This window comes from Prevotella sp. HCN-7019 (assembly GCF_037890215.1).
Taxonomy (GTDB): domain Bacteria; phylum Bacteroidota; class Bacteroidia; order Bacteroidales; family Bacteroidaceae; genus Prevotella.
The window spans coordinates 115344-173014 of record NZ_JBBKBO010000004.1 but is presented as its reverse complement, the minus strand read 5'-3'; the positions used below and the strand labels follow the sequence as shown (position 1 = coordinate 173014).

42 protein-coding genes and 1 tRNA gene (2 of these 43 cut by a window edge) are annotated in these 57671 nt (G+C 44.1%); 23 read left to right on the top strand and 20 right to left on the bottom strand.

What is annotated here, in order from left to right:
* On the bottom strand, positions 1-1091 hold the 5' portion of the coding sequence (locus WKT13_RS07780) for a DUF4932 domain-containing protein (protein ID WP_340323467.1). Its footprint begins 64 nt before the window's first position; 1091 of the gene's 1155 nt are visible here — the first part of the coding sequence; its start codon is at positions 1089-1091; its stop codon lies off the left edge, out of view.
* A gap of 232 nt (positions 1092-1323) precedes the next feature.
* On the opposite strand from WKT13_RS07780, the gene WKT13_RS07775 reads away from it, so the two are divergent.
* Positions 1324-2127 carry an MBL fold metallo-hydrolase gene (locus WKT13_RS07775; RefSeq protein WP_340323466.1) on the top strand — a complete coding sequence of 268 codons (804 nt, stop codon included), beginning with the start codon at positions 1324-1326 and terminating at the stop codon, positions 2125-2127.
* 348 nt (positions 2128-2475) lie between these two features.
* Here the strand turns inward: WKT13_RS07775 and uvrA are convergent, their stop codons facing one another.
* Complete coding sequence (uvrA, locus tag WKT13_RS07770; protein ID WP_340323465.1) at positions 2476-5286, bottom strand: excinuclease ABC subunit UvrA; 2811 nt, start codon at positions 5284-5286, stop codon at positions 2476-2478.
* A 2-nt stretch (positions 5287-5288) separates the two neighbouring features.
* Positions 5289-7262 carry a transcription termination factor Rho gene (gene rho, locus WKT13_RS07765; protein WP_340323464.1) on the bottom strand — a complete coding sequence of 658 codons (1974 nt, stop codon included), beginning with the start codon at positions 7260-7262 and terminating at the stop codon, positions 5289-5291.
* 402 nt (positions 7263-7664) lie between these two features.
* Between rho and WKT13_RS07760 the strand changes: the two genes are divergently transcribed.
* Both WKT13_RS07760 and WKT13_RS07755 read left to right on the top strand, forming a co-directional pair.
* Positions 7665-8351, top strand: coding sequence for a nitroreductase family protein (locus WKT13_RS07760; protein ID WP_340323463.1), 687 nt, complete (start codon positions 7665-7667; stop codon positions 8349-8351).
* A gap of 24 nt (positions 8352-8375) precedes the next feature.
* Positions 8376-9005 (top strand): nitroreductase family protein, encoded by a 630-nt coding sequence (locus WKT13_RS07755; protein WP_340323462.1) that lies wholly within the window; start codon positions 8376-8378, stop codon positions 9003-9005.
* 266 nt (positions 9006-9271) lie between these two features.
* Here WKT13_RS07755 and rpsA read toward each other — a convergent pair whose 3' ends face one another.
* The 7 genes from rpsA to WKT13_RS07720 form a co-directional block, all read right to left on the bottom strand.
* Positions 9272-11041, bottom strand: coding sequence for a 30S ribosomal protein S1 (gene rpsA / locus WKT13_RS07750; RefSeq protein ID WP_340323461.1), 1770 nt, complete (start codon positions 11039-11041; stop codon positions 9272-9274).
* Positions 11042-11644: 603 nt separating this feature from the next.
* Positions 11645-11923: a hypothetical protein gene (locus WKT13_RS07745; RefSeq protein WP_340323460.1), complete on the bottom strand. Its 279-nt coding sequence runs from the start codon at positions 11921-11923 to the stop codon at positions 11645-11647.
* Between the two features lie 677 nt (positions 11924-12600).
* Positions 12601-14526, bottom strand: coding sequence for a YgiQ family radical SAM protein (locus tag WKT13_RS07740; RefSeq protein WP_340323459.1), 1926 nt, complete (start codon positions 14524-14526; stop codon positions 12601-12603).
* Positions 14527-14575: 49 nt separating this feature from the next.
* Positions 14576-14881, bottom strand: a complete 306-nt coding sequence (locus WKT13_RS07735) for a hypothetical protein (RefSeq protein WP_340323458.1) — start codon at positions 14879-14881, stop codon at positions 14576-14578.
* A 13-nt stretch (positions 14882-14894) separates the two neighbouring features.
* Positions 14895-17801, bottom strand: coding sequence for a golvesin C-terminal-like domain-containing protein (locus WKT13_RS07730; RefSeq protein WP_340323457.1), 2907 nt, complete (start codon positions 17799-17801; stop codon positions 14895-14897).
* Positions 17801-18355 (bottom strand): 1-acyl-sn-glycerol-3-phosphate acyltransferase, encoded by a 555-nt coding sequence (locus WKT13_RS07725; RefSeq protein ID WP_340323456.1) that lies wholly within the window; start codon positions 18353-18355, stop codon positions 17801-17803. Before WKT13_RS07725 ends, WKT13_RS07730 begins: the two co-directional genes overlap by 1 nt.
* A gap of 5 nt (positions 18356-18360) precedes the next feature.
* On the bottom strand, positions 18361-18633 hold the full coding sequence (locus WKT13_RS07720; protein ID WP_298618346.1) for a hypothetical protein: 273 nt from the start codon (positions 18631-18633) through the stop codon (positions 18361-18363).
* 172 nt (positions 18634-18805) lie between these two features.
* Between WKT13_RS07720 and WKT13_RS07715 the strand changes: the two genes are divergently transcribed.
* Positions 18806-20446, top strand: coding sequence for a diphosphate--fructose-6-phosphate 1-phosphotransferase (locus WKT13_RS07715; RefSeq protein ID WP_298618347.1), 1641 nt, complete (start codon positions 18806-18808; stop codon positions 20444-20446).
* Positions 20447-20521: 75 nt separating this feature from the next.
* Complete coding sequence (locus tag WKT13_RS07710) at positions 20522-21382, top strand: glycoside hydrolase family 25 protein (protein ID WP_340323455.1); 861 nt, start codon at positions 20522-20524, stop codon at positions 21380-21382.
* Positions 21383-21397: 15 nt separating this feature from the next.
* Here the strand turns inward: WKT13_RS07710 and prmA are convergent, their stop codons facing one another.
* Positions 21398-22291, bottom strand: coding sequence for a 50S ribosomal protein L11 methyltransferase (gene prmA / locus WKT13_RS07705; RefSeq protein ID WP_340323454.1), 894 nt, complete (start codon positions 22289-22291; stop codon positions 21398-21400).
* Between the two features lie 168 nt (positions 22292-22459).
* Here prmA and WKT13_RS07700 point away from each other — a divergent pair, with 168 nt between their 5' ends.
* From WKT13_RS07700 to WKT13_RS07690, 3 genes are all read left to right on the top strand, one after another.
* Positions 22460-23395, top strand: coding sequence for a hypothetical protein (locus WKT13_RS07700; RefSeq protein ID WP_298618350.1), 936 nt, complete (start codon positions 22460-22462; stop codon positions 23393-23395).
* 26 nt (positions 23396-23421) lie between these two features.
* Positions 23422-25014 carry a hemin receptor gene (locus WKT13_RS07695; RefSeq protein WP_298618351.1) on the top strand — a complete coding sequence of 531 codons (1593 nt, stop codon included), beginning with the start codon at positions 23422-23424 and terminating at the stop codon, positions 25012-25014.
* Positions 25015-26265: 1251 nt separating this feature from the next.
* Positions 26266-27801: a family 43 glycosylhydrolase gene (locus WKT13_RS07690; RefSeq protein WP_340323453.1), complete on the top strand. Its 1536-nt coding sequence runs from the start codon at positions 26266-26268 to the stop codon at positions 27799-27801.
* Positions 27802-27864: 63 nt separating this feature from the next.
* On the opposite strand, the gene WKT13_RS07685 is transcribed toward WKT13_RS07690, so the two are convergent.
* Entirely contained in the window at positions 27865-28350 is a 486-nt protein-coding gene (locus WKT13_RS07685; protein ID WP_340323452.1) for a pyridoxamine 5'-phosphate oxidase family protein, read from the bottom strand.
* A 426-nt stretch (positions 28351-28776) separates the two neighbouring features.
* Here WKT13_RS07685 and tsaA point away from each other — a divergent pair, with 426 nt between their 5' ends.
* The gene (gene tsaA / locus WKT13_RS07680; RefSeq protein WP_340323451.1) at positions 28777-29454 is read left to right on the top strand and encodes a tRNA (N6-threonylcarbamoyladenosine(37)-N6)-methyltransferase TrmO; all 678 of its coding nucleotides are present in this window, start codon (positions 28777-28779) and stop codon (positions 29452-29454) included.
* Positions 29455-29632: 178 nt separating this feature from the next.
* Here tsaA and WKT13_RS07675 read toward each other — a convergent pair whose 3' ends face one another.
* A complete protein-coding gene (locus tag WKT13_RS07675; RefSeq protein WP_445323591.1) occupies positions 29633-30718 on the bottom strand; it encodes a linear amide C-N hydrolase in 1086 nt (361 codons plus the stop codon).
* A 386-nt stretch (positions 30719-31104) separates the two neighbouring features.
* Between WKT13_RS07675 and WKT13_RS07670 the strand changes: the two genes are divergently transcribed.
* The 3 genes from WKT13_RS07670 (at position 31105) to WKT13_RS07660 (ending at position 35151) form a co-directional block, all read left to right on the top strand.
* Positions 31105-31818 carry a hypothetical protein gene (locus WKT13_RS07670; RefSeq protein ID WP_340323450.1) on the top strand — a complete coding sequence of 238 codons (714 nt, stop codon included), beginning with the start codon at positions 31105-31107 and terminating at the stop codon, positions 31816-31818.
* 68 nt (positions 31819-31886) lie between these two features.
* Positions 31887-32687 carry a DUF6377 domain-containing protein gene (locus WKT13_RS07665; RefSeq protein WP_340323449.1) on the top strand — a complete coding sequence of 267 codons (801 nt, stop codon included), beginning with the start codon at positions 31887-31889 and terminating at the stop codon, positions 32685-32687.
* A gap of 304 nt (positions 32688-32991) precedes the next feature.
* The gene (locus tag WKT13_RS07660; protein WP_340323448.1) at positions 32992-35151 is read left to right on the top strand and encodes a glycoside hydrolase family 97 protein; all 2160 of its coding nucleotides are present in this window, start codon (positions 32992-32994) and stop codon (positions 35149-35151) included.
* A 1023-nt stretch (positions 35152-36174) separates the two neighbouring features.
* Here WKT13_RS07660 and WKT13_RS07655 read toward each other — a convergent pair.
* The 5 genes from WKT13_RS07655 to sppA all read right to left on the bottom strand — a co-directional run bounded on the left by WKT13_RS07655 (position 36175) and on the right by sppA (position 41104).
* Positions 36175-36247 (bottom strand) — tRNA-Phe (locus tag WKT13_RS07655).
* A gap of 142 nt (positions 36248-36389) precedes the next feature.
* Entirely contained in the window at positions 36390-37457 is a 1068-nt protein-coding gene (gene thiL, locus WKT13_RS07650) for a thiamine-phosphate kinase (RefSeq protein ID WP_340323447.1), read from the bottom strand.
* 5 nt (positions 37458-37462) lie between these two features.
* On the bottom strand, positions 37463-38272 hold the full coding sequence (locus tag WKT13_RS07645) for a purine-nucleoside phosphorylase (RefSeq protein ID WP_445323590.1): 810 nt from the start codon (positions 38270-38272) through the stop codon (positions 37463-37465).
* Complete coding sequence (gene lpxK, locus WKT13_RS07640; RefSeq protein WP_340323446.1) at positions 38157-39335, bottom strand: tetraacyldisaccharide 4'-kinase; 1179 nt, start codon at positions 39333-39335, stop codon at positions 38157-38159. The genes WKT13_RS07645 and lpxK overlap by 116 nt, the downstream gene beginning before the upstream one ends.
* The gene (gene sppA / locus WKT13_RS07635; RefSeq protein ID WP_340323445.1) at positions 39332-41104 is read right to left on the bottom strand and encodes a signal peptide peptidase SppA; all 1773 of its coding nucleotides are present in this window, start codon (positions 41102-41104) and stop codon (positions 39332-39334) included. The genes lpxK and sppA overlap by 4 nt, the downstream gene beginning before the upstream one ends.
* A 282-nt stretch (positions 41105-41386) precedes the next feature.
* Here sppA and WKT13_RS07630 point away from each other — a divergent pair, with 282 nt between their 5' ends.
* From WKT13_RS07630 to guaA, 9 genes are all read left to right on the top strand, one after another.
* Positions 41387-41692, top strand: coding sequence for a hypothetical protein (locus tag WKT13_RS07630; RefSeq protein WP_340323444.1), 306 nt, complete (start codon positions 41387-41389; stop codon positions 41690-41692).
* Complete coding sequence (locus tag WKT13_RS07625; protein ID WP_340323443.1) at positions 41689-42090, top strand: FKBP-type peptidyl-prolyl cis-trans isomerase; 402 nt, start codon at positions 41689-41691, stop codon at positions 42088-42090. Before WKT13_RS07630 ends, WKT13_RS07625 begins: the two co-directional genes overlap by 4 nt.
* Positions 42091-42133: 43 nt before the next feature.
* The gene (locus WKT13_RS07620; protein ID WP_340323442.1) at positions 42134-42433 is read left to right on the top strand and encodes a DUF1294 domain-containing protein; all 300 of its coding nucleotides are present in this window, start codon (positions 42134-42136) and stop codon (positions 42431-42433) included.
* A gap of 701 nt (positions 42434-43134) precedes the next feature.
* Complete coding sequence (locus WKT13_RS07615; protein ID WP_298618370.1) at positions 43135-43404, top strand: co-chaperone GroES; 270 nt, start codon at positions 43135-43137, stop codon at positions 43402-43404.
* Positions 43405-43454: 50 nt separating this feature from the next.
* Positions 43455-45083, top strand: a complete 1629-nt coding sequence (groL, locus tag WKT13_RS07610) for a chaperonin GroEL (RefSeq protein ID WP_298618371.1) — start codon at positions 43455-43457, stop codon at positions 45081-45083.
* Between the two features lie 269 nt (positions 45084-45352).
* Complete coding sequence (locus WKT13_RS07605) at positions 45353-49582, top strand: family 78 glycoside hydrolase catalytic domain (protein ID WP_340323441.1); 4230 nt, start codon at positions 45353-45355, stop codon at positions 49580-49582.
* 290 nt (positions 49583-49872) lie between these two features.
* Positions 49873-51426, top strand: coding sequence for a RapZ C-terminal domain-containing protein (locus tag WKT13_RS07600; protein WP_340323440.1), 1554 nt, complete (start codon positions 49873-49875; stop codon positions 51424-51426).
* A gap of 65 nt (positions 51427-51491) precedes the next feature.
* Positions 51492-52232 carry a sugar phosphate nucleotidyltransferase gene (locus tag WKT13_RS07595; protein ID WP_340323439.1) on the top strand — a complete coding sequence of 247 codons (741 nt, stop codon included), beginning with the start codon at positions 51492-51494 and terminating at the stop codon, positions 52230-52232.
* A gap of 23 nt (positions 52233-52255) precedes the next feature.
* Positions 52256-53800: a glutamine-hydrolyzing GMP synthase gene (gene guaA / locus WKT13_RS07590; RefSeq protein WP_340323438.1), complete on the top strand. Its 1545-nt coding sequence runs from the start codon at positions 52256-52258 to the stop codon at positions 53798-53800.
* Between the two features lie 566 nt (positions 53801-54366).
* On the opposite strand, the gene WKT13_RS07585 is transcribed toward guaA, so the two are convergent.
* A complete protein-coding gene (locus tag WKT13_RS07585) occupies positions 54367-54840 on the bottom strand; it encodes a hypothetical protein (protein ID WP_340323437.1) in 474 nt (157 codons plus the stop codon).
* 97 nt (positions 54841-54937) lie between these two features.
* On the opposite strand from WKT13_RS07585, the gene ftsZ reads away from it, so the two are divergent.
* Both ftsZ and WKT13_RS07575 read left to right on the top strand, forming a co-directional pair.
* Positions 54938-56227 carry a cell division protein FtsZ gene (ftsZ, locus tag WKT13_RS07580; RefSeq protein WP_298618377.1) on the top strand — a complete coding sequence of 430 codons (1290 nt, stop codon included), beginning with the start codon at positions 54938-54940 and terminating at the stop codon, positions 56225-56227.
* A gap of 14 nt (positions 56228-56241) precedes the next feature.
* On the top strand, positions 56242-56805 hold the full coding sequence (locus tag WKT13_RS07575; protein WP_340323436.1) for a hypothetical protein: 564 nt from the start codon (positions 56242-56244) through the stop codon (positions 56803-56805).
* A gap of 235 nt (positions 56806-57040) precedes the next feature.
* On the opposite strand, the gene WKT13_RS07570 is transcribed toward WKT13_RS07575, so the two are convergent.
* Positions 57041-57671, bottom strand: partial view of a SulP family inorganic anion transporter gene (locus WKT13_RS07570; RefSeq protein ID WP_340323435.1) — the 3' portion only. It continues 1052 nt past the right edge of the window; the window shows 631 of its 1683 coding nt (coding positions 1053-1683); the start codon falls outside the window, past its right edge — the gene reads right to left on this strand; its stop codon occupies positions 57041-57043.

Sequence of the window (57671 nt, the reverse complement as noted above, 5' to 3'; positions counted from 1 at the left end):
GGATAGAATTTCTCAAAATTTCCATATTTTGATTGTTTCTTTTCATATTTTCTCAGTAAGCTAACTAATTCTGGCATCCATCTGAAATTCCGTTGCACCTGTTCTAATAGTACGTTTCTTATTTCTTCAGGTTCGTATTCATTATCCAGCATATAACAGATAACTGCAGCACGGACAAGTGATTCGTTTATCATAGTCTTCCAATTACCATATGCTTGCTTTGACATACTCCAATGTGAAGATATAAACAAATTTGTCGCCGCAGGTTCAAGTTGCTTTACATAAATCGGGTATTTATTTTCGTCCAGATAATGATTGATGAAGGAATGATTAAATTCATGGATCAAAGTAGGAAGATATTCCTTGCTGTACATAGGTGTCTCTTTTTTATCTACGTAATAACCTACAATAGCAAAAACTTCCTTCATTTTACCTGTTATTTGTCTATTAACGCCATAGTTACCTCCACCGTTACAGAATCCAATTATTACTGAAAAAGTTTCCTGAGGTTCGTTGCCATAGAAATCTGAATACCAGTCTATATCAAAATGATTTATGACATTATCCTGATAAGATTTAAGTCCTTTTCCATAAAGATCTTTATGAGATCTGAAAAATTCATTGAATTTTGTATCCTTATAAAAGTTGTTGAGATAAGACAAAAATTCATCCTTATCCACATTCTTCCATCTTTTCTCTAAAGTAGGAATATCTTCCTCAATTAATGATAATGTTCCGTTCCGGTTGTCCAGATGTACTGCCATAGACATAACAGCATCATAAGATATGCCATATTTATTTCTTAATTCTTTCATATAATGGACAGCTTGATGTTCTGTATTGTCCTTAAAATAGTTGTCCATATCCTTTATGTATTGGCCTGCCATATCCATATTATATTCCGGGAAACCGGCCATGCGAGACAATATACTCATAAGTTCCACATTTTCATTTACCTGTGGAATTATTGACTGTGCTTTTGCAAAAAGACAGGCAATGAGTAAGGCTAGAAGTGTTGTACATTTTCTCATAAGACTTAGTGGAAGTGTTTCTTTAATTCCCCCAATATGCTCTGTTATATGATTTCCCATATCTCAATCTTTATAATTGTACCAATTATCCATTGTGTAAGTCTTGTAGAATCATATGAATGAAATTAATATTTTATTTACTAATTTCATGTTATGAATATATTTATGGTTTTGTATTTATTTTTTTATTGTTTACTGCTTGTTATATAATCGATTCAGTTTTGCAAATTTAGCCAAATACTTTGGCATATTCATATCTTTTTGATACTTTTGTATAAAAATAAAGGCACTGATGTTGAAATTCATATCTTTTGGTAGCGGTAGCAGCGGCAATTGCTATTGTCTTTTTACGGAAACTGACGGGTTGATGATAGATGCCGGATTGGGCATACGCACAATAAAAAAATATTTCCATGAATACGGATTTTCGTTCCAGATGGTGCATAACATCATCATTACGCACGACCATGCCGACCATATCAAGTCGGTGGGGTCGCTCAGCTGTACGTACGGACTGCCCGTATATGCCACTCCGACCGTGCATCAGGGCATAGTGCGCAACTACTGTGTCAGGAACAAGATACCCGAAACCAACAAGAGATTCATCGAGAAGAACGTGCCGTTCCGGGTCGGTGATTTCAATATCACAGCTTTTGAGGTGCCACATGACAGCAGTGACAACGTAGGCTATCAGATAAAATGCGGCGATGTGGTTTTCTGTATCATGACCGATGCCGGACACGTGACAGGGGAGATGGCGGGTATGATAGGGAAGTCGAACTATCTTGTTTTGGAGTCGAACTATGACGAGGACATGCTACGCGACGGACCGTATCCGGAGTATCTGAAGTCGAGAATAAGAGGTGGCCGTGGCCATCTTGGCAACAACGATTGTGCTGCGGCTCTTGCACAGTATGCCACGGAGCGTCTGCGTCATGTATGGCTGTGCCATCTGAGTGAGGAGAACAACCATCCGGAGATAGTGCGTAAGACTGTCGAACAGATACTTGACTCTCACGAAGCTGAACACGAAAGACGTTTTAAGATTGATATATTGAAGCGCAAAAGTCCTAACGGTATTTTTGAGTTGGGATAAGATTTTGAGTCTGAATAGCGATTCGCCCGGCAGGCATTGTGGTTGCATGTACTTTGTATGTGTGCAAGGCAATGGGTGCCGGGCGAAATGTTTCATTACTTTTGTATTTTTATAATTATGGCTTAGACCGTCTTCTTCTTTTTCATGTAATGCTGTTTATATAAAACTGAAGTGGGACGTGAGAAAATGAAAACACTGTTCACCGTGTTTTCATTGTATGTGGCTGGCTGTTGTTATGTTTCTATACATGTAGTCCGGAATACCTGCGGCGATAGTTTATGTCGCTGTGCGCAGTATTCCGGAATAAGTGTGATGATGTCGTCTGTCGGTTATGTATTCTGCAAATCGTTACAGTTTCTCCTTCAGATATTTTCCTGTGATGCTTTGTTTACACTCGGCCACTTCCTCGGGCGTTCCGCAGCAAACAAGGTTTCCGCCTTTATTTCCGCCTTCCGGTCCGAGGTCTATTATATAGTCGGCACACTTTATCAGGTCCATGTTGTGTTCTATCACAATCACGCTATGGCCTTTGTCTATTAATGAACTGAATGCTTCGAGCAGTTTCTTTATGTCGTGGAAGTGCAGACCGGTTGTCGGCTCGTCGAAGATGAACAGTGTTGGGTCCTGTCTTTCCTGTCCGATGAAGTATGCCAGTTTCACGCGCTGGTTCTCACCACCGGAGAGTGTGGACGAGCTTTGTCCGAGTTTTATGTATCCGAGTCCCACTTTTTCCAGCGGACGAAGACGGTTGACAATCACTTCCTCTCCGTGTTCTTCGAAAAAGCTGATGGCTTCCGATACAGTCATGTCAAGCACATCGTTGATGTTCTTCCCGTGATATCTCACGTCGAGCACGTCCTGTTTGAAGCGTTTGCCGTGGCATGCCTCGCATTCGAGTACAAGGTCTGCCATGAACTGCATCTCCACATTGATGACTCCCGTGCCCTTACATTCCTCGCAACGGCCGCCTTCGGCGTTGAATGAGAAGTATTGGGCTGTGAATCCCATTTGTTTTGCGAGAGGCTGTTCGGCATAAAGTTGTCTGATAGCGTCGTATGCCTTGAGATATGTGGCTGGATTTGAGCGTGTGCTTTTTCCTATCGGGTTCTGGTCGATCATCTCCACATGCTTTATTTCTTTCCAGTCGCCTCCAAGCGAAGCGTACTCACCGGGAGCGTCGGCGGCCTCGTTCAAGTGGCGTTTCAGTGCGGGATAGAGTATTCCTTTGAGTAATGACGACTTGCCGGAACCGCTCACGCCGGTTATCACCGTGAGTATGTTCATCGGGAATTTCACGTCAATGCCACGCAGGTTGTTCATTCTTGCGCCTTTAATCTCTATGGACATGTTCCATTTGCGACGTGTCTTCGGAATGTCGATGCTTTCCTTTCCCGTAAGATATTTCACGGTATGGCTGCGTGTATCATTATTGGCCTGGCTGTCGATAGACTTCGTGTCGCCTTCGAAGACAATCTCGCCGCCCAGTCGTCCGGCGTCCGGACCTACGTCTATGAGATAGTCGGCAGCACGTATAATCTCTTCGTCGTGTTCCACAACGACCACTGTGTTGTTGAGAGCCTGTAGTTCCTTCAGCACGTGTATAAGTCTCTGTGTGTCGCGACTGTGCAGTCCGATGCTCGGTTCGTCGAGAATGTAGACTGAGCCTACCAATGAACTGCCGAGCGATGTGGTAAGGTTGATGCGTTGGCTTTCGCCACCACTGAGAGTGTTCGACGGACGGTTGAGTGTCAGATATCCCAGTCCGACGTCGAGAAGAAATTGCAGTCTGTTCTTGATTTCTGTTATCAGACGTTTCGATATTTCTTTTTCATTGTTGTCGAGCTTTATGTTGTCAAACCATTCTTTAAGGTTTGCTACAGGCATGTCCACAAGGTCTGATATACTCATGCCGCATATCTTTACCCATGAGGCTTCTTTTTTCAGACGTGTTCCGTGGCAATCCGGACAAACGGTTTTGCCGCGATAACGGCTCAAAAGTACGCGATACTGTATCTTGTATTGGTTCTCTTTCACCATCTGGAAGAAAGAGTCGATGCATATCTTTTCGTTGCCCGGCATTGATTTTTCTGAGGGTAGTCCGTGCCAGAGCATGTCCTTTTGTGCCCGTGTAAGATTGTAGTATGGCTCGAATATCGGAAAGTTGTCTTTTGTAGCCCTGCGGCAGAACTCGTCTTTCCATACGCTCAACTTGTCGCCGTGCCAGCATTGTACGCATCCGTCATACACACTAAGCGCCGAATTTGGGATAACCAGTTTCTCGTCTATGCCCATTATCTTTCCGAAACCTTCGCAGGTGGGGCATGCGCCGGCCGGCGAGTTGAAAGAGAACATGTTGTCGTTGGGCCTTTCAAACTCAATTCCGTCTGCCTCGAATTTTACAGAGAAATCGTAGCAGATATTTGACGGCAGGAACAGAAGGCGGCAGCTGCCGTCACTTTCGTAGAAAGCGCTTTCCACAGAGTCTGTAAGGCGTGAAATGGATTCCTTCTCACTGCTTACGCTCATACGGTCGATAAGCAGGAATATCTCGTCGGCATGAGTTTTTTCTAACGCTTCGTCGTTATTCAGAAATTCGTCAATCCTGAGAAACTCTCCTTTATACCATATTCTGGAATAGCCTTGCTGGATTTCCATCTCCAACTGTTTCCTGAGCGTGCGGTCCTTTATCACTTTTAGCGGAGCGAGCACCGCGAATTTTGTGCCTGCCGAATATTGCAACGCACAGTTCACTATGTCTTCGGGGGTATGCACCTTCACCTCGTTTCCGCTGTATGGCGAATAAGTGCGGCCTATACGTGCGAACAGCAGTCGCATGTACTCGTATATCTCCGTTGAAGTGCCTACGGTACTTCTCGGATTGCGGGAGTTGACTTTCTGTTCTATGGCTATTGCGGGCGGCAGGCCCTTTATGAAGTCACATTCCGGCTTGCTCATTCGCCCTAGATACTGTCTTGCGTACGACGAAAGAGATTCCACATAGCGACGCTGGCCTTCGGCATATAGGGTGTCGAAGGCCAGAGACGATTTGCCGGAGCCTGAAACTCCGGCAATAACTATAAATTTGTTGCGTGGTATTTTCAGGCTCACGTTTTTCAGGTTGTTCACCCGTGCGCCTTTGATTTCAATGTATTGATCCATAATTATGAATTCATTGAAAGAAGGAATTCTTCGTTGTTCTGAGTACGAATCATTCTGTCGTGTATCGAATTCATTGCCTCGATCGGGTTCATGTCTGAAATATATTTTCTCAGAATCCACATACGGTCGAGTGTTGTCTTGTCCTGAAGCAGATCATCACGGCGTGTGCTTGATGCCACAAGATTGACAGCTGGGAATATTCGCTTGTTGGAGAGGGTGCGGTCGAGCTGGAGTTCCATGTTACCGGTTCCCTTGAATTCCTCGAATATCACCTCGTCCATTTTTGAACCGGTGTCTATAAGTGCAGTGGCGATGATTGTCAGTGAACCGCCGCCTTCAATATTACGGGCTGCACCGAAGAATCTCTTAGGTTTCTGAAGCGCGTTTGCATCCACACCACCGGTGAGTACTTTGCCTGATGCAGGTGCTACGGTGTTGTAAGCACGTGCGAGTCGGGTTATGGAATCGAGGAAAATCACGACGTCGTGACCACATTCCACCATTCTTTTTGCTTTTTCAAGCACGATGCCGGCAATCTTCACATGGCGTTCAGCCGGCTCGTCGAATGTTGAGGCTATGACTTCTGCGTTTACGGTACGTGCCATATCGGTGACCTCTTCAGGGCGTTCGTCGATGAGCAACATCATGAGGTATGCCTCAGGATGGTTTGCGGCGATTGCATTTGCAATATCCTTCATAAGGATTGTCTTACCTGTCTTCGGTTGTGCAACTATAAGAGCGCGCTGTCCTTTACCGATAGGTGAGAACAGGTCTACGATTCTTGTGCTGAGGTTTGTTGTTGCTCTGTCACCGCAAAGAGTGAACTTTTCGTCTGGGAAAAGTGGGGTGAGGTGTTCGAATGCTATGCGGTCGCGTATTTCTGACGGGTCACGGCCGTTGATTTTGTCTATACTTGTGAGCGGGAAATATTTCTCTCCGTCGTGTGGCGGACGTACATGACACTGTATGACGTCACCAGTTTTCAGACCATAGCGTTTTATCTGCTGAACTGAAACGTAAACATCGTCGGGTGAAGAAAGATAATTGTAATCGCTCGAACGCAAGAATCCGTATCCGTCTGGCATTACCTCCAGCACACCGTTTGCGCTTATTATGTCGGAGAAGTCATATTTTGTGCTTTCTGCTATCGGTGCCTGCGGATAGGTTGGCTGCGACTGCGGCATTATGTTTGTCGGATTGTCGAAAATATCGTATGTAGGTACGACACCCTGATCTTCAATTGGAAGGTCTACAATCGGAATAAATTCAGTTCCATCACCCGGATCTCCTTCCCAGATACCATTTGCCATAGCTTCACGCTTTTCGTTTGCATCCTCATTGTGTGCATTTATTTTTGCCTGGAGCTGTGCTATTAAATCACTGTCTGCTTCGTCGCCGTTTTCACTGCCGGCAGAGGCAAATGCTTCTTCTGGTATGATGTTGTCCATCTGCATTTCGTTTTCCGGCTCTGTTACAACTTCAGGTTGTTCTTCCATAACAGGCACTGTCGGTTCAGCTTCCTGAACCTCAGATGTTACAGTTTCTTCAGTTGTATTTGTTTCCTGTTCAGGCATAACGTCTGTTTCCTTTTTTGTTTTTCTTACACGACGTTTTGCTGTTGCAGGTGCTTCAGGCTCATTGGTATCCTCTGTCACTGCGGGTATCTCCGGTTGTGGCAGGTTATCCTTGAATAATGACTGTTGTTCTGTAGCTATTTTATTCTTCTTAAGATCAAAGTTTTCTCCGTCTTTTCCGTTAACCGAATAAACTCTGTCGGTGTCTTTCTTTAATATTCTTGTTCTGCGCCTTTTTGTTCCCAGTGGATTTTTGTTGCCTTCCACTTCAGCTTGTTTGTCTAATATGGCGTAGATTATTTCTTCTTGTGTTTTACTATTGTTGACATCTATGTCTGCTGCTTTTGCGATATCTTCCAGTTCAGACATGCTTTTAGATGATAATTCGTCTTTGCTATACATGGATTATAAGAAAATTGATGTAAAGATAATGTTTCACGAACGGAAACATGTGTCGTACTAAAATTGTACCGCAAAGTTAGTAAAAATATTCGTAGAATGAGTAAACAGAATGTTATATTTATTGCTGTTAACATTCGTTAACCAAGACTTCTACATTGCATAAAACAGATGCCTTTCAGACCATATTTATGTTGTAGGACAGTGTATTATGGAATATATAATAGTAATATTATATGTAGAAATTTTATTATATGCAATTTGTGTTTTTCATACTTATGAAGGGATGTATCTCAATTTTTTTTCGTAATCTTGCAATAGTAATGTTATGATATATTCTAAACCGCTTTATTATTTACAAATTAAACAAAGAAGTATAAAACAGATATAAATATGCATTCAGATATGATGACTTTATTGGAAGCAATTGATGCGCGTCATAGCGTGCGTCATTATGTCAGCAGACCATTGGAGCAGGAATTTATTGACCGTCTGCAGGCAAAGATTGACGAGTGTAACCGTGTTGGAAATCTGCACATACAGCTTGTTGTCAATGAGAAGAAAGGATTTAGTGGAATAATGGCTTATGGTGCATTTTCCGATGTCGAAAACTACATTGTTATGGCTGGACGCAGGGCTGATGATCTGGACGAGCGTATCGGTTATTTCGGTGAGCAGATTGTTCTGTTGGCTCAGCAGCTCGGACTTGGTACGTGTTGGGCCGGATTGTCATACAGAAAGGTAAAAGGTGTCTATGATCTGGCGCCAGACGAAAAGGTGGCATGTATGATCTCGCTGGGTTATCCGGATGATGCTGGCAGGAAACATAAATGTAAAAGTGTTGCAGAAGTGAGCAATGCGAGTGCCGCCACGCCTGAGTGGTTTGAAAAAGGCGTGCGTGCAGCATTGAAGGCTCCGACTGCAGTGAACCAGCAGAAGTTCTATTTTGAATATGCAGGAGTGAAAAATGGCAGGCATTTTGTCCGAGCCAAACGTATTTTCTCAGTAGTGGGCTATACGCAGATGGATCTTGGAATAGCGAAACTGCATTTTGAGATCGGTGCGGGAAAGGATAATTTTGAATGGTTGTAAGAAACATTATAGATCAAATAAAGTATGAGGAAAGTTTTATATTCACTGATGGCCATGATGTTTTTGGCTTCATGTACTACACAGACAGAAAAGACGGGTAGGGGAAACAATGATTATGACGTTGTGGAAAAGGTTATAATGTCAAGGCGTAGTGTGCGTCAGTATACTGACAGACCAATAAACCGAGACACGCTTAATGAGATTCTGAAATGCGGAATCAATGCACCAAACGGTCAGAACCGTCAGGCTTATGAAATACGTGTTATTGATAATCCGAAACTGTTGGCGGAAATAACCGAGGCCGTAGTGAAAGATAATCCTGAAAACGCACCTAAAAATGGTGCGGAAAATATATTTGTCGGAGCAACATGTGTGATTTTCATTGCGAATGATACGACATATGATGTGTCACAGGTTGACTGCGGATTGCTTGGCGAAAACATTGTTCTTGCGGCATGGGCAAAGGGTATCGGTTCTTGCTGCATGGCCCAGCCTGTACGTCTTATGAAAGGAAGCAGATCATGTGCTCCTTATATTGAGAAACTTGGATTGAGTAAGGATTACAATCTGCTGTACTGTATTGCAATGGGGTATCCTGATGAAAAACCTGAGGCAAAACCGAGAAAGACTGATAAAATACGTTTTGTTGAATAGCTTATTCGATATTTAAGTATATTATTGGAGAATAATAATTGTTTCTGGGAAGTATGGAATAAAGGACGAAGCTGAAATCACGGCTTCGTCCTTTATTCTATTATGAGGTTTTGAGTAAATGTAGTTAGCTTGTTTTATTTTTTATATGCAAAAAAAAAGATGTGGAAATCAGAATTTCCACATCTTTTTTCTTTGCCATATCAGATTGCTGCAGAATCATATCATCTCAACATGTCTGACATGTATTGGATTATAAAGTGAATTGATTATTCGCCTTTTTCCATTTTAGCTTTCAGTTCAGCCAGAGCGTCGAGGTCGCCGAGAGTTGTGCTTGCTGCAACATTGTTGATTGTTGGAGCAGCTTCCTTCTTAGCTGTGTGCTTGCGTGTAGGTTTTGTTTCTTCCTTAGCCTGTTCGAAAGTACGGCTGTGAGAAAGGATAATACGTTTTGTATCCTTAACGAACTCGATAACCTTGAATGAGAGCTCTTCGCCAAGCTGTGCCTGTGTTCCGTCTTCCTTAACAAGGTGCTTCGGTGTAGCAAAGCCTTCGCCACCCTCATCGAGTGTGATGACAGCGCCCTTGTCCATCATTTCGGTGATCTTTCCGTTGTGTACAGAACCCGGTGTATAAACAGCTTCGTATGCATCCCAAGGATTGTCTTCAAGCTGCTTGTGCCCAAGGCTCAGACGACGGTTTTCCTTGTCTATTTCGAGAACTACAACATCGATTTCTGCGCCTACCTGTGTAAACTCAGACGGATGCTTAACCTTCTTAGTCCAAGAGAGGTCGCTGATGTGGATCAGACCGTCAACGCCTTCCTCGAGTTCAACGAAGATACCGAAGTTTGTGAAGTTGCGTACTTTAGCAGTGTGCTTGCTGCCAACAGGATATTTAACCTCGATTGTCTCCCATGGATCTTCCTTAAGCTGTTTGATACCGAGAGACATCTTGCGCTCGTCTCTGTCGAGAGTCAGGATAACTGCCTCAACCTCGTCGCCTACGTGCAGGAATTCCTGTGCGCTGCGCAGGTGCTGGCTCCAGCTCATTTCAGAAACGTGGATCAGACCTTCAACACCCGGAGCTATTTCTACGAATGCACCGTAATCAGCGATTACGACAACCTTACCCTTAACACGGTCGCCAACCTTCAGGTCTGCGTCGAGAGCATCCCATGGATGTGGAGTGAGCTGCTTCAGACCAAGAGCGATGCGCTTCTTCTCGTCGTCGAAGTCGAGAATAACAACATTGATCTTCTGGTCGAGAGCTACAACCTCGTGCGGATCGCTTACGCGGCCCCAAGAAAGGTCTGTGATATGGATGAGTCCGTCAACACCGCCGAGGTCAACGAATACACCGTAAGAAGTGATGTTCTTGACAGTACCTTCGAGGATCTGACCTTTTTCGAGCTTGCTGATGATTTCTTTCTTCTGTGCTTCCAGTTCGGCTTCGATGAGAGCCTTGTGAGAAACAACTACGTTGCGGAATTCCTGGTTGATCTTGACAACCTTGAACTCCATTGTCTTGCCTACGAATACGTCGTAGTCGCGTATAGGATGAACGTCGATCTGGCTTCCCGGCAGGAATGCTTCGATGCCGAATACGTCAACGATCATACCGCCCTTAGTGCGGCACTTAATGTAACCCTGGATAACCTCTTCGTTGTCGAGGGCTGCGTTGACGCGCTCCCAGCTCTTGCTCAGGCGTGCCTTCTTGTGTGAGAGAATCAGCTGGCCTCTCTTGTCCTCCTGGTTTTCAACGTAAACCTCAACGACGTCGCCAACCTTGAGGTCTGGGTTGTAGCGGAATTCTGATGCGGGGATGATACCGTCGCTCTTGTAACCGATGTTAACAACAACTTCTTTCTTGTCAACAGAGATTACTTTTCCTTCTACGACCTGCTGCTCTGACACTTTGTTCAGTGTCTCGTCATAGGCTTTCTCAAGTTCCTGCTTGCTGACGTTTGCACTGGTGCCATTCTCAAACTCGTCCCAATTGAAGTCTGCCAATGGCTGTACGTTCTTTAAATTTGACATAAAATTAATAATAAGTGTTTTAAATTAATAAAGTTAGACTTTATGTGAATAATTAAAAAATCGCGCAAATTTACTAATTTATAATGAGATACGTGTGACGTGGGCTGGAAAACATACTGTGTTTTTTTGTTTTTTAACACAATGCATTTGTCATGATTCTTTGCTTTCTGTGTAAGAAATAACGTTAAATATTATGTTTTGTTATAAAAAATGGTTATTTGTTTTGCAGAATAATTCAAAAAGGATGAGTTTTTAGTAAATTTATATCATAAACGTCGGATAATCAGTATGATTGTCAATGCAATGCAGAAAGAATGAAGCGAATATATACGAAAACATGTGAAAATGTTTTTTACAACTTCGTTTTGATAAAAACAAATTGAGGTGAGTGTTTGGGTGGCATAGGCGATTACTGATTGTCTTGAATATAATTTTGGAAAATGAAGAAAGATAAGATTATCGAACTATGGGATTGGTTGTCTACGGCTGTATACCTTTATTTTATAATTATGTTGGTTGCAGACCTTATGGACTCCGTGCCATGTTGTTGGTTGCTTTTCCTTGCTTTGTTTGTGGAAGGAGCAGGCGGACTGGTGATAAAGTTCAAGTATGGTCTGAAGTGGATGAGCTGGTTTGTGTTTGAGTCACTGTTCTCGCTTGTGTTTTCTGCAGTATGTCTGTATCTGTTGTGCCGATTTTGTGCATTTGCTTAATATACAGGTCTGTCTTTATTTCACGTTGTTGCATTGTCGGCAGGTGGCATGCCGGCTGAAATATATTTTCTTCTGCTTTTCTGGCAGAAGGCTTGGTGGAGTTTTCTGCAGGAATGACGATTGTTGCGCAGACAGCATGATTGGGTTGTCGGCTCTTTTGCGCATCCATGCTTGTTTGTTTGTGTAGATTGGTGTTTGTGGAATGTTTGTGTATGGTTTGCTGTATGTGTCATCCGTTTTCTTATGGCAGTAGAGACAGTGGCGGCGGTTTATTGATATGACTTCTATGATTAAACATTTTTTAACTGCGATTTAACGCCGCGAAATGTTCCGACAAAACTTTTGTTTCAAATATCGTAGTTTTGAAGATGTGTTGATAATATTTTGTGTGTCAGTGCGTTATGTGAATATTGCGGACTTGTCTGTCTTGCCCGTCTGTGTGAAATCGACTTTTTTATGCTTCAAAGAAGCCATTATTATAGCATGAAATGCACTGTATTGCATGCTGAAACGGGCTTTATGACAATGCAGAAAAGGCTCTTCCGCATGCCGGAATACTTATTGCTAGGATTTAGTATGAAGTTTTTTCGCCCGGAAAGGGGATTTTTGCGATACTTCTTTTTCTAGAATGATGTTGTTAGACGGATTTTTCTGCTCACTCTTTTAACATTTGAGAAAGGCTGTATTGAGTGATTTGTGTTAATAAATGTAAAGCCAAATAGTTGCATGAGGGTTTTTATGTGCTGCGTCCGATGTATGAAGATAAAAGGGTGAATATAAAAAATAAGGATATGCCGGACTGTGAATTTTAGGTCGGATGGCATATCCTTATTCTCTATAATGTATTTATCGGCGCCGGCGGTTTCTGCCTCCAGATGTGCGTTCCTGCCGTCTGCTCTGTTCGGGACGTTCCTTTGTCTGCCGTTGGGCAGGTTGGTAGGGAGGACGTCCGCCGTAGAGTTGTCTGATGAGGTCGGGGCGCCCTATGCGTCGCAGTTCGTTCTCTATGTTGCGACGCTCCTCCGGTTTGTACCAGAAGAAGAACATGCGTTGTGCCTGTTTCTCGCGCGGCGTTTTGGCGCTGAACACTGGTTCGAGCGTGTAAGGATCGTAGCCGGTGTACCATGCTTCGGTGCTGACGGTCATCGGGGTGGGGGTGAAGTCCTGTACTTGTTCCAGATGGAAGTCGAGTCGTTTGGTTATCACAGCGAGTTCGGCCATATCTTCTTCGTGGCATCCCGGATGACTGCTGATAAAATAAGGTATAATTTGCTGGTTGAGTCCTTTCTCCCGGTTTATGCGGTCGAACGTCTGTTTGAACTTCTCGAACAGAGCGAACGAAGGTTTGCGCATGTGTTGCAGCACGTGGTCGCACGTGTGTTCGGGCGCCACCTTCAGTCTTCCGCTCACGTGGTTGCATATCAGTTCGCGCGTATACTGACGTGCGGCCTGGTTGGTCTTCTCGTCCTTGCTCTCGTGCAGCAGCAGGTCGTAGCGCACTCCGCTGCCTATGAAGCTCTTCTTTATCTGTGGCAGTGCGTCAACGGCATGATAAATGTCGAGCAGCGGCGTGTGGTCGGTGTTGAGGTTGGGGCATATCTGCGGATGGATGCACGACGGACGCTTGCACTTTTCGCATGCCTTGTGGTTGCGGCCGTGCATGCCGTACATGTTGGCCGACGGTCCGCCGAGGTCTGACAGATAGCCTTTGAAACCGGGCATCTCGCACACCTGTTTCACCTCTTTCAATATGCTTGCCTTGCTGCGGCATACAATGAACTTGCCCTGATGGGCACTTATGGTGCAGAAGGCGCATCCTCCGAAGCATCCGCGGTGGATGTTTACGGAGAATTTTATCATTTCGTATGCCGGTATGCGCTTGTTCTTGTATTTCGGGTGAGGCATGCGTGTGTAGGGAAGATCGAACGATGCGTCGAGCTCCTCGGTTGTCATGGGCGGGAACGGCGGATTGACCACGGCATAGAGATTGCCGACTGCCTGTAACAGACGGTGGGCGTGCATCATGTTCGACTCTTCTTCTATGTGGCGGAAGTTCTCGGCCTGTGCCTTCTTGTTGTTTAGACACTCTTCATGACTGTGCAGTACGATGTCGTCAGCGGTGATTCCTCCAGGTATGTCTTTCTCGCGGCAGAGATACACTGTCTGCGGTATGTCTTGTATGTCTTTTATGTTCAGACCGCTGTCGAGACGTTCGCACAGTTGCACCACAGGCTTTTCGCCCATGCCGTAGATTATCATGTCTGCACCTGAGTCGCACAGAATGCAGCGCATGAGCTTGTCCTTCCAGTAGTCGTAGTGGGTGAGACGACGTAGCGACGCCTCAATGCCACCGAGCACTACGGGCACGTCGGGGAATAGCTTTTTGAGTATCTGTGTGTAGACTATCGTTGGATATTCGGGCCGGCAGTCGTGGCGTCCGTCTGGGCTGTAGGCATCCTCCGAGCGTAGGCGGCGGCTGGCGGTGTATTTGTTTACCATCGAATCCATGCATCCCGGTGCTATACCGAAGAAGAGACGCGGACGGCCTAGCTTGCGGAAGTCGCGGAAGTCGCCGTGCCAGTCGGGTTGAGGTACGATAGCCACGCGGTAGCCGGCGGCTTCGAGCGTACGTCCGATGACAGCGGCGCCGAACGAGGGGTGGTCAACATAGGCGTCGCCGGAAAACAGTATCACGTCGAGCTCGTCCCACTTGCGCAGTTCCACCTCCTTTTTTGTGGTAGGCAGCCAGTCTGTGAGTTGATATTCTTTCATTTCGTTTTTTCCGGATTGTCGGTGAAGATAGGGCGTGGGCTGTGGTGGCTCACTCTGCCTCAGGATGCGACTGCTCCCATTCTATGTAGAGCGCGAGCAGTTTGCGCAGGCCGAAAGCCTTCATGTTGCTGTTGTATATGACGTCGAGACACAGATTGAGTAAAGCATTGTCACCCGACTGTGATTCGAGAATAGATCTGACGTTGAGCTTCAGTTTGTCGAGCACCTGCTCGTCTACGATACCGTTGCTGTCTATAAGATCTTTGAAAAGTGCATATTTTCTTATCACCTCAAGGTGCTCGTCGCTCACTTCGATGCTCCTTGTACCTGAAACGTTGGCTTGAATCTTATACATAGTTATTATGTTTTTATTTCATTAGAAAACTCAGTATTCCTTTCATTATGAGCCTGCGCTGTTGCTGGCTTTTTATGCACTCGAACGGGAACCCCATGCTTATGCACTTGTAGTCGGTGCCGTCGTATGCCACGGCCGCACTCACACCGTCGGCATACTGCATGACGCAGAATGCCGGAGAACGTGGTGAAAGAATGTCGGCCGATGTGGCGGCATAGTGTTCTTTGTTCAGATTGCGGTATATGTCGAAATTCATTCCGAGACCGCTGACGGCTTCGGTGCGTGTCGTGTCGCTGGCGGCGTAGTCCAGGCGGAGTACGTTGGAGAGGAAGTTGCGCTCGTTGTCGTCTTTCATGTCCTGTCCTATGTATGCACCGCTTACCAGAAGACGTCCTCCACCAGATGTGTAGGCAGACAGCTTGGTACACATTGTTGGAGTGAAGGTCTTGTAATACACGAGTGAGTGTCCGTCGTTTTTCTCAAGTCCGAGCAGCAGGTCAACGCAGTCGTATGCTTTGAGATCAATGGCTCCGGTCTCTACGGCTTCAGACGAACAGCTCGCTACGTTATATCCCGCGGCGGCCGATATGGCGTCGGCATGAGTGCGCACATAGTTAAACTCATTGCCCATGAAGAACTGGCCGGCCATCTCGTTGCCGCAGTAGCCCAGACCTTCAGGACCTTCTATGCCTATGTAGTATTTGTCAAAATTAACTTGTCGTCCGTTCCATCCTGTACTGAGACCGGCTGTCACGCCGGGATCGGCGTCGAGATCGAAGCCTTGCTGTGTTTCGTTGTTTATCACAGCCGGTGATGACAGGCGGTGGAAGCCGTTGACAACTAGCACCGTCTTTTGTGCTCCTGGCGCGCAGTATGCCGACAGAACCTCAGTCGGGAAACTCTCGCCACCACGGTTTACGGCTGTCACTTTGAAGTTGTAGAGCATTCCGGGCTCTACGTCTATAATATGGCTTGTGGATTTTGTTTCAGTTCCATTGTCGAATCCACTGCCGTTCATTGATGTATAGATGTTATATGATGTTGGAACGGCGGTTGGTTCCAACTGGTCTTCAACAGGTGTCCATGACAGACGTATTTTGTTGTTTCCTATTATCTCAACCCGGAAATTGTTGGGAGCAAGTGGCTGGACTATGCATGGTCGGCCATGTTGATGGCTCACGAAACGCAGTATGCTCTTGTATATGGAGCGTGCGATGGTGAATTTGAAGTTGGGGTCGTGGCCCATGCGCATGTCGGCGAAGTTCTGGTGGGAGAGTGTCTCAATGATTGATGACGGCACTTCTGGTACACGTGTCTCCGAATAATTGCGGTCGAAGAGGAAACGCCGGTTCCAGTTCTTGTATTTGGCGCGCAGGTCGCGTGTTATGCCGGTGAGAAGCGAGTCGGCAAAGTCGCGCGACATCATGCGTGACACTCCACTGTTGAGGCGTCCGCCGTTGAAGTTTGTGGTACAGATGGACAGCGATCCGATGATGGAGTCGCTGAGACTTGTGTATCCGGCATCGCTGTGTACGGCCAGGCTCAGTTCTATAGGCACTTTCTTGCCTGTGAGTGATGGCAGGAAGACCGAGCCGCCGGCCAGCCAGTTTGTCATGAGTGAGCGGGCGTTGATATCCTCGGAATAGTCGTCGTTACCGTTCTTTCCGGAATATACACTGTATGGTGCACCGTACCATTGGGCACTGTAGCGTGCGCCTTCCAGACATCTTGGCATGCCGCTTGTGGTGCCTCCGCGCATGATATTGCCCATTCCTCCACCGAAGCGTACGGCGTCTGTCGTGACAAAACCTTTTTCTGATGAGTTGTTGGTCACCACAACACGGTTATAAGGATTGCAGCCTTTGTCAAATTCGAATGTTCCAAGGTAAACCCATGTTGAGCCGCCCATGGTCTGGTTTACTCTGAATTTTGTCTCCTGGCCTTTGTGGTATACGATGTATTCTGCGTCGGGAACACTGCTTGGTATGGTCTGATAGCTCACATACACAGCGTAGCGTCCTGCTTCTGGAAAGTTCGGCTGATAGGCGGCTGCAGACACTTTATTGGTTTTTGAGGTGGCCTTGGCCATTCTTGCTGTACCTTTTTCAAATGGGTTTTCGCTGTTGTTGTATGTTCCGTTGTGATAGGCGAAACCTTTCAGTGGTGCGTCTGCCCATCGGCCTCTATCCTCGTATTCAGTGTAGTATGGTGCTTTTGAGCTGTTATTGTCAATTATTATCTCATTGGTCTGATAGTCTCTTTCGCGTGGAGTGAATACCGTGGCTCCTGCATTTTCAAGCATAGGGATGAGATACGGCACGACTATTGTCTGAGTGAAAAGATCTTCTGTGGTTCCGAAAAGATTCGGACGTTGCCATTTCCATCTGTTCTTTTTCTGGTCAAAATATATGCCGTGACTCGCCCAAAGAGAAATATGTCGGTTACTCAAGCCGTGGGTTATTAGGTTGGGTTTTGATACGTTGCATGTCCACGGCTCACCTTCGTATTCAATGTTTCCCCACATGCCGGGCATCTCATTCTCCGTATACTTCATATCAGGAACGAGCTCTTCTATTGACATTCCGTTGGTGACAACCTTTATTTTATATTTGTTGTATGGCTTTGGAAGTGCTTTCGCTATTTTCCGATATATTTTTTTTACTTTCGATTCAGTGAATTCCTGAACGGCAAAAATATTGCTTGATGTGATGTTTACGGTCTTTATCCTGTTGTCAATACTGTATTTCACAAGCCTGGCCTGGCCTGTGGTGATGTCCTTGTCGCTTTCATAATTAAGAAAAAACGCACTCAGACGTGATTTTATCTTTTCGTTATCGTCTTTAGATTGGCCGTAAACGTCTGACGTTATGCCTGATGTCAGTGATATGGATAATAAAAAAAATAGGAGTCTTCTTGTCATTATAAATTACCGATAGTAAACAAATCGGGGTGCTTGCCCTTAAAATCCTTATAATAAAGTTTTACGGTTCTCATGTCCTGATCCACGTCTCCAGACGGTATCAGTTGTTTGGTGCACTTGATGATTCTTTTTTCGTAGTCCACGCCGTAGAGAAGTATAGGAATCCTGGCTTTTAGTGCGATGTAATAAAATCCTTTTTTCCAGTCTGGATTTAGTGAGCGTGTGCCTTCCGGAGTTATGCATAGGCTGAAAGTTTCCGATTCCTTTGCCGTCTCAGCGAGAAAATCGGTCATGCTTGTATGCTTGCCTCTGTTTACAGGTATTCCGCCAAGTTTACGGAATATACACCCCAATGGCCAGAAAAACCATTCTTTCTTCATAAGAAAATTTATTCTTATGCCTTCAGCGAGAGAGTATATCTGGCCAAGGATGAAATCCCAGTTACTGGTATGTGGGGCCAGACATATTATATATTTGTCGGGATGTTCTACGCTTATCTCTTTTTTCCAGCCCCATTTTTTATATAAAAGCCATTGGCATAACGTGCGCAACATATTGTTTAATTGAGATTTGCTATCTGGTCGGTGATCTCCAGTATCTGCTTGTTGAAGCAGGCGATAAGATCGTCATAATATTTCTTGGCCGGCATGCCTGGTTCCGGATGTGACACTCTTTTTATCATGTCATTGTTTATTGCGAGGATAGACTTTAACAAGGCATTGACATTGTCGTTGTCAGGCTTGCTGCTATATTGTGATACTGCGATACATTCTGCGAACAGTTCGCCGCATACGTAATTTATAGTATGCTTCAGATTTCTTTTGTTTGCCATAGTGATAGTTGTTTAATACAGTCCAAAGATAGGAAAAAATCAGTAAATATAATATTTAAATAAAAAAAATGTTTCAAAATAATGTTTTCTTTTTCTTTTCTTTCATCATGTCATGGAAAAAGACTACTTTTGCACAAACAAAAACATATAGCAATACAATTATATTATAATTATGGAAAAGAGTGCATTACAGAAAGAAAGAGCTGCTTACAATCCGAAACTTCCGAAAGCCCTCCAGGGTGCGGTTAAGGTTGTAGAAGGTGCTCCTACGCAGAGTGTTGACAATCAGGAGGAAATAAAGAAACTTTTCCCCAATACTTATGGCATGCCTCTCGTAGAGTTCGTTACAGCTGAGAACGCTCTGCAGAAAGAGATGAATGTGGGAGTGATTCTGAGTGGTGGACAGGCTCCTGGCGGACATAACGTAATATCCGGACTTTTTGATGAAATAAAGAAACTCAACCCGAATAACCGTCTTTACGGTTTCCTTATGGGACCGAGCGGTTTGGTTGATCACAAATATATAGAGATAACAGAAGAACTTATCGCTGATTATCGCAATACTGGAGGTTTTGACCTTATCGGTAGCGGCCGTACAAAGTTGGAGAAGGTAGAACAGTTTGAAAAGGGTCTTGAGGTTATCCGTGAACTCAATATTAAAGCTGTTGTAATCATTGGTGGTGACGATTCCAACACAAATGCATGTGTTCTGGCTGAATATTATGCAGCAAAGAACTATGGTGTGCAGGTTATCGGTTGCCCGAAGACAATTGATGGTGACCTGAAGAATGAACAGATTGAGACTTCTTTCGGTTTCGATACAGCGACGAAGACATATAGCGAAGTTATTGGAAACATCGAGCGTGACTGTAACTCTGCACGTAAGTACTGGCATTTCATTAAGCTGATGGGTCGTTCGGCTTCTCATATCGCTTTGGAATGTGCTTTGCAGACACAGCCGAATATCTGTCTCATATCAGAGGAAATCGAGGCAAAGGACCTTACACTTAATGATATCGTAGAACAGATTGCTTCAACAGTGGCTTATCGTGCAAGCCAGGGCAATAACTTCGGTGTTGTTCTTATTCCGGAAGGACTTATCGAGTTTATCCCCGCTATCGGCCGTCTGATTCAGGAACTCAACGACTTGCTCGCTGCACACGGACAGGATTACAAGGATCTTGACAAGGCTGCTCAGCGCGAATATATCCTTTCTCATCTGAGCGAAGCTAACAAGGCTACATTCGAAACACTGCCTGAGGGTGTTGCACGTCAGCTTTCTCTCGATCGTGACCCGCACGGAAACGTCCAGGTTTCACTTATCGAAACTGAGAAACTTATATCAGAAATGGTTGGTGCAAAACTCGATCAGTGGGCTAAGGAAGGCAAATATACAGGCAAGTTCTCTGCTCTGCATCACTTCTTCGGATATGAGGGACGTTGCGCAGCTCCGTCTAACTTCGACGCAGACTATTGCTATGCACTTGGTGCAAGTGCTGCTCAGCTTATCGCTAACGGCAAGACCGGTTATATGGCAATCGTTAAGAACACTACTGCAAGTACTGAAGAATGGAAAGCCGGAGGTGTGCCAATCACCATGATGATGAACATGGAGAAGCGTAATGGTGAGATGAAACCGGTTATCCGCAAGGCTCTTGTTGATCTGGATGGTAAACCTTTCAAGGCATTTGCTGCTCAGCGTGACAAGTGGGCTAAGGAGACATGCTACGTATATCCGGGCCCGATTCAGTATTGGGGACCTGCAAGCGTTTGCGATCTGCCTACAAAAACACTTGCTTTGGAGCAGGAATAATAATGTAGAATAATTCTTTTACGAAATAATGAGAGCAGGATTATTATGCCTGCTCTCATTTTCCTGTATTATAATATGGGTGTCAGAAAAGTACCGAGTGTAAAACGTAAACCTTCATCTTCGACGAGAAGGCGCCGTAAGACGGTGTCTTCAGGTGTGCCGTATTTTCTACGGAAATATCCTCGTTGGGCATGGTGGGTAGGAGGCATTGGAATAGTTGCTGTTTACATTTGGCTCTTTTATTATTTTTTTGTAAGCCCTACAGGTTTCAGGTGGCGTGCTTTGTATGGTGAGGCAAACTATCCTGACGGATATGAGATTCATGGAGTTGATATTTCCCATTATCAGGGTGACATCGACTGGGACGATTTGCGTAATGCCATGATTGAGGGGTGTCCTATACGTTTTATAATGATAAAGGCAACGGAAGGTTCTTCGCGCGTTGACGAGAAGTTCAACGACAATTTCTATATGGCGCGTGAATATGGATATATAAGAGGTGCGTATCATTTCTGGAGCAACAAATCAACGGCTCGCGAACAGGCTTATTTCTTTTTGAAGAAAGTACGTCTTGAGGATGGAGACTTACCGCCGGTTCTTGATGTTGAGCACAAACCGAAAGATCAATCGGTAGAGGATTTCCAGAGGGATGTACTAACCTGGCTTCATATTGTTGAAGACAAATATCACGTAAAACCGATTATTTATACTTATTATAAGTTTAAGGAGCAATATCTAAATGCTCCCGTTTTTGATGATTATCCTTATTGGATTGCCCATTATTATGTTGACAAGGTGGAGTATAAGGGCGAATGGAAGTTCTGGCAGCACACAGATGTGGGCCGCCTGCCGGGAATAAAAGGTTACGTTGATTTCAATATATACAACGGATCATACTATGATCTTAAGAAACTGACTATCGGCAATCAGGATTAAGAGCGTTGGATGGTTTTATGCTTTGTATTTCAGGACGATACATGCCCATTCATCCTCTGTCATCCGGTCTGTTTCCTGCATATTCAATGATGCAGCTTTCTCTATAAGAAGTGGAATGTCGGTTTCGTAAAAACCGCTTAATATCAGTATTGCATTCTGTTTCATCTTGCTGCAGAACCCCGGCATGTCATTGAGAAGGATATTTCTGTTGATATTCGCAGCCACTATATCGAATTTATCGTTTATTGTTTCCAATACACTGGCGTCACCGTGAAGAATCTTTATTTTATCCTGTTCGCCATTCAACATCGCGTTATGTCTTGAGTTGTTGACGCTCCATTCGTCGATGTCATAGCCTGTTATACTGTCAGCTCCGAGTTTTGCAGCGGCAATAGAGAGTATTCCTGTGCCGCAACCGCAGTCAAGAATACTTCCTTCTTTTATAAGTTCCTTATTCTTAATAAATTCGGATATAACCATTCGGGTTGTCTGGTGTGTTCCTGTTCCGAATGCCTGCTTTGCTTCTATGCCTATGGTTATCACGCCGGGACCGTCGAGACGCGCAATCTGTGTGGCATCGGTGTGTCGTGCATCGTAAATTACAAGCTTGTCGTTTATGCTTATAGGTTCAAATCCGGCGTCTTCCCAAGTCGAATTCCAGTCGGCATCCTCGACTTCGTTTGCTGTGTATGATATATTTATTCCTTCCAAAGGAACAGACGCTATCTCATTATCCAAAGTTTCCGGATTGTAAATATCTTTTCTGATATATCCTGTTACATTGTCGTTCTCAGTCTCAAACGATTCGAATCCTGCTGCCGATGCTGCATCTACAAGCAGATCACTGGCTGTCTGTATAAGGTTTTTATCGATTCCGGTTATTTCGAAGTTTACAGCAACGTATTCCATTTTATTTATTAATTATTGTTTAGTATCAATATGTGTAAATGCAAAAATAATAAATAATAGGGATTTCCCTATTTATTTTAGGGTTTTTCTTTATTCTACAATGAATAAAATAATTATTTTTGTAATGTGAAAAAGAATAGGTTTAACTGACAAATATAAGGAGGCAAAATGAAACGAATAATATTTATTTTAGCTCTCGTTGGAGCTATGCCGCTGTCACTTGTGGCCCAGGAAGATGATATGTATTATGTTCCTGGAAAGTCACAGAAAAGTGATATAGTGAAGGCGCCGGAAGAGTCAGAGCAACCGACGTACTATTGTGGCAGCGATCGTGATGTCGACGAGTATAATCGTCGTGGACGCGTGAAAAGTTATTATCAGAAGATAGGAAGCGACTCTTTAGGAAATGACATTATCGAATTCCATGAGGGAGACGGTACTTATGGAACATCGGAGATGTCTGATACGGTGTACGTATATCCGGGCTCTGAGCAATATTATGATGATTCAGATTTCGATTATGCATACAGCCGTTGCCTTGGACGCTTCGACGGATTCTACGGATGGTATGATCCTTACTTCAGCTTTTATTGGAGAGGTCCGTACTGGTGGGGGTATAATTATTATTGGTACGATCCATGGTTTTACGGATATTATTCACCGTGGTATTGGCATGGGTGGTACTCACCATATTATTATGGATGGAACGGATGGTACGGTTGGCGGCCGTCATATTATTACAGCTACTCCAGACCGACAGGTACAACAAATCATTCTACAGGAGCATGGCATTCGTCAGGCCGACGCAATAGTGGTTTCTCAGGATATCGCGGTTCTTTAAGCAGTACATCGGGTTCATTCGGAAACCGCAACAACAGCACAAGTCGTCCGAACAGCAATACAAACAACAGATACACATTCGGTGGACAGCGTCGTACGACCAATACCAACACTGTGTCACGCCCTGCATCACGTCCGCAAACATCATCACCATCTATTAACAGAGGTTCGTTCGGTGGCAGCCGTGGCGGAGGCTCGTTCGGTGGCGGTTCATTTGGTGGCGGCGGCCGTTCTGGCGGTGGAAGCTTCGGAGGTAGAAGATAAAACAAATAAACAAAGAAAGGAATATTATGAATAAGATATTATTTATAGGACTGATCGCATTGTCTCCTATAGCAGTATCTGCACAGGAGACATACGAAAACGCGATACTTGCAAATGAAGATCTTAACGGAACTGCACGATACGTGGGAATGGGTGGTGCCATGGAAGCCTTGGGAGCCGATATCTCCACAATGGGTTCCAACCCGGCAGGTATAGGTCTTTTCCGCAAAAGTACGGTAAGCACGTCTTTCGGACTTGTTTCCCAGGATGATGCAAAGTCATTCCGTAACGCAGACAAGACCAATATGAGCTTTGACCAGATAGGTCTTGTTTATTCTACACGGTTTGGCCGTAATTCCATCGTGAACGTCGGATTCAATTATCATAAGAGCAAGAACTTCAATTTTATACTCTCTGCCGCAGGACGTCTGGAGAATGCCTCACAAAGCAAGCTCTCCTATCTCAAAGGGCAGGAAGGCATCTTTGAAATAGGTGAGAACGGTGAAGGAGCACTTGTCGGTTACGACGGAAATGATTATTCACTTGCATACAATCAGCTCGACTATCTTTATTATAACGCCCTGCTTCAGGATGCAGATGGTGTGTTCCGTTATAACAACGCCAACGGATATATGTTCAACCGAGGCAACAGTGGTTATATAGGCGAGTATGATTTCAATATCAGCGGTAATGTAAATGACCGTTTCTATTGGGGTTTTACTTTCGGTGTGCATGATGTGAATTATAAAGGTGAGAGCATGTATACAGAGACGCTGGTCGATGAGAACGGTTCAGCTATCGGAGATGTCACAATCAATGATACGAGAAAGATCACAGGAACAGGTTTCGACGTGAAGGCCGGTATCATTTTCCGTCCTGTTGAGAGTTCGCCTTTCCGTGTCGGACTATATGTTCACACACCGGTGTGGTATGATCTCAACACAAACAACTATACAACATTGACCAACGGTACACCTGTCGGAATGTATGACGATGGTTCGATAGGCGAATCCTATGACTTCAAGTTCTACACGCCGTGGAAGTTTGGTGTCAGCCTTGGCCACACAGTGGGCAACTATCTTGCCATCGGTGCTACATATGAATATGCCGACTACGGCAGTTCGAAGATGCGTATCAACGACGGCGGATATTACGACGCATACTGGGGAGATTATTACGAGACAAGCTCAAACGACGAAGTGATGAACAATCATATCGGTGAAACCCTCAAAGGTGTGTCCACGTTCAAAGTCGGTGCCGAGTACAAGGTGGCTCCCGGATTCTCAGTAAGACTTGGTTACAACTATGTTTCGCCTATGTACAGCAAGAGCGGATTCAAAGACGGAACTCTTCCTTCGTATGGATCGTATTACAGTTCTGCGACCGATTATACCAACTGGGACGCAACCAACCGCATAACTGCAGGTTTCGGATATTCTCATGGTAAATGGAACTTCGATCTCGCTTATGCTTACAGCCAGACCGACGGTGATTTCTATCCGTTCATGAACTATTATCCTGCAGCTGATGAAGATGCGTCATATGCCAACATCGCACAGGGCGTGAAGGTCAGCAACAAGCGCAACCAGCTGCTTGTTACCGTTGGTTACAGATTCTGATATACTTTTTACAAACATGACAGCCGTCTGAGTCGACCGTTATTTCAGTCTGGTCCGGTGACTCACGACGGTTGTTTTGTTTTATTATTTTATACATATGATACAGCCGCAGGATATTACTGACGCATTCCGTTATATTCTGTGGTTGTATTTTTTTTGTCCGTTTCCTTTTCTGGTAAATCCATCTGTTATATTCGGTAGAAACTCGGTGGAGATAGGTTTTATTCATGAGATATCACGTAATGAAGGAAAATTCCTGTCAATACTGAATGGTATAAACCGTGACTGACCTTTCCACATGTAATAATAAATTCATTTTGCCACAATCGATAAATCATCCTCTAAAGCCTGAAGCATGCTTTCAGTGTCTTCTTCCACATCCCCATATCGACACTTTTAAAGAAAACTCGGACGGCGGACTTACAGTTTTTCTTGACTTTATTTTGACAAAATAAAATCGCAAAAGAGAATTAGGGAAATGTAAATCCGACATAGAAAAAGCCCGTTCCGACCATACGGCATTGTCGTATACACCGTAGTGGAATGCCGGATGATGCATTTGGCATTCCAATAATGCCCGTTTGGGCCTCTGTTTACGCCTGTATCAGGGTGTGATATTGTGCGTTTCAGGCCCTGAAATGGTCTGTATCACATGCCGGAATGGTGCTTATTGTAAGGCGGAGAAATAGTCTTCGAAGGTAAGCCATTGGTGTTCAATACTTTGCACAGTCCTGTCATATCTCGCGTATTTGCGTCCAAAGGAAGATCCGCGTGCAAATACTCGCTTATTTTTAGGGGTAGAATAGAAAACTCAGACGAAAAAATTGCATGATACTGAAAATCTGTAATTGCTTCGATGGCTTCTTTTTCTGCAGAAGGTAAATAAAGCCTATAAAGGACCGATACCGTAGTTTTTTATTACCTCCAATACCACTGCATTTAAGTTGAGACAGCTGTGACTTTAAACAATCATAGATCCGTTATTTCTTTTTTGTGTCAAATACACGCTTGTTGAGTGTCTGTACAGCATGCAGATATTATAAAAAACGCCATTTTCACGCATTTTTTGTTCTCAATACATAGCAGGGGTGTGCTGTGACAGATATTTTTTGTAATTTTAAGGGTGCAAACATTTTTTCTGAATCCGTCACACTGTGTGTGCCTTTTATTTGCGCAAAACATATCAGTGTGCGGTGACATAAATGTTGATAAACCGTTACTATCATGTCATTACTACAAACAAAAGTTATTATGAACAGATTTACAAGTCTTATGTCCGGCGGCATCATGTGTGCGCTCGTATTGTCATGTGCAAGCCATGCCACTTTCGTCAATCCTGTGATCAAGTCGGATGTGCCCGATCCGTCGGTCATCCGTGTCGACGATAGCTATTATCTTGCCGGGACGTCAGTCAATGCCACTCCCGTTTATCCCATATACCGTTCGTCCGATCTGGTGAATTGGAGTCAGATAGGTGCCATTTTTGAAACACCTCCATCATGGGCTTCGGGAGATTTCTGGGCACCAGAACTCTATCATCATAATGGGAAATACTATTGTTATTATACGGCCCGTGCCAAGGCCGACGGCATTTCGTGTATAGGTGTGGCCGTTGCTGATTCGCCGGAAGGACCCTTCGTAGATCATGGCCCACTCGTACGCTGGACCAATGAGGCCATCGACGCATTTGTTTACGACGACAACGGCCAGCTATACGTTACATGGAAAGCCTACGGACTCGACGGAGGCCGGCCTATAGAACTATTGGGCAGCCGTCTTTCCTCTGATGGTCTGCGTCTTGAAGGTGAGCCTTTCACCATGCTTGTTGATACTGAGGAGATTGGCATGGAAGGGCAGTGCCTATTTAAAAAAGGCGGATATTATTATATGCTTTATTCTACGCGCGACTGCTGTAGCGAGCGAAGCGACTATGAAGTGTATGTTGCGCGTGCCAAAAAGATAACTGGTCCGTATGAGAAATATTCGAAGAATCCGATACTGAAAGGCGATGGAGAAGACGTGCAGTCATGTGGTCACGGCACCATGACAGAAACTCCGGATGGTCGTATGTTCTATATCTGCCATTCATTCATGAAGGGTACAGACTTCTATCTTGGCCGACAGCCCATGATGCAGGAACTTGTATTGACAGACGACGGATGGGTACAGTTCAAGACAGGACGTACAACGAAGATAAAACAGAATACACCTTTCGGTACTTATGTCAAGAGGCAGAATGTTTTTCATGATGATTTCAGTGGATCAAGGCTTGATCCGGGATGGACCGGTGCAATACAGTCGCACCGTCAGCGGCCGGTACCTTCCGGTGGAATTCTTCTGTTGCCGTCAGCCGCTCCAGATGCAGCCGAGTATAGTTCTACTTTGTGTCGTCGCCCGTCGACAGACGATTATAATTATGAGACACACATGACGTGCGGAGGAGACAATCTATGTGGACTGACCTATATGAGCAGTGCAGCCAATCAGGTTGTATTCGGCATAGAACGCGGAAAGCTTGTCATACGTGTACTGAAAGACGGACAAGCCAGTGATTTATATTCCGGTAAATATGAAGGCAACGACATCTGGCTTAAGATCTGCGTTGACGATTTGAAAACATTGCGTTTCTTCTACAGTACAGATGGCAGAAGATGGAAACAGGCCGGAGACGTTGATGTGGATGTGTTTGCCTCAGTACGTAGGGCACACTATAAGCCTGGACTTATCAATGTGGGCCATAATGCTTCGGATGCAATATTCCACGACTTCAAAATGACAGACAAATAATTTCTGCGGTCCGTGTTTTTATTATATGTAAACACGGACCGCGAGTTTTTTACATACAGGTTGTTATTTCACCTGTTTGCATTTTCCGCTGAACTTGTTGAACTTTATCTTCAGTATGGCTACGCGATGAAAACTCTTTTCCGAATATTTCGCGCCGAGTGCTTCGTGCTCTGGCGAGAATTTCTTAACGAGCAGCCGCAGTGCTTCGCGCCTTTCTTCGTCCGAATCCACGACTGACGCTTCACCGCTGAGTACCACGCTCTCGTATGCTGTTGTGAACAGCTGAGGCTTCAGTGCCACATTTCCTACAATGCAGAACGAAACGTTTTTGTTTTCTGAAATCATTCTCAGTTTGCGTCCTTCCGGTGCACAGTGTACGTAGAAACAGTCGTTGCCGTCCCATACAAAATTGAGTGGGATGCCGTATGGCATACCTGTTGGATCGGCCATTGACAATACGCCATACTCGGCCGTGGACATAAGTTCTCTTGCTCTTGGCTCGTCGAGCAGCCGATCCTGACGGCGTACATCCTCGTTGGTATATTCCATAATATATTATAATGTGTTTTTGTTTTGTTCTGCCATACTGCAGACATAATGAAAACGCGTTCATATTCAGCTTATTGCCTCTGTATGATGATTTTAACAAATGGCAGTCCATAGTTGATATATTGCAATTTAAAACATACATTCCGGCTGCTACGACTGTTTCTGAAATTATAAAACTCCTGAGCATAAGCTCTTTTTTAACTTTGTATTTTTGTATGCAGTTGCTCATACTCATGTCTGCGGTTATTTTTTGTAGTACATACAGAGTGGCGTTGCTTGTATGTGTTAATCAAAAACATCGTGGTTTTATTTTGCATCTGTTTTCTTTTAGTTTATCTTTGCAATGCGCATTACGTAACAGTAGAAACACCGGTGGTGTGTGCCATGCGTCAGAAAATATTTGAACTGTAATATAAATAATATAATATGGAGATAGAACCGATAGCCCATTTCCGTTCGCCATTCTCTTCGAAATTCGGGATACCCAAGCAGAGCGGACTGGTGGAGAGCCTGCGGGGCGAGATAGTGTTTGTGCCGAAATACAGAAACCGCGACGCGTTGCGCGGTCTTGATGAGTTCGACTATATCTGGCTCATCTGGGAGTTTTCGGCCAATCCGCATAAGGCGTCGGCCCCGGTGGTTAGGCCTCCCGTGCTCGGTGGTAACGAGAAAGTGGGAGTCTTTGCTTCGCGTTCACCTTTCCGTCCCAATGCTCTCGGGCTTTCGTCGGTGCGTGTGGAGTCAGTAGAGATGGATACCGCAGACGGTCCTGTAGTCAGAGTGCTTGGTGCCGATCTTATGGACGGCACTCCTATATACGATATAAAGCCTTATGTAGCCTACGCCGATTGTCATGAGAATGTGCGTTGCGGATTTGTGGATAGGAGTGTTAACCGCAGGTTACATGTGGATATGCCTGCTGATGTGGCGCGTATATTCGCTCCGGACGAATTGATGTCGTTGTGCAAGGTACTTGAACTAGATCCTCGGCCACGCTATCAGAGTGATCCCGACAAGACCTACGGCATGCCTTTCGCCGGCTACGATGTCCATTTCCGTGTTGACGGCGACCGGCTTATAGTACTGGATGCAGTGCGGTTGTGATGCGTGATGCTGGCTAATGCCGCTTTCTTTTTAAGACGTCGTGGGGTAGGATAGCGGTGTTTTGCTGTTGTAGGTGCGTATTTGCAATAACCTATAAAATAAAAAACAGGTTCCATCGTGACTTTTGTCGAAATGGAACCTGTTTTTTCATGTCTCATATAAGAGACCCTTATTAATGTCAGCGTGTCTTTACCGGTATAAATGGCTGTTCTTTTGTCTTGTCGAGAGGTGCGTCGAAGTATTTGCACTTGGTGAAGTCGATTTTGTTAAGGTCGATGCTCCTTATGGAGCTGTCATACATCGTGCGGTAATATATCACCTTGTTGGTCATGTCGGTCGCCGTTGTCCACTGTGTGGCACTCGGTATGTCGGCATGTACTTCTCCCGCCGGGAACTCAATACCTACTGGTATGTCGAAGTTATTGAGTATCTGGAAAGCCTGTCTTACTGTACCGGCTGCTGTGGCCTGTTTGGGAGCTGTGGTCTGGAAGAAGGCAGCGCGTACAAACCGCGAAGGTGGTGTGACGTCGCCGGGGATGCCAAGAAGACCGCTGCCGGCGCCGAACGAAGCCAGTTGCACGTCGCCGAACTTGTGAGCCTCTGCCGTTCCGGAATACAGATTTACGTAATTGTTGAGATTTGTCATCTGCCATTCGAAGCCGGGAGAGTTGGTCAGTACGCCCAACTTGTTGTCGTAGAACCGAGCCTCACCGTTCACTATCTCGAGCACAATCTGTCTGCCCGATGCGTCTGCGAAGCGCCAGTGTACGGTTGAGGAGCGTGGGTCTATGGCTATGACGTGCACTTTCTTCACAGCTTCCTTCACTTCGTCGGTGGTGCTGCAGCTTCCGAGCAGGTACGAAACGAGCTGAAAGTCCGTTATGCTACAGTCTTTTAGACTGGCGTCATATTCCTCATACTGGCCGTATCCAGGGAAATAGAAGAGGCCGGCCGACAGTCCTGCTTCATTCAGTCCTTCGACAACGAATTCCTTCTGTTCCACAGAAAGTCCCACGTATCCGTATTTTGCGGTGAATGACATACCGTCGAGCGTATATCCTGGAATATATGAGCGCTGCGTGTATCCGCGTGGCACAATGACATATCTGCTGTTAAGTTCGCTGCCTCCCCATTCTATTGTGCGGGCCACAATGCGTGCGTTGTCTCCGGCGTTCAGGGTTATGCCGGTGCATGCTGTTGTCTGCTGATGCCCTGAAATAATCATGCCGATGGTCATGATTACTGTTAAGATTCTCTTTTTCATTGCTTCTGATGTATATAGTTCATACTTTCGCAAATATACGATAATAATCGATTGGTTATAATATTTATACAGAAAAGATGATGTATGTCAACGTAAAGTTTGTTAAAAGACAAAGTATGTCACGCGGGGATATCATATATGCATGTTTAAATGTGTCAGCCGACTGTTTTTATGGGATGCGGATGCAGGATTGTATGATTCGTATATAGACGGTATACAGTCTGTTGGTGGGGGGCTTACCGGTGTTTGCGACATAAAAAATGACGTTCAACGTTTGTGAGTAAAATGAAAAAGTGTTATCTTTGTTTCGTTCGGTATTTATCAGTCAGACCATGAACTGCATATCATATATATATTATAAATGTAGGATCAGCCTTTTGTTGCTAATGCTGGTGTTTGCTCCGGTTCTTACGGCTGGTGCACAGGATATCGGTGCTTTGCTTGATACGCTCGATGTGGCACTGGCAGAGGCCGGCAAGTATGCAGATGTGCGGAAGAATGAGATTGCAGGTCTGAAAAAAGAACTGGAGCATGCCGCCACAGATGAGGAACGTTACAGGCTGACCGGACGACTGCGTGAGGCGTACAATTCCTACGACATCGACTCGGCGCTTTATTTTGCCAATGAAAAGATGAAGGTTGCACAACGCATCGGCAATCATTCATATATAAGGGATGCCCGTATGAATCTGGCCGAGATGAGCGGCATACAGGGAATGTATAAGGAAGCGCTCGAATATATAGGCAGTGTGGACAAGGCCGGACTGGATGTTTACCAGATGGAGTATTACTATCATGTGTACAGGGTGGTGTATGGTTTTATGGCCGACAACTGCAGTAATCCGTCTGAAAAAAGACTTTATGAGGAACTCACCGACAGTTATCGTGACTCTATATTGATGGTCAATCCTCCTGAGACTTTCAATCATATCATAGTCCTGGCAGACAAAAACAACGTAAGACGGGATTACGATGCGGTGATAAATGCATTGAAAGCGGCTCGTCAAAAATTCACCGATGTGCATCAGCGGGCTCTTATTGACTGTACGCTGGCCGTGGCTTATGCCGGAAAAGGTGACCGTGAGAACGACGCTATCTGATACTTTCGGCAATAGGCGACCTCAAGTCCGGCATACGCGAATATACGTCGCTGCGGAAACTTGCTGTAATGCTGTATGATGACGGTGACATCGATCGTGCATACACTTACATGACACGCTGTATGGACGATGCTGCGGCGTGCAATTCGTTGTGGCGCATATATGAGGTACAGAAGACGTTTCCTATAATCAACAAGGCCTATCACCATAAACTTGATCGTCAGCAGCGTATCATTGTCTGTTCGCTCGTCTTTATCATTGTACTTTCGCTTTTCCTTGTAGTTGCGATTTGTGTCATAAGGAAACAGATGAGAAAGGCACAGGAAGCCCGCCGACTGGCTCAGGAGGCTAATGTGCGGCTGAAAGAGCTCAACCGTGAACTAAGTGAAAGTTCGCGTATAAAGGAAGAATATATCGCACACTACATTGACCAGTGCTCGCTCTATATCGAGAAGATGGACAAGTATCGCAAGCACTTGCAGAAGGTGGCGGCGAAAGGCGGTGCCAAGGAACTTATGGGAGAGATACGCACATCTTCGTTGATAGATGCCGAGTTAAAGGAATTCTATGCTCATTTCGACGAATCGTTCCTGAAACTGTTTCCTGATTTTGTCGAAGACTTTAACAGGCTGCTTTCTTCGGAGTGTCGTGTACATCTGAAGCCGGGTGAGAAACTCAATACCGAACTTCGTATTTTTGCCCTTATGAGACTTGGAATAAGCAGCAGTACAAAGATTGCAGGTTTCCTGCGTTATTCCGTTACGACAATTTATAATTACAGGGTGAAGTTCCGCAACGGTGCAGTGGGTGACCGTGACAGTTTCGACCGCGAAGTGATGAGGATAGGACGTAAGGAGGAAAACGCATAGCATGCGTTTTCCTGCAGTGGTGTTTTTCCTGCGGAAAATACGTTTCAATAAGCTTTTATATAAGGATAAGATTGTTCAGATACTCTACTTTTTTGTATCTGACTCTTTTTTATAATCTATTGATTAATAGTACTTTATAAAAAGTATAATCTCCTTTTTATCTACTTTCTGCCTGAAATCAGTGTACAAGGCAGACAATTATTATTTAATTTTGCAGCGTTACGGAAACAATCATACAATGGCTTTATTCTTTTGGCTTTTATGACAGTTGTAAATTATAACTAACAATAAAATATATCATAAAATGAGAACAGACTACCTTAAACAAGTAAAGACCATCGCAGCATGTCTTTTATTGGCTTCGGCGACGGCAAATGCAGACAATGTAAAATCTCCGGGTGGGAATATCAGCGTTGAGTTCAGAGTGGATAATGGTGTTCCTGTTTATAATGTAAGCTACAAAGGACGTCCTGTTGTGAAAGACAGCAGACTTGGTATGGAGCTGGTGTATGGTGAAAGCCTTATGAATGGTTTTGAAGTTGTGAATACCGAAACCGCTACTTTCGATGAGACTTGGAAACCGGTATGGGGAGAGGTGAGCCAGATAAGAAACCATTATAATGAATATGTGGCACATCTTAAGCAGCCCAAAACAGACAGATACATGGACATTAGGTTCAGAGTTTATGATGATGGTGTGGGCTTCCGTTACGAGTTTCCGCAGCAGAACAACCTTAGTTATTTCACCATAAAAGAGGAACATACCCAGTTTGCAATGACCGGTGACCATACGGCATGGTGGATTCCAGGTGACTATGATACGCAGGAGTATGACTATACAGAATCAAAACTCTCAGAGATACGTTCGCTCCATGACGGCGCAGTGACACCAAATTCGTCGCAGACACCGTTCTCAAAGACCGGAGTTCAGACTTCGTTGCAGCTGAAGACAGCTGACGGCCTATATATAAATCTTCACGAGGCTGCGCTGGTTGACTATTCGTGTATGAGTCTTAACCTTGATGACAAGAATATGATATTTGAGTCCTGGCTGACACCTGATGCCACAGGCATCGGAAAAGGTGACATGCAGACTCCCTGTAAATCGCCCTGGCGAACAATTGAAGTTTCGGATGATGCGCGTGAAATTCTCGCTTCAAAGCTGACTCTTAATCTTAATGAACCATGTAAACTGGAAGACACGTCGTGGATACATCCTGTTAAATACATGGGTGTATGGTGGGAGATGATAACCGGAAAGGGTTCATGGTCTTACACCAACGACCTGCCTTCCATTCATCTTGATGATGTTGATTACACCCAGTTGAAACCGAACGGAACACATTCTGCCAACAACGAGAATGTGAAGAAGTACATTGATTTTGCATCAAAGCATGGTTTCTCACAGCTGCTTATCGAAGGCTGGAACGTAGGTTGGGAAGACTGGTTTGGTCATCAGAAGGATTATGTATTTGATTTCGTTACTCCTTATCCTGATTTCGACATCAAGATGCTTAATGATTATGCTCATTCAAAAGGCATGAAACTGATGATGCATCATGAGACTTCATCTTCATCACGCAATTATGAACGCCACATGGAGGCTGCGTACAGTCTTATGAACAAGTACGGATATGATGCGGTGAAGAGTGGATACGTTGGAAATATCCTGCCGAAAGGCGAGCATCATTATGGACAGTGGATGAACAATCATTATCTCTATGCTATCAAGGAAGCCGCAAAACATCATATCATGGTGAATGCCCACGAGGCGGTGCGTCCTACAGGCCTCTGTCGTACATATCCTAACCTTATCGGCAATGAGTCGGCGCGCGGAACAGAGTATCAGGCTTTCGGTGGAAGCAAGACAATGCATGTGGCAGTATTGCCGTTCACACGTCTGAAAGGCGGACCTATGGATTATACCCCGGGTATATTTGAGATGGATGTAGAGAAGATCAATCCGAACAATCATTCTCATGTCAATTCCACAATAGCCAACCAGCTTGCACTTTACTGCACGATGTACAGTCCGCTGCAGATGGCAGCCGACCTACCTGAGAACTATGAGAAGCACATGGATGCATTCCAGTTCATAAAAGACGTAGCCGTTGATTGGGACGACTCACGCTATCTTGAGGCTGAACCGGGCAGCTATGTCACTGTGGCACGCAAGGCCAAAGGTACAGGAAACTGGTTTGTTGGCTCTGTTGCCGGACAGCGTGAACATGTTTCTAAGATAACGCTTGATTTTCTTGACAAAGGCAAGAAATACATTGCTACGATATATGCCGATGGCAAGGATGCCAATTATAAGACTAATCCGGCGTCATATACCATAACAAAAGGTGTTGTGACGTCAAAGACAAAGCTTACACTGCGCGCTGTTGAGGGCGGAGGATATGCTATCAGTATATTTGAAGTGAAAGATAATTCGGAGGTTAAGGGATTGAAGAAACTCTGATATTTTCAGAGTATGAAGACATGCCATGGCAGTTTATCTGTCATGGCATATTGTTTTTTATACCATATGTTGATACTTGTTTTTTATGAAATCCATCGGCATTGTGTTGTTTGTTTTGCTTTTTTGCCGTTTCATAATAATTGAAACATCTGATACTAATATTGTTTGTATAATGTTGTTTTGGTCCGGTAATAACTTGGTAGGGGATAGGTTTCAAAAAAACTGTTGCTTCAGAGTCTCAAATCGGCGTTGTCTTTTCTGTCTGAATGAAAATAATATTAGGCACTTACAGATTTTCAGTATCCGGTGGTTTTTTCGTCTGAGTTTTCTGTTCTACCCCAAAAATAAGCGAGTATTTGCATGCGGACCTTCCTTCGGACACAAATATGCGAGATATGACGGACTTGCACAAAGCATTGAACATCAGTGGCTTACATTCGGGGACTATTTCTCCGCCTTACAATATGCACCATTCCGGCATGTGATACAGCCCGTTTCAGGGTCTGAAACGCACAATATCACACCCTGAAACAGGCGTGAACAGAGGCCAAAACGGGCATTATTGGAATGCCAAACGCATCATCCGGCATTCCATTACGGTATATCCGACAATTCCGTATGGTCGGAACGGGCTTTTCCAATGTCGGATTTACATTTCCTTAATTCTCTTTTGAGATTTTATTTTGTCAAAATAAAGTCAAGAAAAATTGTAAGTCCGCCGTCCGAGTTTTCTTTAAAAGTGTCGATATAAGACGTGGAAGAAAACATAGAAAGCACACGTTTGTCCTGAGTGATGATTTATCGGTTGTGGCAAAGTGAATTTATTATTACATGCTGAAAAGTATGTCACAGTTTACACTATTCTTCATTGACCGGATGTTTTTCGGCATGTCGTGTATTTCTTGAATAGAAAACTGAAGTATACTGAATTTCTACAGAGTTGTTGTTTGTTGTGGTTAAGCGGGGTTTTAGGTAATAATAAACAAAAAGAGAGCTACTATAAAGTAACTCTCTTTTTGTTTGTGGTGCCAACGGGAATCGAACCAGTGACACAAGGATTTTCAGTCCTTTGCTCTACCAACTGAGCTATGGCACCATCGTTAGTGCTTATTTGCGGGTGCAAAGGTAAGAAAAATTATTTGTAATACAAAATTTTTTTGCTGTTTTTTAGTAAAAAACTCATATTCTACTGATTGAGTCATGATTTTGTATTACAACAGTGCTATGCACAGGGAGGATTATCTCAGTGGATTCCATCCCTGTGCTTTAAGCTCAAATTCATTATTGTCGTATGTGACAAGCATCTGTCCGAGTTCCGGCTTTGTAATATGGCCGATAAGCTTCACCCCTTCCATAGCTTCGATTTTTTCGTGATCGCCTATAGGGACAGTGAACAGCAGTTCATAGTCTTCGCCTCCGTTCAGTGCGCAGGTTGTGACATTCATGTTCAGTTCCTCCGCCATTACGGCAGTCTGATAGTCAATCGGGATGTTCTTCTCGTATATTCTGCATCCGCAGTTGCTTTGTTTGCAGATGTGCATCAATTCACTGCTGAGTCCGTCGCTTATGTCCATCATGGCCGTAGGATGAATGTTGTTTTCGCGCAGTCGGGCAAGAATATCACCACGTGCCTCCGGTTGCAGTTGACGTTGCAGCAGATATTCCTTTCCTGCGAAATCAGGTTGGAAGTGTGCCAGTTCTTCAAGCGCGCGTTTGTCACCCTTTTTCTTGGCTTCATTCACCTGCTGGTAATATACGGACTTTTCACGTTCCAGAAGCTGAAGTCCCATGTATGCTGCGCCAAGATCTCCGCTGACGCATATCAGATCGGTCTCTTTTGCACCGTTGCGGTATACGATGTCGTTCTTGTCACATTCGCCTATGCACGTTATGCTTATAGCCAATCCTGTGTAAGAGGATGTGGTGTCACCGCCAACAACGTCAACACCCCATTTGTCGCAGGCCATGCGCAGACCACTGTAGAACTGTTCCACGTCTTCAATGGAGAAGCGTTTGCTCAGTGCAAGACTTACAACCATCTGGCGTGGTGTGCCGTTCATTGCGAATATATCGCTGATGTTGACCATTGCCGATTTGTATCCCAGATGCTGCATGTCGATGTATGTAAGGTCGAAATGCACACCTTCCATCAGCATGTCTGTTGTTACGAGAACTTCGGTCTGGGGATAATGTAGTACGGCGCAGTCGTCTCCCACGCCGTACTTTGTAGATTCATTCTTGAGTTTAATGTCTTTGGTGAGATGGTCGATAAGGCCGAACTCGCCCAATTTTGAAATTTCAGTCATGTCTGTTATGCCCTGTTAATCATCTCTCTCATTATTTCAGTCATCAGAGGCTGTGCCTTGTTTGCTGCCACCTGTACTTCCTCATGGCTTACCTCCACCGGTGTGTCCTCAAGTCCAAGGTCTGTTATAATGCTGATACCGAATGTTCTGATGCCACAATGATGTGCCACGATAACCTCTGGAACTGTACTCATGCCCACGGCATCTGCTCCCATGCGGTGGTACATCTTGTATTCGGCAGGAGTTTCGAATGTCGGTCCCTGTACGCCCATGTAAACACCGTGAACCACACGTATGCCTTTTTCTTCGGCAATGGCGTCAGCCTTGGCTATGAGTTCATGGTCGTATGTCTCATGCATGTCGGGGAAACGTGGACCGGTAGGGAAGTTCTTTCCGCGCAGAGGATGTTCCGGGAAGAAATTTATATGGTCGGTGATGATCATCAGATCGCCAATTTTGAACTCCGGATTCATACCTCCGGACGCGTTTGATACGAAAAGAGTCTTTATTCCGAGTTCATACATCACTCTTATAGGGAATGTTACTTCCTTCATAGAATAGCCTTCATAGTAATGGAAGCGTCCTTCCATAGCCATGATGTCCTTGTTGCCCAGTTTTCCGAATATCAGTTTTCCGGCATGTCCTTCGACTGTTGAGACCGGAAAGTTTGGTATTTCTTGATATGGAAACTCGTAACTGTCAGTTATTTCTGAAGCTAATTGTCCCAGGCCTGTGCCCAGAATTATGGCTGTCTGCGGCGCTGTTGTCATTCGCTCTTTTAGCCATTGTGCTGTTTCTTGAATTTTTTCGTACATAGCTTATGATTTTATTGTTGAACGCCTTTTCTCCGTCCGACATGAATTTGATTCTTATCGGCAGGACGAAAATATTGTTTTTTGCTTCTTTGTCCAGTCCGTCCGCACCTTCAAGTCTTGCTCCATCCTTTTCGGTTGTAATTATTATGCGCGGGTGGGGAAGACTTTTGAATTTACTGTTTATTTCCTCTATATCCTTCGATGTGAACTGATGATGATCGGCAAACGTCAGCGGATGGATTTTCTTAGAATAAGGTTCAAGATCCATCACTATCTGTTGCGGTGAGGCTATGCCTGTGAGCAACAATATGCTGGTGTCTTTTCCTATTTCCGACAGAGCTGTCTCCTTGTTGCCGAAGAGTGTCTTCAGGTTGCAGTATTCTATTGATGTGAAGAACAGTTTCTGGTATGGATAAAGCCCCATGGCTCTTGTAAGCACACGGTATTCCATAGGTTTGAGATCCTTTGGACATTTTGTTACAATTACAATGTCGGCTCTCGACTTTCCTTCCTGTGGTTCTCTCAAACGTCCGGCTGGCAGAAGTTTGTCATATATAATCAGACGGTGGTAGTCCACAAGCAGAATGTTTAAGCCGGCTTTCACGTATCTGTGTTGGTAGGCATCGTCAAGAAGAATCACGTCTGTGTCTTTTGTCTCTGAGTCTGACATGATTCTCTCGATGCCGTGACGCCTGTCCTTGTCGACGGCAATGTGGATATTGCCGAACTTTTTCTTCATCTGATACGGCTCGTCCCCGATATCGCGCATGGTCGTGCCGGCTTTTGCGAGCACATAGCCGTGGCTCTTTCTTTTATATCCGCGGCTCAGCACTGTCACTTTCGCTCTGTTGCTAAGAAGCGATATGAGATATTCCACATGAGGAGTCTTGCCGGAACCACCTACTGTTATGTTGCCTACGGATATGACGGGGATGTCATACGAGCGGCTTTTCAGAACTCCGATGTCGAACATCAGATTTCTGAATCTCACCCCGAGACCATACAGCCAGCTAAGTGGCAGCAACCATTCGTTTATCTTTATGAAATCCCCTTCTGTTCTCATTTTATGTTAAGTACAAACGGAATACGTGCCTGCAGAACTTCTCTTTCGTTCATGTTTCTGAGCATGATGAAAGGCTCGTAGAGGTCGCCCAGTGTGAGTCGGAGTTGTTCGTCAAGATAACTCTTGCGTCCTACTGATGCCATGAACTGTTCTGTCCAGCTTGGTACGGCAGGATAGTTCTTTGTATGATATTCCTTAAGCTTTGCGAGTGATGCGGCTTTCTCAATAGCCTGGTTGAGGCCTCCTAACTGGTCAACGAGTTTTATCTTCAGAGCGTCGCTGCCGAGCCACACTCTTCCTTGTGCGATTTTCTCGATGTCTTCAGTCTTCTGGTGTCTGCCATCGGCCACACGCTGGCGGAACAACTGATAGCCGCGGTTTACGTAACCTTGCAGATATCCAAGCTCTTCATCATTGAACGGACGCGCCATGACGTTACCGAACGTACTGTTGCGGTTGGTCTTCACCTCGTCAAATTTCACTCCGAGTTTCTGTGTTATGAGTCCGCTCATGTCAGGAATGGCGGCAAAGATGCCGATGCTGCCGGTCAGAGTGTTGGGCTGTGCCACTATCCAGTTGGCCGGACAGCTCATATAGTAAGCGCCTGATGCGGCATAATCACCCATCGACACAACCACCGGTTTCTTTTTCTTCAGTTCCACCATCTGATGCCATAGCTGTTCTGATGCATAGGCGTCGCCTCCGCCGGAATTTATACGGATGACAACGGCTTTCACGTTGTCATCGTTCATAAGGTCTTCAAGGTCCTTGCATACGTCCGGTCCTACGATGCTGTGGCCCTGTGAGAACAGTGATGCACCGGCTGACTGTACTATGCTTCCGTATGCGTAGTATACGGCAATTTCTTCGCCTGTTGATTTAGTGCCCTTGACGTTGGCTATTTCGGAAAGTCCCAGCTGGTTTATTTTCTTGTCCTTTCCTATTTTGAGTATTTTCTTTATCTCGTCCTTCACTTGGTCGGCGTATATCAGTCCGTCCACCATCTTGTATTTCAGAATGTTCTCAGCAGGTTCGAATGTTATCATTCTGTCGGCGTATGCATTGAGCGAGTCTGTACTAATATTTCTGCTTTCAGACACGGCCTTGCATATGTTGTTCCATGTGCCGTTGATGTATGCCGATACCTGTGTACGGTTGGCGTCACTCATTCTGTCTTCGGTGTAGGTTTCTGTGAAGCTCTTGTAGGTTCCCACTTTCACGACCTGATACCTCACGCCGAACTTCGCCATCAGATCTTTGTAGAACTGTGGTTGTGCGCCAAGTCCGTGCCAGTCTATCATACCTTTCGGATTGAGGTATATCTTGTCAGCGACAGTCGCAATGTAATATGTTCCCTGTGAGTAAGTGTCCGCGTAGGTCACAATCCATTTTCCTTTTTTCTTGAAATCGAGCAGGGCGTTGCGTATTTCCTGCATTGTGGCATATCCTGCCTGCAGTACTCCGGCCTCTATGTATATGCCTTTTATATTGTCGTTGTCCTTTGCTTTCTTAATGGCAGACAGCAGATTGTCGAGTCCGAGATTGTTCACGGTATTTCCTGTGAGCTGGCCCAGGATGTTCTCCTGTCCCTGTTCCTCTATGACGCCCGAAAGATTGAGCACCAGCACAGAGTTGTCATTCACTTTCTGGGTGGCTTGTCCAGAGGCAATCATGCCCACGACACTCATTATTCCCATGATGCTTACGATAGCTCCGAAGGCTATCAGTCCGACGATGGTCGCAAGAACTTGTTTGAAGAAACCTTTCATATAAATTTAGGATTATTGCGTATATAAAATAATGTTTATGCAAAGATAGTGTATTTTGATTAAAATAGTGTTCGTTTGATGTCCTATTTTTCGTGTATTTGTTTTTTATTATTAATGTAATATGTTGTCATAGCGCATTTTATCGAGTCTTAATGTGCTTGTGGCATGCTGTGCCTTGTAATGAAAAAATGGAGGTTATGCCATTTTTGTATTGACATAATTGCCACTCTTTGAAACAATCAGAGTATCTTTGCGGTATAATTTTCAATTTTTATCTTAAATATGGAACAGCCCAAATTCATAATCACCGACAAGGGATATTTCCGTTTCGGAATGGTGAATCTGCACAAACATCTGTTGCAGCCAGGTGAGGTGTGTCTGGGAGGCGGTTATTACGAGTTCGATTTTGTGTCTTTGAGAATTGTTCTTACAGGTCGGTCTTATGATTTCGGACCGCCTTGTTGGAAAGCTCTCGACACGCTCAAGATTCCGGCCGCTTATCGTGGCATGCGTATTGTATACGTTTCGGAGAATCCTGCTGATGATGATTTTGTGGTGACTGATGAACTGAAAACCGAATACGTATGAACAAAAAAGAAGCATACAGATTACAGAACGAGAGTTTCATTGCAAGGATGGCAGAACAGGAAGGTGTACATGAACTTGAGGGTGGGGTGCTCTACAAGATTATTAATGCTGGCTCGGGTGCTGTCATGGCAGGTCCACGCAGTATTGTGACTGTGCATTATACTGGAACACTAATATCCGGAAAAGTGTTTGATGACTCGCGTATGCGTCAATGTCCAGAGGCTTTCCGGGTGAACGAGCTGATAGAGGGGTTTCAGACAGTGCTCTGTCATATGCGTGTCGGCGACCGTTGGCAGGTGTTCATTCCTTGGCAGAAAGGTTACGGACGCAAGGCTGCCGGAGATATATCAGGCTGTTCGGTACTCATTTTCGACATTGAACTGATTGGGATTGCGTGAGAAATGACATTTTGCGTAACGCGAAGAGAAAAAATATGAAATGATGGATGTAGAGTTTGCGTATATTGTCATGGCATATATTGTGTTAGTTAATCTGGTGGCATTTGTCGTTTTCGGTATCGACAAATGGAAGGCCGGACACAGGTGTTGGCGCATTTCTGAAGCCACACTGCTTATGTCCGCTGTCGTCGGAGGAAGTCTCGGTGCATGGCTTGGTATGAAGGTGTGGCGTCATAAGACACTTCACCGCAAGTTCAGATATGGTGTTCCTTTCATACTTGTTCTTCAGGTTGCGATTGTCTTATATCTGTTCGGTGATAATCTTATGCAAATTTTGTTTTGAGGCATGGCGTTTTTTGTTATGACAGTCAGTGTGAGTACGGCTATATAAATGATTGTCGTAAATGTATAAAGATTCATTTTTGACAGTAAAAAATTGTACAATTGTATTTCTCCAGATGAAATTATGTAATGGCAGAAAATGCATCTGAAAATTCGTTTTTGTCAGTTTTATGCCATATTTCTGGTTTATGCAGCCTACGAAATAGTGCTTATCGCATGACAGAAAACAGTGTTTGGTACAGTAGTAAAGCCTGTTTTACACTGTAATATGGGCTTTGTTGCATGTTGGAAAAGGCTTTTTCGTATTATCGTTTTGCAATCGATTTGTATATCTTTATGTAAATTGTTGATATATAGTATGTTGTGTGTAATACGTAAAAAACCTTGTTCTTTAGTCATAAATGTGTTTTTCTTGTAAATAATTTCGCTATGGGGCGATATGGTGGTGGTTGCCTTGGCAGAAATGTATTAATATACGGCAATTCTGAGTATATCACACATATTGTGACATATGTATGTTTCTGTCATTCCAAAGTAAATGTTTTGTATGGAGACAGAATATGACAGATTTGTCAGTCGACAGATGACAAATTTGTCAGTCGGTCTTTTTTGGCATGGTTTTGGCTGTTAGTGGGGTGGATGCGTCTGACAATGGCACGTCCGAAACATAAATTCAGATTAAACTTTAAACAAATAACCATTATGAACATTAAACCATTAGCAGACAGAGTGCTGGTACTTCCGGCACAAGCTGAAGAAAAAGTCGGAGGAATAATCATTCCTGATACAGCCAAAGAAAAACCGCAGCATGGCAAGGTTGTTGCTGCCGGTCAGGGTACAAAGGACGAGCCTATGATCCTGAAAGAGGGCGACGAAGTGCTTTATGGCAAATACGCTGGAACAGAACTCGAGTATGAAGGAGTGAAATATCTCATCATGCGCCAGAGTGATGTGCTCGCTGTTGTGGGCTGATAAACAACATACATTCATAAACAACAAACAATATAAAATTTCAGATAATTATGGCTAAGGAAATAAAATACAATATAGAATCACGCGATTTGCTCAAAAGAGGTGTTGACCAGTTGGCAAATGCTGTTAAGGTAACACTTGGTCCTAAAGGACGCAATGTGGTTATAGAGAAGAAGTTTGGTGCTCCGCAGATCACAAAGGACGGCGTAACAGTAGCAAAAGAGATTGAACTCGAAAATCGTTTTGAGAACACTGGTGCACAGCTTGTAAAGAGCGTTGCAAGCAAGACTGGCGACGATGCCGGTGACGGAACAACAACTGCTACAATTCTTACACAGGCTATCGTAACAGAGGGTTTGAAGAATGTTACAGCAGGAGCAAATCCTATGGACTTGAAACGTGGTATTGACAAAGCTGTCAACGCTGTTGTTGATTATATCAAGAATAACTCTGAGCAGGTTGGTGACAACTATGATAAGATTGAGCAGGTTGCTACTGTTTCTGCAAATAACGATCCTGAGATCGGTAAGTTGCTTGCAGATGCAATGCGCAAGGTTTCAAAGGATGGTGTTATCACAATAGAGGAGAGCAAGAGCCGTGACACAAGCATTGGTGTTGTTGAAGGTATGCAGTTCGATCGTGGTTATCTGAGCGGATACTTTGTTACAGACGCTGATAAGATGGAGTGCGTTATGGACAATCCTTATATCCTTGTTTATGACAAGAAGATCAGCAATTTGAAGGATTTCCTGCCTATTCTTCAGCCTGCAGCAGAGAGCGGACGTCCGTTGCTCGTTATCGCAGAGGATGTTGACTCTGAGGCTCTCACAACATTGGTTGTAAACCGTCTGCGTGGTGGATTGAAGATCTGTGCTGTCAAGGCTCCTGGATTCGGCGACCGCCGCAAGGCTATGCTCGAGGATATCGCTGTTCTGACAGGTGGTGTTGTAGTGAGCGAGGAAAAGGGTCTGACACTGGACAAGGCAACTCTCGATATGTGCGGTACTTGCGACAAGGTTACTGTAAACAAGGATACAACCACTATTGTAAACGGTGCCGGTGACAAACAGCTCATCTCTGATCGTATTGCTCAGATCAAGAACGAAATAGCCAACACAACAAGTTCTTATGATAAAGAGAAACTGCAGGAGCGTCTGGCTAAGCTTTCAGGTGGTGTGGCTGTACTTTATGTAGGTGCTAACAGCGAGGTCGAGATGAAGGAGAAGAAGGATCGCGTTGACGATGCTCTCTGCGCAACACGTGCCGCAATAGAGGAAGGTGTTGTCGTAGGTGGTGGTACAACATACATCCGCGCTCAAGAAGCTCTCAAAGACCTTAAGGGTGACAATGCTGACGAGCAGACCGGTATCAATATCGTAGCACGTGCAATTGAAGAGCCATTGCGCCAGATTGTTACCAATGCCGGTGGCGAAGGTGCTGTTGTTGTTCAGAAAGTTCGTGAAGGCGAAGGTGACTTTGGTTACAATGCACGCACAGACTGCTATGAAGATCTCCGTCAGAAAGGTGTAATCGATCCTGCCAAGGTTGCACGTGTGGCTCTTGAGAACGCTGCTTCAATCGCTGGTATGTTCCTTACAACAGAATGTCTCATCGTAGACAAACCAGAGGAGAAACCTGCAATGCCAATGGCACAGCCAGGTATGGGTGGCATGATGTAATAGGAATGCATAAAATATAAATATTCGAAGGGGATGACTTTAAACAAAGTTATCCCCTTTTTATTGTTTTACACGTATCTGTTTTTTGATACAGTTCATTTGTTTTTTGATACTTCCTGCGTGTTCTTGGTTTGTTATGGCTGATGCTATTTTGGATTACATATATATTATTGTTACATTTGCATCAAACAGAACGTAGGGTGTCTGCATATGCCGTACGCATAACCGGCATGTTACGTATTTCTTAAACCTAACCAATTTTTATTATTATGATGAAAAGAAACTTATTGTTTGCGTCATTACTTCTGATGTGCGCCAATGTGGCGAGTGCGTTGGATGTAGTCGGATTACGTGTGATGACGCAGAAAAATCCACAGGGCATTGACGACAGCGAACCGTGTTTCAGCTGGAAACTGGAGTCTGACGAGCGTTCTGTGGTGCAGACTTCTTATCGGATTGTCGTTACGGACGGCGCTCCGGATGGAAGTGTTGTGTGGGATTCTGGAGTGATTGAATCGTCAGAATCGTCAAACGTACCAGCTGCAGGCATAAACTTGCAGCCGTCGACACGTTATTACTGGACTGTGACTGTTAAGGACAACAAGGGCAATGAGGCCCGTTCGTCCGAGCAGGCTTATTTTGACACCGGCCTGATGAATTCTGGATGGAGCGGTGCCAAATGGATCAAGGCCACGAATGCCGCGTATGGTACAGTTGTTGAAAACATCAAGAACTACACTGTAGAATTTGATTTTGAGATAGATCATACTGCTGCCGGTGTATGTTTTGGAAAGACTGGAGAGGGCAGCTTCTATATGTGGCAGTTCAGCACAAAGGATCCTAATAATCCTGTGTTCCGTCCGCATGTATGGAACAACGGTACTCCGGCATTGATAACGGAACTGCCTCTTAAGGAAAAAATCGATCTTAAGGAAGGTGAGACATACCATTTGCGCATAGATGTAACAAATGACGGACGTCATGTTACAACTTATCTCAATGATGTGATGGTTGACGAACGTGATGGCAACTTCCCATATGGGGATGTTGGTATACGTCAGGATTATGGTGATCATGACATGCAGCCGGAAATAGCTTATTTTGATAATGTTAAGGTTTCTTCGGCCTCAGATAATGTCCTGTTTTCCGAAGATTTTTCGCAGACAAACAATTTCACAGCAGGAGAGGTTGTAGATGGAAGACTGTATGTTGTCGGATCAACACAACAGAGTGTGTATGCATGGCAGATGAAGGTTGTTCAGAATCTAAGATATACGGTTGAAACAGATATGACCCTTGTAAGAGACAATGCGGCTATCGTATTCGGTGCCACTTCAAAGAATACTTATTACATGTGGCAGATAAACACATCTGATGGAGATAAGCCTCTTGTACGTCGCCATGTTTATAACAACAGTACCACACCGTGGCATGAAGATATTCCTATTGATGCTTTTTCAAAAGAAGATCTTGTTGGACACGAGCGTCATATAAAGATTGATGTTGAAGGCAATGTGATAAAGACTTATATTGATGAGGTACTTGTTGATACTTATGAGGATAATTTCGGAATTCTTGCAAAAGGTGATCTTGGTCTCAGAGTAGACAATACTTCTGCAAATGTGAAGGAAGAAGCTTATTTTGATAATCTGAAAATGACAGAATATAACGATAATGGCGAGCCTGTCGTTACATTCTTAGAGGATTTCGAAAGCGAAAATTCTGAATATTTCTATAATCCGGAGATTATTGTTGTTGATGGTAACCGCAAATGTCATATGCATGTCACCGGAGCTGAATATCGCATGATGCAGGATGCTACGTATGGTGCACCGATGTTCCGTAAGGATTTTGCTGTAGAGAAAAAGGTGAAGTCTGCCAAGCTCTATACCTCTGCTCTTGGAGTTTATGATGTATTTGTAAACGGTCACAGAGTGGGACATCTGCAGCCGGATGGAACAACTATATATGAAGAACTAAAACCGGGATGGACTGATTATCGTAAACGTGTGTTCTACCAGTCACACGATGTCACATCTTTGTTTGTTGAAGGAAAGAATACTTTGGGTGCTGTTGTCACATCTGGATGGTGGGCCGGCGCTATTGCCAAAGGTATATATGGAGCACCGGAAACCGGATTTATCGCAAAGCTTGTGATAACATACGATGACAACACAACTGATGTTATTGTTACAGACGAGACATGGGCCTCATCTAACAAAGGTGCTGTGAAGAGCGGTGATATTTATGACGGAGAAGTCTATGATGCACGTATCGTGACCGATTGGAACGGAAGTGATATAAATACATGGAATGCTGTGGCTGAAAATACAGGTTTCAATGGCGTAATAGAAGCTGAGAAGGGGCCGTTTGTAAAAGTGCTTGCAAACAATATACAGACAGTCAAGACTGCAACAATATATGAAGGAACTACAGGTGGCTCTGGTGATTACGGAATGATAAACGTAGTAAGCAAGGTTGATGGTGATGCTCCTGTACAGCTGAAGAAAGGCCAGTCTGTCATATTCGATTTTGGACAGAACTTTGCCGGATGGGTTGAATTCAAGGTGAACGGTAAACGTAACACACGCTTGCATTTGCGCTTTGCCGAAATGTTGAATGATACTGGTGAGAAGAGCAGAGCCAATGATGGACCTGGTGGAAGTCTGTATTTGGCTAATCTGCGCAGTGCTAAAGCTGAATTGTATTATACGATGTCTGGAGAAGAGAATGAAACTTACAGCCCGACTACTACATTCTATGGATTCCGTTATTGCGAACTTACTCCGACAGAAGATGTCGAGATTGTTTCCATAAAAGGCGTGCCAATAAGTTCTTCACATGATGATATCGGTTCTATTTCAACAGATAATGATATGGTGAACAGACTTATCAGCAATATTATATGGGGTCAGCGCAGCAATCTTATATCTGTTCCGACGGACTGTCCGCAGCGTGATGAGCGTCTGGGATGGACGGCAGACACACAAGTATTCTCAAATACAGCGATGTACAATTCTAATGTATCCGCATTTTACCAGAAATGGATGACAGATGTACGTGATGGACAGCGTGAAGACGGAGCATATTATGATATTGCTCCTGTAAGCTGGACAGAATTTGGAAACGGTGCTTGGGCTGATGCTGGTATAATTGTACCGTGGAATGTTTATGTTATGTCTGGAGACAAGACGATCATCGAAGACAATTATGAGTCTATGGAAAAATTCATGACATGGTTGTCAACACAGCAGGGCGATGGTTATCTGTATCAGGGAGGAGGCACAGCACATGGTGACTGGTTGTCTTTCGCAACAACAGATCCTCGTTATGTCAGTGTAGCATATTATGCTTATGACGCTCAGCTCATGGCAAAGATGTCACGTGTACTCAGTAAGTCTGAGAATGACGAATATGCTCAGAAGGCAGCCAAATATGAGACTTTGTTCAATAATATAAAGGAAGAGTTCCAGAGTCGTTTCTTCATTCCTTCAACGGGAGCGTTGCGACGTCCTACACAGACCGCTTGCCTGTTGGCTCTCAACTTCAATTTGTACAAAGACGAAAAACAGTATGAGTATCTTACAAAACGACTGGAGAATCTTATTGCATCAAATGGTGAAAAATTGAATACCGGATTTGTAGGTACAGCTGTGATTAATACCACACTGTCAGACAACGGTCTTACTGACAAGGCTTACAATCTGTTGCTGCAGAGAGAATGTCCTTCTTGGCTTTACAGTATAGATCAGGGAGCTACCACAATGTGGGAAAGATGGGATTCTTATACTAAAGAAAAAGGTTTCGGAGATGCAGCAATGAACTCGTTCAACCATTATGCTTATGGTGCAGTTGGTGAATGGATGTACCGCAATATGGCCGGTATTGCCGTAAGCGAGGAGAATCCTGGATTCAAGCATATTATTATTCGTCCGAATATCGACAGTCGTCAGTCAATACCAGATGGTCAGGAGAGAATAAACAAGGTGGATTGCAGCTATGATAGTAATTATGGAAAGATAGTTTCTTCATGGACAGCCGGTGATGGTGTGATGCTGGATTACAAAGTGGTTGTTCCTGCAAACACAACTGCAACACTTTATATTCCTGTTGTAAGCGAGAATACAACAGTTTATGAAAATGGTATTCCGGCTTCTGAGGCAGAAGGAATTGAGTTTGTGAAATATGAAAACGGTATGATGGTTTATAATATTGGATCAGGTTCATATCATTTTACTACAGATGGCACAAATGATATTTCAGAAGTTGAAAAGACCAACAAACTGTCTGTATATCCGAATCCTGTAAAAGACAGACTTTATCTGTCATGTGATGAGGAAATATCAAAAGTGAATCTTTGCTCAATGTCTGGTAATATCGTAAAGTCTATAGATGGTGACTGTTCAAGTATAGACATGTCTGACATGGCAGCCGGATTATATCTTCTCACTACATGGTGTGACGATAAGGTTTATACCACAAAAGTGATCAAGCAGTGATTTGACTGTCTGATTGATAGAAACCATAACCGCACTTGCAGCTTTTTATAGCAGCCAGTGCGGTTTTTTGATGTTTTTTTTTTAATTTCGCAGTGTGATAGAAACACAATAGGGATGGACTGACCGATAGTGTCTGTTGAATATTTCTGCAATGTAAAATTGAATGAAATTCTGTTATATACACCATGATAGTGACAGAATCGTTTAATTTATATTTTTATCTCAGATGTCACAACTGATCCGTTTTCTCTGTTTGTGTGAATAAAATGATTAATTATAATAAGAACGCTTTGGAAAAGTTGGTAAATCTGTACAGTAGATGGCGTGGTTATAACCCTGTACATATTGAGAAATTACAGATGGCGGGCAGTAACCGCGAGTATTACCGTATGGCAGATGCGGATGGTGCAACTGTTATAGGAGTGATAGGCACCAGTCGTGATGAAAACCATGCATTCATTTATCTGTCCGAACATTTTACAAGACGTCAGTTGCCGGTACCGCAGATTCTTGCAGCAAGTGAGGATGAACTATGTTATCTGCAGACGGACCTTGGCACAGTGTCGCTTTATGATGCAGTGGGAGGTGGCAGACAGGCCGGTGGACGTTATAATCAACATGAAAAAGCGTTGTTGACAGAAACTATCCGACAGTTGCCAAACATACAGATACGTGGTGCGCGTGGCTTGGAGTGGGAAAACTGTTATCCACAACCAGAGTTTGATGAGGCAAGCGTATTGTTCGATCTCAATTATTTTAAATACTGTTTTCTCAAACCTTCAGAACTTGATTTTCACGAGTTGAAGCTTGAGGCTAACTTCAGACTTTTTGCAAAAGATCTTACAGCTGAGAAGACAGACAGTTTCCTGTATCGTGATTTTCAGGCCCGCAATGTGATGCTTGACGCTGATGGACATCCGTATTTCATAGATTTTCAGGGTGGACGCAAAGGACCGTATTATTATGATCTTGCTTCTTTCCTTTGGCAGGCGTCGGCCAAATATCCTCATAAGTTGAGACGTGAACTTGTGGCCGAATATTATAATTCACTGAAAGACTACACAGAAGTCCCTTCTGTTCGTCATTTTGTGGAAAGATTGGGACTTTTCGTACTTTTCCGTACTTTACAGGTGTTGGGAGCATATGGATTCCGTGGCTATTTTGAACGTAAGAAACATTTTCTCGACTCCATCCCTCCTGCTATGGAGAATTTGCGCGAACTACTTGCCATGCAGCGTTCTTTTCCATATCCTTATATGATGGACATGCTGCGTAGACTTACAGAATTGCCGCAGTATGCAAGGATTGAACAACCTGCGCTCAACCGCTCTGATGGATATAAAACGACGGATGACAATGTATATGTGGCACACCCACAGGACGGACCGGCTACTTTTTCTAAGTATGACGGTAAAGGACCATTGGTGGTACGTGTTTTCAGCTTCTCTTACAGAAAAGGAATACCTGCCGATGAATCGGGAAACGGTGGAGGATATGTGTTTGATTGCAGGTCGACTCATAATCCGGGACGTTATGAGCCTTATAAGAAACTTACCGGATTAGATGAGCCTGTTATCCGATTTTTGGAAGATGACGGGGAGATTCTCACTTTTCTTGATAATGTATACGCACTTGCAGACAGACATGTGGAACGTTATATACAACGTGGATTTACGGATCTGATGTTTTCGTTTGGATGTACCGGTGGTCAGCATCGCAGCGTTTATTCAGCCCAACATCTGGCTGAGCATATTAACTCAAAGTACGGTGTTGAGGTGAGAATTGTACATCGTGAACAAAACATAGAACAAGTATTGGAGGCCGGACATTCAAACGCACGTTGAAACTCTTTGCCATTTAAAATAAAATAAGTAATTTTGCAAATATAAAAAATACTTTTTCCCGACAGATGATGCAGGCAATGATTTTTGCTGCCGGTCTCGGCACACGTTTGAAGCCTATCACCGACACTAAGCCGAAAGCTTTGGTTGAAGTCGGAGGCGAACCTCTGCTGCGCCGTGTAATAATGAATCTGAAAAATTCCGGAGCTTCCAAAATCGTCATCAATGTGCACCATTTCTCCGAACAAATCATAGACTATCTTCATGTAAACAACAATTTCGGCATGGATATAGCCGTGTCTGACGAGTCTGAAATGTTGCTTGATACAGGCGGTGGAATAAAAAAAGCCTCACATTTCTTTTCTTTGGATTTACCGATCCTTATTCATAATGTAGATATTCTGAGCAATGTAGATCTCAGAAAATTCTATGATGGTTGCAATAACGCAGATGCGATGCTTCTTGTCAGCAGCCGTAAAACAGCCCGTTATCTGCTTTTTGATAATGACATGCGTTTGGTTGGATGGACCAATGTGCAGACTGGGGAGGTGAAGTCGCCGTATAAAGACATTGATGTGCATGCATGTCGGATGCTTGCTTTTTCGGGTATACATGTTATATCTCCTTCAATGTTCAAGCTGATGGAGTCTTTTCCTGATAAGTTCGGAATCATGGATTTCTATTTGAGTGTATGTGCACGGGCTGACATACGTGGTTGGCAGAAGGACGATTTGCAGCTTATGGATGTAGGAAAACTTGAGACCTTGCATGATGCAGATGCATTTGTCGGTAATTTGAATAAAGACTGAACACACTTAAAATATAATATATAATGCAACAGAAGATAATAATACTCGATTTCGGTTCGCAGACCACGCAGCTCATTGGCCGCAGAGTGCGCGAACTTGATACCTTCTGTGAGATACTGCCTTACAACAAATTCCCGGAAGACGAAGAGGGAATAATCGGAGTGATACTGAGTGGTTCGCCGTATTCGGTGCACGATGAGCAGGCCTTTAAGGTAGATCTTTCCAGATTTGTGGGAAAATATCCGGTTTTGGGTATATGTTATGGAGCCCAGTTCATATCTTATGCCAATGGCGGAAAGGTGGAGCGTACCGGAACACGTGAGTACGGACGTGCACATCTTCAGTATATTGATACTGACAATGCCCTGTTCCGAGGATTCGATGAAAAATCACAGGTATGGATGAGTCACGGCGATACAATCACGGCCATTCCGTCAGACTGTCATGTGATTGCGTCTACTGAAGATGTAAAGTTTGCCGCTTATGCTTCTTCAGAAAAGCCGGTATGGGCTGTTCAGTTCCATCCGGAGGTGTTCCATACACTTCAGGGATCGCTTCTTTTGAAGAATTTCGTGGTGGACATTTGTGGTAGCCGTCAGGAGTGGAGTCCTGCCTCTTTCGTTGAAAGTACGGTAGCAGAACTTAAGGAACAGCTTGGTGACGACCGCGTGATTCTTGGACTTTCAGGAGGTGTTGATTCTTCTGTATGTGCTGTTTTGCTGCATAAGGCGATAGGTAGTAATCTTACTTGTATATTCGTAGATCATGGAATGTTGCGCAAGAACGAGTTTGCTCAGGTGATGAAAGACTATGAGGGGCTCGGGCTTAATGTAATAGGAGTGGATGCGAGTGACAAGTTCTTCAAGGATCTTGAAGGAATTGACGATCCTGAACAGAAGCGTAAGATTATCGGTCGCGATTTTGTCGAGGTGTTCAATGCTGAGGCAAAGAAAATCACTGATGCAAAATGGCTCGCTCAGGGTACGATATATCCGGACCGTATCGAGAGTCTCAATATTACAGGAAAAGTAATAAAGAGCCATCATAATGTCGGTGGACTGCCCGAGGAAATGCATCTGCAGCTTTGCGAACCGTTGAAATGGCTGTTCAAGGATGAAGTGCGCCGCATAGGTTATCAGCTTGATATGCCGGAGCGTCTCATAAAACGCCATCCGTTCCCAGGCCCAGGACTTGCAGTGAGAATTCTTGGTGACATTACGCGTGAGAAGGTGCGCATTCTTCAGGATGCCGATGACATTTATATCTCAAACATGCAGAGTTACATCTGTGAGGACGGGGAACGTCTGTATGATAAGGTATGGCAGGCCGGAACAGTGTTGCTGTCAACTGTCAGAAGTGTTGGAGTCATGGGCGATGAGCGTACTTACGAGCATCCTGTTGCTCTGCGTGCGGTTACTTCAACAGACGCAATGACTGCCGACTGGGCACATCTTCCATATGATTTCATGGCAAAAGTTTCCAATGAGATTATAAATAAGGTAAAAGGAGTAAATCGTGTTTGCTATGACATCTCCTCAAAACCACCTTCGACAATTGAATGGGAATGATTGCAAAATGATTTTTCGGTAAGTAGAAAATACAATATAACTATAATCGGGTAGGAGGAAAATGTCTGTTTTCCTCCTACTTTTGTTTTTCCTTTATTCTAACACGAAACATATTGTTGGTGTTGTGTTCTTTTATGTAATAGTGTTTTCGTGATATCTTATCTGTTGGTGGGTAAAACTGATCAGTAGAAATTCACTGGGGATTTGCTTTATTCATGAAGAACTACGGAGTGAGATCTAAATTCCAGACAATGCGGAACAGTATGAACTGTGGCAGCGATTCTGCTCATGTAACAATAAAGTAAAATTGCCGACACATATAAATTCTCATATACGTGTACACTCTTCCCAATCTCTCCTCATGCGTAATGTAGGCGTTTTTAAAGAAAACCCGCTTGGTGAACTTACAGTTTTTCTTGACTTTATTTTGACAAAATAAAATCGCAAAATAGGTGTGAGGAAATGTAAATCCGACATAGGAAAAGCCCGTTCCGCCCGTACTGTATTGTTGTATATACATTAATGGAATGCCGGATGATGTGTCTGCCATTCCAATAATGCCCGTTTTAGCCTCTGTTTGCGCCTGTATCAGGGTGTGATATAGTGCATTTGAGGCCCTGAAATGGGCTGTATCGCATGCCGAAACGGTGCATATTGTAAGGCGAGAAAATAGTCTCTAAATGTAAGTTATTGATGTTCAGTGCTTTGTGCAAGTCTGTCATTTCTCGAGTATTTGCGTTCGAAGGAGAGTCTGCCTGCAAATATTCGCTTATTTTTGTGGGTAGAACAGAAAACTCTGGCAGAAAAATCTCATGATACTGAAAATCTGTAACTGCCCCGATAGCTTCTATTACAGAAGAAAGCAACAACGCATATATGGAATTAATTTTTGCTGTTTTTATTGTAGCCAATATCCGTTTTGTTTCTATAGAGTCAGCTATAACACGTATTTTCTTGTTTTGATGTTGTATGGTGCATGAATACTGAATATAAAAATATATATTTATTTCAAGGGGGATACATAATGATACCAATATCATATTTTTAATGCTTTGCAAGGTTTGTTTTTCAATTTTATATTGTTAGCGGAAATAAAAAGATTAGTTTTGCATATACATTTATTTATTCTTTAGAGTTATGGAAGAGAATTTGGGCTTATTGGATTTTCCTATACCTGAGGATTTGTCCAAAAGAAAGATAATAAAGGTTGTCGGTGTAGGTGGAGGTGGATGTAATGCTGCCAGCAATATGTTCCGGGAAGGTATTGATGGAGTTAGTTTTTGTGTGTGCGATACCAACACTGCATCGCTCAACTCTTCACCGGTGCCTCATAAGGTGTTGCTGGGAAAGACCGGGTTGGGAGCCGGAGCCGACCCTGAGCGTGGACGTAAGGAGGCAGAGTTGAATGTGGAAGAACTGCAGAGGCTGTTCAGTGATGGTACACAGATGGCTTTCATCACAGCCGGAATGGGTAGCGGCACCGGCACTGGAGCTGCTCCGTTTGTTGCAGGAGTAGCAAGGCAGATGGGAATCCTTACTATTGGAATTGTAACGTTGCCGTTCTATTTTGAGAAACGCCGAAAAATCCTGAAGGCTCTTAAAGGTCTTGAAGAGATGCGTAAGAATGTAGATGCTCTGCTGATAATAAACAATCAGCAGATCTGCAATGTATACAACAGTGAACACATTCCGGTGACAGAAGCCTTCAGACGTGCCGATCAGGTATTGTGTAATGCAACAAGAAGTATATCAGAACTTATTACCATTACCGGAAATATAGATACGGACTTCCGGGATGTTGAGACGACTATGCGTAACGGTGGAGGAGCTATCATGGCTATGGGAAGAGCGTCTGGACAGCATCGTGTGGAAAAGGCTTTTGAGGATGCGCTCAACTCACCTTTGTTATACGGAAGCGATATTGACAAGGCGCAGAGAATACTGTTCAATATATATACAAGTTCTGAAGCAGAGCTGTATGTGGATGAGATGGATGAGATTGACGCATTTACGGATTCGCTCAATCCCGACATTGACGTAATATGGGGTATCGCCCAGGATGATACTCTCGGGCAAGACGTGAAACTGACTATTCTTGCCACAGGTTTCGAGAACAAATTGTGGGATGAGGATAAGATGAAAGAGCTTGACCTTACTGATGGGGAATATCTGAACATGATCATTGAGAAGTTGTATGGTAAGGGACGGCGTAAACAGAATGACGATATCAGGAATATGGAAAAACAGGAAATGAATGAATTGGCAGACAAAGCAGATGAAAGTCATGAGCAGGAAACTGATAGTGTGATAGTGGACGATAATGACGTTGAGAAAGAAGAACTGCCTTCATCGAAACACATTGTGGACAAAATGAAAGATTACTGGAAGAAATTCTCTACGACTATTTTTGAAGATCATGACGAGTAATTCGGGTGAGGCGTATGAACAATGAAAAAAAAGTGAAACTTCTGTCAATAATATGCAGGGAGTTTCAGGCGGAAGGCCGTTATGACCTTATGCTGCAAGGCATTGGTGGCGCTAATCTTGAACGACTGTGTGTAGAGGCGGCGCGTGCCAATCTGAGCGGTTTGCGTATAACTTCCGACTTTCGTTTTATACTTACAAAATGGAATAGGGAAGTGGAACTCTCGCCTCTGCATAAAGCACTGTATATTCTTTTTCTGAAGCATGAGGAAGGTATTGAGTTTAAAAGGCTACGCGACTATGCCGACGAACTTGCGGAAATTTACACTCCGATGTGCAACAGAGTGAGTCAGCAAGTGATAAGTGAGAGTGTCGAACGGCTTACAAATCCGCTCAATAATGCAGTCAATGAGAAGTGTTCACGCATAAAGGCTGCCTTTGCAGAACACATGGACGCTTATGCCTTACGTTATTATATTATAGCAGGACATACCGTAAAACATATAAACGGCAGTAACAAACAGTGGTTTGAGCGTAAGAAGACAATAGAACTACCAAGAGAACTTGTTGAGTACATGTAACAGGCTGCTGATTACAGTATCCTCCAAATCCTACGTAGGTGCAGATGAGATTTTTCTCAATTTTCATATTAATGGTATTTAGTGGCTGAAAATTTATTAAGGAATGCGTTCTGATTGGTTGGAAAGTAAACATATAAAATAAATATAAAAGGGAAAGCCTTAAAGCTTTCCCTTTTATATTTTTATTTATCAATAGAATATTTTCATATTTATCAGTCTCTGATAATGTGCCGTATTACTGTTTTTCTACAATCTCCTTTGCTTTTGCAAGGGCTATGTTGATGTGGCTGCAAATGTTCTCTTCGCCTATCATGTCGTAGAACCCTGCATGCTCGAGCACTTTGTGCACCTTCGGGTTGACACCGGAGAGTACAATCTGTATGCCTTCTTTCTGACTCATAAGACACAGGTTCGATAGATTGTGTATGCCGGTAGAATCTACAAAGGGCACTTTTCTCATTCTTATTATGCGTACTTTTGGTCTGTCACCCATATTTGCCATGATTTCCTCAAATCTGTTGCCGGCGCCGAAGAAGTAAGGACCATTGATTTCATACACTTCTACACCTTTCGGTATGATGAGGTGTTCGTTGTTTTCGTGTTTCAGATCGGTATCTTCGTACGGATCTATTTCGTCGAGCACTACTTTTACATCAGTTGTCTCTGCCATACGTCTCATGAAAAGCAGACAGGCAATAACCAATCCTACTTCAATTGCTATTGTCAGGTCGAATATTATTGTGAGCAGGAATGTTATGACAAGTACGGTGATGTCGCTCTTTGGATTTTTCAGAAGCATTACGAACGAACGCCAGCCGCACATGCCGTATGATACTACAACGAGAACTCCTGCAAGACATGTCATT

What these genes read in the sequence shown, in the direction of transcription:
- WKT13_RS07605 (WP_340323441.1), top strand. Translation starts at nt 45,353, where the DNA reads ATGATGAAAAGAAACTTATTGTTTGCGTCATTACTTCTGATGTGCGCC.
- WKT13_RS07710 (WP_340323455.1), top strand. Translation starts at nt 20,522, where the DNA reads ATGGGTGTCAGAAAAGTACCGAGTGTAAAACGTAAACCTTCATCTTCG.
- WKT13_RS07630 (WP_340323444.1), top strand. Translation starts at nt 41,387, where the DNA reads ATGGAACAGCCCAAATTCATAATCACCGACAAGGGATATTTCCGTTTC.
- WKT13_RS07595 (WP_340323439.1), top strand. Translation starts at nt 51,492, where the DNA reads ATGATGCAGGCAATGATTTTTGCTGCCGGTCTCGGCACACGTTTGAAG.
- WKT13_RS07775 (WP_340323466.1), top strand. Translation starts at nt 1,324, where the DNA reads ATGTTGAAATTCATATCTTTTGGTAGCGGTAGCAGCGGCAATTGCTAT.
- sppA (WP_340323445.1), bottom strand. Translation starts at nt 41,104, where the DNA reads ATGAAAGGTTTCTTCAAACAAGTTCTTGCGACCATCGTCGGACTGATA.
- rpsA (WP_340323461.1), bottom strand. Translation starts at nt 11,041, where the DNA reads ATGTCAAATTTAAAGAACGTACAGCCATTGGCAGACTTCAATTGGGAC.
- prmA (WP_340323454.1), bottom strand. Translation starts at nt 22,291, where the DNA reads ATGGAATACGTTGCTGTAAACTTCGAAATAACCGGAATCGATAAAAAC.
- WKT13_RS07715 (WP_298618347.1), top strand. Translation starts at nt 18,806, where the DNA reads ATGGAAAAGAGTGCATTACAGAAAGAAAGAGCTGCTTACAATCCGAAA.
- WKT13_RS07665 (WP_340323449.1), top strand. Translation starts at nt 31,887, where the DNA reads ATGCTGTATGATGACGGTGACATCGATCGTGCATACACTTACATGACA.
- WKT13_RS07730 (WP_340323457.1), bottom strand. Translation starts at nt 17,801, where the DNA reads ATGACAAGAAGACTCCTATTTTTTTTATTATCCATATCACTGACATCA.
- WKT13_RS07620 (WP_340323442.1), top strand. Translation starts at nt 42,134, where the DNA reads ATGGATGTAGAGTTTGCGTATATTGTCATGGCATATATTGTGTTAGTT.
- WKT13_RS07585 (WP_340323437.1), bottom strand. Translation starts at nt 54,840, where the DNA reads ATGATATTGGTATCATTATGTATCCCCCTTGAAATAAATATATATTTT.
- groL (WP_298618371.1), top strand. Translation starts at nt 43,455, where the DNA reads ATGGCTAAGGAAATAAAATACAATATAGAATCACGCGATTTGCTCAAA.
- WKT13_RS07670 (WP_340323450.1), top strand. Translation starts at nt 31,105, where the DNA reads ATGCTGGTGTTTGCTCCGGTTCTTACGGCTGGTGCACAGGATATCGGT.
- lpxK (WP_340323446.1), bottom strand. Translation starts at nt 39,335, where the DNA reads ATGAGAACAGAAGGGGATTTCATAAAGATAAACGAATGGTTGCTGCCA.
- WKT13_RS07625 (WP_340323443.1), top strand. Translation starts at nt 41,689, where the DNA reads ATGAACAAAAAAGAAGCATACAGATTACAGAACGAGAGTTTCATTGCA.
- rho (WP_340323464.1), bottom strand. Translation starts at nt 7,262, where the DNA reads ATGTATAGCAAAGACGAATTATCATCTAAAAGCATGTCTGAACTGGAA.
- WKT13_RS07690 (WP_340323453.1), top strand. Translation starts at nt 26,266, where the DNA reads ATGAACAGATTTACAAGTCTTATGTCCGGCGGCATCATGTGTGCGCTC.
- WKT13_RS07685 (WP_340323452.1), bottom strand. Translation starts at nt 28,350, where the DNA reads ATGGAATATACCAACGAGGATGTACGCCGTCAGGATCGGCTGCTCGAC.
- WKT13_RS07695 (WP_298618351.1), top strand. Translation starts at nt 23,422, where the DNA reads ATGAATAAGATATTATTTATAGGACTGATCGCATTGTCTCCTATAGCA.
- WKT13_RS07725 (WP_340323456.1), bottom strand. Translation starts at nt 18,355, where the DNA reads ATGTTGCGCACGTTATGCCAATGGCTTTTATATAAAAAATGGGGCTGG.
- WKT13_RS07735 (WP_340323458.1), bottom strand. Translation starts at nt 14,881, where the DNA reads ATGTATAAGATTCAAGCCAACGTTTCAGGTACAAGGAGCATCGAAGTG.
- WKT13_RS07720 (WP_298618346.1), bottom strand. Translation starts at nt 18,633, where the DNA reads ATGGCAAACAAAAGAAATCTGAAGCATACTATAAATTACGTATGCGGC.
- guaA (WP_340323438.1), top strand. Translation starts at nt 52,256, where the DNA reads ATGCAACAGAAGATAATAATACTCGATTTCGGTTCGCAGACCACGCAG.
- WKT13_RS07745 (WP_340323460.1), bottom strand. Translation starts at nt 11,923, where the DNA reads ATGGATGCGCAAAAGAGCCGACAACCCAATCATGCTGTCTGCGCAACA.
- WKT13_RS07675 (WP_445323591.1), bottom strand. Translation starts at nt 30,718, where the DNA reads ATGAAAAAGAGAATCTTAACAGTAATCATGACCATCGGCATGATTATT.
- WKT13_RS07660 (WP_340323448.1), top strand. Translation starts at nt 32,992, where the DNA reads ATGAGAACAGACTACCTTAAACAAGTAAAGACCATCGCAGCATGTCTT.
- WKT13_RS07760 (WP_340323463.1), top strand. Translation starts at nt 7,665, where the DNA reads ATGATGACTTTATTGGAAGCAATTGATGCGCGTCATAGCGTGCGTCAT.
- WKT13_RS07575 (WP_340323436.1), top strand. Translation starts at nt 56,242, where the DNA reads ATGAACAATGAAAAAAAAGTGAAACTTCTGTCAATAATATGCAGGGAG.
- WKT13_RS07755 (WP_340323462.1), top strand. Translation starts at nt 8,376, where the DNA reads ATGAGGAAAGTTTTATATTCACTGATGGCCATGATGTTTTTGGCTTCA.
- WKT13_RS07700 (WP_298618350.1), top strand. Translation starts at nt 22,460, where the DNA reads ATGAAACGAATAATATTTATTTTAGCTCTCGTTGGAGCTATGCCGCTG.
- ftsZ (WP_298618377.1), top strand. Translation starts at nt 54,938, where the DNA reads ATGGAAGAGAATTTGGGCTTATTGGATTTTCCTATACCTGAGGATTTG.
- WKT13_RS07615 (WP_298618370.1), top strand. Translation starts at nt 43,135, where the DNA reads ATGAACATTAAACCATTAGCAGACAGAGTGCTGGTACTTCCGGCACAA.
- tsaA (WP_340323451.1), top strand. Translation starts at nt 28,777, where the DNA reads ATGGAGATAGAACCGATAGCCCATTTCCGTTCGCCATTCTCTTCGAAA.
- uvrA (WP_340323465.1), bottom strand. Translation starts at nt 5,286, where the DNA reads ATGGATCAATACATTGAAATCAAAGGCGCACGGGTGAACAACCTGAAA.
- WKT13_RS07645 (WP_445323590.1), bottom strand. Translation starts at nt 38,272, where the DNA reads ATGTACGAAAAAATTCAAGAAACAGCACAATGGCTAAAAGAGCGAATG.
- WKT13_RS07740 (WP_340323459.1), bottom strand. Translation starts at nt 14,526, where the DNA reads ATGAAAGAATATCAACTCACAGACTGGCTGCCTACCACAAAAAAGGAG.
- thiL (WP_340323447.1), bottom strand. Translation starts at nt 37,457, where the DNA reads ATGACTGAAATTTCAAAATTGGGCGAGTTCGGCCTTATCGACCATCTC.